39 protein-coding genes and 1 pseudogene (1 of these 40 running past the window's edge) are annotated in these 57671 nt (G+C 69.0%); 6 read left to right on the forward strand and 34 right to left on the reverse strand.

The genetic code is table 11. The features are described 5' to 3' along the window. The first annotated feature begins 247 nt into the window (after positions 1-247). Positions 248-1132, forward strand: a complete 885-nt coding sequence (locus tag AC1DCJ_RS03660; RefSeq protein WP_478070135.1) for a hypothetical protein — start codon at positions 248-250, stop codon at positions 1130-1132. Positions 1133-1159: 27 nt separating this feature from the next. Here AC1DCJ_RS03660 and ribD read toward each other — a convergent pair whose 3' ends face one another. The 6 genes from ribD to AC1DCJ_RS03690 all read right to left on the reverse strand — a co-directional run bounded on the left by ribD (position 1160) and on the right by AC1DCJ_RS03690 (position 5866). Then, on the reverse strand, positions 1160-2242 hold the full coding sequence (gene ribD / locus AC1DCJ_RS03665) for a bifunctional diaminohydroxyphosphoribosylaminopyrimidine deaminase/5-amino-6-(5-phosphoribosylamino)uracil reductase RibD (RefSeq protein ID WP_478070136.1): 1083 nt from the start codon (positions 2240-2242) through the stop codon (positions 1160-1162). 73 nt (positions 2243-2315) lie between these two features. After that, complete coding sequence (nrdR, locus tag AC1DCJ_RS03670) at positions 2316-2837, reverse strand: transcriptional regulator NrdR (protein ID WP_038690528.1); 522 nt, start codon at positions 2835-2837, stop codon at positions 2316-2318. An 89-nt stretch (positions 2838-2926) separates the two neighbouring features. After that, entirely contained in the window at positions 2927-3412 is a 486-nt protein-coding gene (locus tag AC1DCJ_RS03675; RefSeq protein WP_478070137.1) for a hypothetical protein, read from the reverse strand. 124 nt (positions 3413-3536) lie between these two features. Beyond that, a complete protein-coding gene (locus AC1DCJ_RS03680) occupies positions 3537-3980 on the reverse strand; it encodes a hypothetical protein (protein ID WP_478070138.1) in 444 nt (147 codons plus the stop codon). A 2-nt stretch (positions 3981-3982) separates the two neighbouring features. Continuing rightward, positions 3983-5236 carry a serine hydroxymethyltransferase gene (gene glyA / locus AC1DCJ_RS03685; RefSeq protein ID WP_478070139.1) on the reverse strand — a complete coding sequence of 418 codons (1254 nt, stop codon included), beginning with the start codon at positions 5234-5236 and terminating at the stop codon, positions 3983-3985. Between the two features lie 153 nt (positions 5237-5389). After that, a complete protein-coding gene (locus tag AC1DCJ_RS03690) occupies positions 5390-5866 on the reverse strand; it encodes an RcnB family protein (protein ID WP_038690532.1) in 477 nt (158 codons plus the stop codon). A gap of 236 nt (positions 5867-6102) precedes the next feature. On the opposite strand from AC1DCJ_RS03690, the gene ettA reads away from it, so the two are divergent. The 4 genes from ettA to AC1DCJ_RS03710 all read left to right on the forward strand — a co-directional run bounded on the left by ettA (position 6103) and on the right by AC1DCJ_RS03710 (position 11488). Then, positions 6103-7767, forward strand: coding sequence for an energy-dependent translational throttle protein EttA (gene ettA / locus AC1DCJ_RS03695; RefSeq protein WP_038690533.1), 1665 nt, complete (start codon positions 6103-6105; stop codon positions 7765-7767). A 218-nt stretch (positions 7768-7985) separates the two neighbouring features. Next, complete coding sequence (locus AC1DCJ_RS03700) at positions 7986-8660, forward strand: outer membrane protein (RefSeq protein ID WP_181406265.1); 675 nt, start codon at positions 7986-7988, stop codon at positions 8658-8660. Positions 8661-8728: 68 nt separating this feature from the next. Then, the gene (locus AC1DCJ_RS03705; protein ID WP_478070140.1) at positions 8729-10045 is read left to right on the forward strand and encodes an NCS2 family permease; all 1317 of its coding nucleotides are present in this window, start codon (positions 8729-8731) and stop codon (positions 10043-10045) included. Positions 10046-10489: 444 nt separating this feature from the next. After that, positions 10490-11488 (forward strand): DUF4434 domain-containing protein, encoded by a 999-nt coding sequence (locus AC1DCJ_RS03710; RefSeq protein ID WP_478070141.1) that lies wholly within the window; start codon positions 10490-10492, stop codon positions 11486-11488. 135 nt (positions 11489-11623) lie between these two features. On the opposite strand, the gene AC1DCJ_RS03715 is transcribed toward AC1DCJ_RS03710, so the two are convergent. The 28 genes and pseudogenes from AC1DCJ_RS03715 to purL form a co-directional block, all read right to left on the reverse strand. After that, positions 11624-12757 carry an acyl-CoA dehydrogenase family protein gene (locus AC1DCJ_RS03715; protein ID WP_478070142.1) on the reverse strand — a complete coding sequence of 378 codons (1134 nt, stop codon included), beginning with the start codon at positions 12755-12757 and terminating at the stop codon, positions 11624-11626. A 3-nt stretch (positions 12758-12760) separates the two neighbouring features. Continuing rightward, positions 12761-13447 carry an alginate O-acetyltransferase AlgF gene (locus AC1DCJ_RS03720; RefSeq protein ID WP_478070143.1) on the reverse strand — a complete coding sequence of 229 codons (687 nt, stop codon included), beginning with the start codon at positions 13445-13447 and terminating at the stop codon, positions 12761-12763. Next, on the reverse strand, positions 13444-14919 hold the full coding sequence (locus tag AC1DCJ_RS03725) for an AMP-binding protein (RefSeq protein ID WP_478070144.1): 1476 nt from the start codon (positions 14917-14919) through the stop codon (positions 13444-13446). Before AC1DCJ_RS03725 ends, AC1DCJ_RS03720 begins: the two co-directional genes overlap by 4 nt. Positions 14920-14947: 28 nt before the next feature. Beyond that, positions 14948-15178: an acyl carrier protein gene (locus AC1DCJ_RS03730; protein WP_137191072.1), complete on the reverse strand. Its 231-nt coding sequence runs from the start codon at positions 15176-15178 to the stop codon at positions 14948-14950. Positions 15179-15191: 13 nt separating this feature from the next. Next, positions 15192-16772: an MBOAT family O-acyltransferase gene (locus AC1DCJ_RS03735; RefSeq protein ID WP_478070145.1), complete on the reverse strand. Its 1581-nt coding sequence runs from the start codon at positions 16770-16772 to the stop codon at positions 15192-15194. 12 nt (positions 16773-16784) lie between these two features. Beyond that, complete coding sequence (locus AC1DCJ_RS03740) at positions 16785-17909, reverse strand: alginate O-acetyltransferase AlgX-related protein (RefSeq protein WP_478070146.1); 1125 nt, start codon at positions 17907-17909, stop codon at positions 16785-16787. A 4-nt stretch (positions 17910-17913) separates the two neighbouring features. After that, positions 17914-18960 (reverse strand): alginate O-acetyltransferase AlgX-related protein, encoded by a 1047-nt coding sequence (locus tag AC1DCJ_RS03745; protein WP_478070147.1) that lies wholly within the window; start codon positions 18958-18960, stop codon positions 17914-17916. 21 nt (positions 18961-18981) lie between these two features. Continuing rightward, on the reverse strand, positions 18982-21804 hold the full coding sequence (locus AC1DCJ_RS03750) for an NfrA family protein (RefSeq protein WP_478070148.1): 2823 nt from the start codon (positions 21802-21804) through the stop codon (positions 18982-18984). After that, the gene (locus tag AC1DCJ_RS03755) at positions 21801-23945 is read right to left on the reverse strand and encodes a glycosyl transferase family protein (RefSeq protein ID WP_478070149.1); all 2145 of its coding nucleotides are present in this window, start codon (positions 23943-23945) and stop codon (positions 21801-21803) included. Before AC1DCJ_RS03755 ends, AC1DCJ_RS03750 begins: the two co-directional genes overlap by 4 nt. A 6-nt stretch (positions 23946-23951) precedes the next feature. Continuing rightward, a complete protein-coding gene (locus tag AC1DCJ_RS03760; RefSeq protein ID WP_478070150.1) occupies positions 23952-26165 on the reverse strand; it encodes a hypothetical protein in 2214 nt (737 codons plus the stop codon). Next, positions 26162-27343 carry a non-hydrolyzing UDP-N-acetylglucosamine 2-epimerase gene (gene wecB / locus AC1DCJ_RS03765; RefSeq protein WP_478070151.1) on the reverse strand — a complete coding sequence of 394 codons (1182 nt, stop codon included), beginning with the start codon at positions 27341-27343 and terminating at the stop codon, positions 26162-26164. The genes AC1DCJ_RS03760 and wecB overlap by 4 nt, the downstream gene beginning before the upstream one ends. Positions 27344-27513: 170 nt before the next feature. Continuing rightward, entirely contained in the window at positions 27514-28689 is a 1176-nt protein-coding gene (gene pncB / locus AC1DCJ_RS03770; RefSeq protein WP_320491263.1) for a nicotinate phosphoribosyltransferase, read from the reverse strand. A 639-nt stretch (positions 28690-29328) separates the two neighbouring features. Beyond that, positions 29329-30165 (reverse strand): glycosyltransferase family 2 protein, encoded by an 837-nt coding sequence (locus AC1DCJ_RS03775; RefSeq protein WP_478070152.1) that lies wholly within the window; start codon positions 30163-30165, stop codon positions 29329-29331. Continuing rightward, positions 30162-31022 (reverse strand): glycosyltransferase family 2 protein, encoded by an 861-nt coding sequence (locus AC1DCJ_RS03780; protein WP_478070153.1) that lies wholly within the window; start codon positions 31020-31022, stop codon positions 30162-30164. The genes AC1DCJ_RS03775 and AC1DCJ_RS03780 overlap by 4 nt, the downstream gene beginning before the upstream one ends. Positions 31023-31061: 39 nt before the next feature. Beyond that, a complete protein-coding gene (gene gspD / locus AC1DCJ_RS03785) occupies positions 31062-33278 on the reverse strand; it encodes a type II secretion system secretin GspD (RefSeq protein ID WP_314404135.1) in 2217 nt (738 codons plus the stop codon). Positions 33279-33287: 9 nt separating this feature from the next. Continuing rightward, positions 33288-34073 (reverse strand): hypothetical protein, encoded by a 786-nt coding sequence (locus AC1DCJ_RS03790; protein ID WP_478070154.1) that lies wholly within the window; start codon positions 34071-34073, stop codon positions 33288-33290. A 211-nt stretch (positions 34074-34284) separates the two neighbouring features. After that, a pseudogene (gene gspM / locus AC1DCJ_RS03795) lies at positions 34285-34911 on the reverse strand (type II secretion system protein GspM); the annotation flags it as partial. Then, positions 34886-36052, reverse strand: coding sequence for a PilN domain-containing protein (locus AC1DCJ_RS03800; RefSeq protein WP_478070155.1), 1167 nt, complete (start codon positions 36050-36052; stop codon positions 34886-34888). The gene AC1DCJ_RS03800 and the pseudogene gspM, both read right to left, overlap by 26 nt. Then, a complete protein-coding gene (locus tag AC1DCJ_RS03805) occupies positions 36049-36912 on the reverse strand; it encodes a type II secretion system minor pseudopilin (RefSeq protein WP_320491272.1) in 864 nt (287 codons plus the stop codon). The genes AC1DCJ_RS03800 and AC1DCJ_RS03805 overlap by 4 nt, the downstream gene beginning before the upstream one ends. Next, a complete protein-coding gene (locus tag AC1DCJ_RS03810; protein ID WP_478070156.1) occupies positions 36909-37541 on the reverse strand; it encodes a type II secretion system protein J in 633 nt (210 codons plus the stop codon). The genes AC1DCJ_RS03805 and AC1DCJ_RS03810 overlap by 4 nt, the downstream gene beginning before the upstream one ends. Further along, positions 37538-37954: a type II secretion system protein XpsI gene (xpsI, locus tag AC1DCJ_RS03815; RefSeq protein ID WP_137191087.1), complete on the reverse strand. Its 417-nt coding sequence runs from the start codon at positions 37952-37954 to the stop codon at positions 37538-37540. The genes AC1DCJ_RS03810 and xpsI overlap by 4 nt, the downstream gene beginning before the upstream one ends. Beyond that, a complete protein-coding gene (gene xpsH, locus AC1DCJ_RS03820; protein WP_137191088.1) occupies positions 37951-38427 on the reverse strand; it encodes a type II secretion system protein XpsH in 477 nt (158 codons plus the stop codon). The genes xpsI and xpsH overlap by 4 nt, the downstream gene beginning before the upstream one ends. A 36-nt stretch (positions 38428-38463) precedes the next feature. Further along, the gene (gene gspG / locus AC1DCJ_RS03825; RefSeq protein ID WP_478070157.1) at positions 38464-38892 is read right to left on the reverse strand and encodes a type II secretion system major pseudopilin GspG; all 429 of its coding nucleotides are present in this window, start codon (positions 38890-38892) and stop codon (positions 38464-38466) included. Positions 38893-38938: 46 nt separating this feature from the next. Next, the gene (gene xpsF / locus AC1DCJ_RS03830; protein ID WP_313425319.1) at positions 38939-40159 is read right to left on the reverse strand and encodes a type II secretion system protein XpsF; all 1221 of its coding nucleotides are present in this window, start codon (positions 40157-40159) and stop codon (positions 38939-38941) included. A 37-nt stretch (positions 40160-40196) separates the two neighbouring features. After that, positions 40197-41924 carry a type II secretion system ATPase GspE gene (gene gspE / locus AC1DCJ_RS03835; RefSeq protein ID WP_478070158.1) on the reverse strand — a complete coding sequence of 576 codons (1728 nt, stop codon included), beginning with the start codon at positions 41922-41924 and terminating at the stop codon, positions 40197-40199. 285 nt (positions 41925-42209) lie between these two features. Further along, positions 42210-44063, reverse strand: coding sequence for a S8 family peptidase (locus tag AC1DCJ_RS03840; RefSeq protein WP_038692525.1), 1854 nt, complete (start codon positions 44061-44063; stop codon positions 42210-42212). A gap of 159 nt (positions 44064-44222) precedes the next feature. Beyond that, positions 44223-51788 carry an ESPR-type extended signal peptide-containing protein gene (locus tag AC1DCJ_RS03845; RefSeq protein WP_478070159.1) on the reverse strand — a complete coding sequence of 2522 codons (7566 nt, stop codon included), beginning with the start codon at positions 51786-51788 and terminating at the stop codon, positions 44223-44225. Between the two features lie 451 nt (positions 51789-52239). Then, a complete protein-coding gene (gene purL, locus AC1DCJ_RS03850) occupies positions 52240-56124 on the reverse strand; it encodes a phosphoribosylformylglycinamidine synthase (protein ID WP_478070160.1) in 3885 nt (1294 codons plus the stop codon). A 292-nt stretch (positions 56125-56416) separates the two neighbouring features. Here purL and AC1DCJ_RS03855 point away from each other — a divergent pair, with 292 nt between their 5' ends. Next, positions 56417-57671 carry the 5' portion of a glycosyl hydrolase family 18 protein gene (locus AC1DCJ_RS03855; protein ID WP_478070161.1) on the forward strand. It continues 845 nt past the right edge of the window, so the window shows 1255 of its 2100 coding nt (coding positions 1-1255); it begins with the start codon at positions 56417-56419; the stop codon falls past the right edge of the window.

Below are 57671 nucleotides of genomic sequence, written 5' to 3' on the forward strand. Positions count from 1 at the left end.
CCCCATGCCCTTGGAGGCGAAATAAAGGGGGAGGGGGCGGCCGCAGGCCGACGCCGGAGGACATTCGCCGGAAAGGGCATGGGGGCCCAGCGCCCGACCCGCCGACGGCTGCGCCTTCAAAGCGTCAAAACACGTTTCTGCTTGCCCCGCAGAACGAAGAACCTTTTTTTGGCTCTTCTCCGGCGCGCCATCGATGGAGAGGTGAAATGCGCTAGTCTTCCGCGCCCTGCATTGGACGCTGACCGCCATGAAAACCCGCCACGTATTGGCCACCTCGCTGTTGCTGTGCATGCCGGTGCTGGCCGCTGCCGCCGCACCGACGCCGCTGACACCGGAACAGACCTTCGACCTGTACGCACGGGTGATGCTGGAAGACGACGCCGCGGCGGCGCGCACGCTCAACGACGCGCTGCGCCCGGCCTTCGATGGCAAGGACTCGCTTGAATTCAACAAGGGCGCCTTCGCCGGTGCGCTCGCCGCGCCGCTGCAGGGCCTGCTCGCGGCAGCGGGCAGCGAAAACGCGCGTATCGAGGCGATGCCCGCCGTGGTCGCGGCCAACCTGGGCAAGACCCGGTGCCGCGCGCAGGGCAGCACCCTGCGTGACAACGACGCTGTGGACGGCGCGAAGGTCGCCACGGTCGACTTCACCTGTCAGGTGACCGCACTGGATGGCCTGCGCCCGTTGTTCGACGCCAGCGTGGCCGACAACACCCCGGCCGGGTTGAAGCGCTTCACCGACGCCTACGTGGCGGCACTCAGCACCGGACCGCGCCGCGAGGTGCACGGCAGCGTGGATCTGTACCCGGCCAAGGACAACGGTTACTGGTACAGCGGCAACCTCGACGCGCTGGTGGCGCCGGTGGTGGAGGCGCTGCTGCCGTTCGATGCGTGGCAGCAGGAGGCCGCCGCGAAGGACGCGCCGACGGTGACCGGCTTGGCCAGCTGCGACCTGCTGTTGCAGCAGCACCGGCAGTGCGTGGCGAAGATCGCGCCGGACCAGCTCAATGGCGTGGATGCGATGGCCGACGAGTTGCGGGACAAGGCCCAGACCCAATCGGTGGAGGCCATGGTGCAGGAGTGCAAAGCGCTGCGCTCGATTGCCGAAATGATGTGGACCGACGCCTGCCGTTGAGATGAAAAGCCGGCCCTGGTCCCTGGATCAGGGCCGCAGCAGCAGCCGCAGATCGTCGCCAACCTGGCGCTGATCGACCACGCGCAGGCGACGCTGCTGGTCCATCGCATGGATGCCCAGCCCCGACAACAACGGCAAGCCCTGCTCGCCCAGCAACGTGGGCGCCTGGTACAGCAGCAGCTCATCCACCCAACCGCCGGCCAGCAACGCACCGGCCAGCGTCGCACCGGCTTCGGTGTGCACTTCATTGATGCCGCGTTCGGCGAGCAGCGCCAGCACCGCGCCCAGGTCCAGGCGGCCCTCGTGACAGGCCACGCTGGCAAAGGCCGCATCGGCTGCATCCGGCGCACTCACCGCGGCATCGTGCAGGTACAGCGTGGGCGCCCCGCCTTCGCGCACGCGCGCGCATTCCAGCGAGCGCAGGCGTGAATCGAGCACCACGCGCAGCGGCGGCAGCACGTCGGTGTCGGCCAGCCGCACAGTCAACATCGGGTCGTCGGTCAGCACGGTGTCGGCGCCGGTCAGGATCGCACCCGCGCGCGCGCGCCAGTGCTGCACGTCCTCGCGCGCGGCCGCACCGGTGATCCACTTCGATGTGCCGTCGGCCATCGCGGTGCGACCATCCAGGCTGGCGGCCAGCTTCACCCGCAGCCACGGTCGGCCGCGCTCGATACGCGACAGGAAGCCCTTGTTGAGCTCGCACGCCTGCGCGGCCATCAGTCCTTCGGCAACCTCGATACCCGCTTCCCGCAGCAGCACGAAGCCACCGCCATCGACCTTCGGAAACGGGTCGCGCATCGCCGCCACCACGCGGGTGATACCTGCTTCGATCAGCGCCAACGCGCAGGGCGGAGTGCGACCGTGGTGCGCGCAAGGTTCCAGGGTGACGTAGGCGGTGGCACCCCGCGCGCGGTCGCCGGCCTCGCGCAGTGCAAAGACTTCGGCGTGCGGGCCACCGGTGCGCTGGTGCCAACCCTGCCCTACCACCTCGCTGCCGTGGGCGATCACACAGCCCACCATGGGATTGGGCCGCGCGGTGTACGCCGCCCGTTCGGCCAGGCGCAGCGCCTGGGCCATGTGCAGGTGGTCGAGCGCGGAAAATTCAGTCATGGCAATGATCAGTCGGCGGCAGGCGTGCAGCGCCGATGGTAGCCCAGCCGGGGTCGCCGTGAGGCGGCCGGCATCAGCCCTTCTTTTTCTTTTCCAGCGGAATCACACCGCCCAGCAGCTGCAGTTGCTCGGTACTGGCCGGCAGGTCGCGTTCGAGTTTTTCGATTTCCTCGCGGAAATCAGCCACGTCGCCAAAGCTGCGGTACACCGAGGCGAAGCGCACATAGCCCACATGGTCGAGCTTGCGCAGTTCGTTCATCACGAACTCGCCAATCTTGATCGAGGGGATTTCGCGTTCGCCGCAGACGCGTGCCTGCTGCATCACCGCACGCACCGCCAGTTCGATCTCGTCTTCGGGCACCGGGCGCTTCTGCAGCGCGCGATCGAAGCCGCTGCGCACCTTGCGCGCGTCGAAGGCTTCGCGGCTGCCGTCACTCTTGACGATCGCCGGCAGTTTCAACTCGATGGTTTCCAGCGTGCTGAAGCGTTCGTTGCAGGCCTCGCACTCACGCCGACGCCGGATCGTCGCCCCGTCTTCAGAGACGCGCGAGTCGATCACACGGGTATCGGCATGCTGGCAGAACGGACAGTACATGGAACGCCTTGCATCAGGAAAACGTCATGCCGTGGTCACGGCAGCGTCGCAACGGTACCTGAGAAGACCTGTCCACACAAATAGCGACGTTACGTGGCGCCGTGCACAGCACCGCGCCCCCACCGCAACCACACCAACTGGGCGCTCGGGATCAGCAGCAGCGGCCCGGCCGCCAGGTAGCCCAGCGGCGCCCAGCCCCCTTGCAGGACCAGCCGGGCCACGAAGACCACCACGACCAGCGCCCCCAGGCTGCCGGCCGCCATGCCGATCCAGCCCGGCGGGCCGGTACGGCGCAGCCCGTCGCGCCCGCCGCGCAGGTAGACGATGCTCAGCCACGCCCAGGCCAGCAGACCGACGATGCCCGACAGGCCCCACGCCAGCAGCGTGACCGATTGCAGTCCACTCACGTAGTTGTTACGCGAGAAGAACACCATCACCGCGATCACGGCCAGCGTGCCGCCGGCGGCCACGGCCGGGATGCCCAGCACCAGGGCCTGGATGAAGTACAAACGGCGTTGCGTGGTGTCGTCCATGAAGGTGTCCAGGCGGGAAGCAATCACCCTGCGCGGCGACATGTGGACAGGGGTCAACCTTGCCACGCACAGGCCTTTGCCGCGCATGCCGCCGGAGCAGCTGCGCGGGGGAATCAGGAACAACGGGCCGAACCAAGGGGGAGACCCCGGCGCCGGCCAGGCCCGGTCACTCCGAAGGGGCGTGCCGGTGGGAAACCAGCAGGAACCCCGGCCACAGCAGCGCCGGGCCGAACAACAACAGCATCGCCGCGCCGCCGAGCATGAACAGCTGCAGCTGCATCAGGGCCCCGAGCATCATCAGGCCCGACACGGCCAGCACGCAGCCGGCAGCCACCAGGCCCAGGGTCAGCAGCCCCCACAACACCCGGTCCAGGACGGGCCAGCGACCCGCGCGCAGGCCCTCGCGGCCATGCCGCAGGTAGCGCCAGCTCAGCACGACCCAGGCGATCAGGGCCAGCCAGCAGATCAGTCCCACCAGCGCCGGCCAGAACGCGCCCTCCCAGACCCCACTGAGCATCAGCGTTGCACCGGCCCCGCCACAGACGGCACCGGGAATGCCCAACACGCCCGCCACCAGCGCGTATCGACGACGCTGGCGGCGGTCGTCCATCCTCAGCCGTAGACCGGGTACTTCGCGCACTGGGCGCTCACCGCATCACGCACGCGGGCGATCACGGCCTCGTCAGCCGGGGCGTCGAGCACGTCGGCGATCCAGTTGGCCAGGTCCACGCAGTCCTGCTCCAGGTAGCCACGGGTGGTGACGGCCGGGGTACCCAGGCGCAGGCCGGAGGTCACGAACGGCGACCGCGGGTCGTTGGGCACCGAGTTCTTGTTGACGGTGATGTGGGCCTTGCCGAGCGCGGCTTCGGCGTCCTTGCCCGACACATCCTTGCCGATCATGTCGACCAGCATCAGGTGGTTCTGGGTGCCGCCGGAGACGATCTTGTAGCCGCGCGCGATGAGCGTGTTGGCGATCGCCTGGGCGTTCTTGACCACCTGCTGCTGGTAGGTCTTGAAGGCCGGTTCCAGCGCTTCCTTGAAGGCCACGGCCTTGCCGGCGATGACGTGCATCAGCGGACCGCCCTGGATGCCCGGGAACACGATCGACTGCAGCTTCTTGACCAGGTCTTCGTCGGCGCCCTTGGCGATGATGATGCCGCCGCGCGGGCCGCGCAGGGTCTTGTGGGTGGTCGAAGTGACCACGTGGGCGTGCGGCAGCGGGCTCGGGTACACGCCTGCGGCAACCAGGCCGGCCACGTGCGCCATGTCCACGAACAGGTAGGCACCGACCTTGTCGGCGATGGCGCGGAAGCGCGCCCAGTCCACCACCTGCGAGTACGCCGAGAAACCGGCGACGACCATCTTCGGCTTGTGCTCGACGGCCAGGCGTTCCACTTCGTCGTAGTCGATCAGGCCGGCCTCGTCCACGCCGTACTGCACCGCATTGAAGAGCTTGCCCGACGCGTTGACCTTGGCGCCGTGGGTCAGGTGGCCGCCATGGGCCAGGCTCATGCCCAGGATGGTGTCGCCCGGCTGCAGCAGCGCGAAGTACACCGCCTGGTTGGCCTGCGAACCGCTGTGCGGCTGCACGTTGGCGTAGTCGGCATCGAACAGCTGCTTGAGGCGGTCGATGGCCAGCTGCTCGGCGATGTCCACGTACTCGCAGCCACCGTAGTAGCGCTTGCCCGGGTAGCCTTCGGCGTACTTGTTGGTCAGCTGGCTGCCCTGGGCTTCCATCACCGCCGGACTGGTGTAGTTCTCGCTGGCGATCAGCTCGACGTGGTCTTCCTGGCGCTGGGTTTCGGCGGCGATGGCCTTGGCCAGTTCGGGATCGTAGGTTTCGATGCGGACGTCACGCGGGAACATCGGTTACTCCAGGCAGGCAGAGGGGGTACAGCGCGAGCTCTGGATTGTAGTCCCCGCGGCGCGGGGTGACCAATCCGGGCGCGCGGCCCCCGGAACGTAGAACGGCGCCCCGAGGGGCGCCGTCCAGGCCGGGCAGCGTGCCTGCCGCGGGGCTTACCGGTTGTTGATCACGTAGTCGGCAATGATGCCGGTGGCGATGGCGACCAGCAGCAGGTTGCCGCGGTCGTCGCGGATCCAGTGGTGGTCACGCGGCGGGCGGCGCACCGAGTAGCGGCTGTAGTCGTTGACCACGTACACCGGGCCGCCGTAGTACTCGCGGTAACGGTGGCCGCGCGCCCAGCCGTAGGAGCCGTAGCCCGGGGCCGGGCGATAGACCACGCGCGGCGGCGGTGCCGGGCGGTAATAGCCGCGGTTGTCGTAGTAGCGACGGTCATGGTGGGCCTCGCGGCGGCGGTCGTCGCGCCAGTCGCGGCGATCATGCCGGTCGTGGCGATCGTGGCGGCGGTCGTGACGGTCATCATGGCGGTCGTGCCCACGGCCGCGGTGGTCGTTGTCGGCGAAGGCCGGTGCCACCGTGCCCAGGGCCAGCAGCGAGGCAACGGCCCCGACCACAAATCGATTCATGCGCATGATTGGCCTCGCTTGGTGGGTTGATGGCTCCATCATGCTGACGCCATCTGAACGGTTTCCGGCTGGAAACGGTTTCCATTCCAGCGGCTTTGACGGCCCATTCAGGCCCCGGCAAGCCCCGCCCCATGGGCAGACCGGCGTCTGTCATCGCTTCCGGCTATAATCGGGGGTACCCCTTTATTCATCTGTTCCTGTTCCGCCTGGAACGGGCGCAGGGTTGCGCCTTCGGAGACCTCATGTCCTCGCAATACATCTACACCATGAACCGCGTCAGCAAGGTGGTCCCGCCCAAGCGGCAGATCATCAAGGACATCTCGCTGTCGTTCTTCCCGGGTGCCAAGATCGGCCTGCTGGGCCTGAACGGCTCCGGCAAGTCGACGGTGCTCAAGATCATGGCCGGCGTGGATACCGACTTCGAGGGCGAAGCCCGCCCGCAGGCCGGCATCAAGGTCGGCTACTTGGCCCAGGAACCGGAGCTGGACCCGACCAAGACCGTGCGCGAGTCGGTCGAGGAAGGCGTGGGCGAAGTGCTGCAGGCCCAGGCCGCGCTGGACGCGGTGTACCTGGCCTATGCCGAGGAAGGCGCCGACTTCGACAAGCTGGCCAAGGAACAGGAGCGCCTGGAGGCGATCCTGGCCGCCGGCGACGCGCACACCCTCGAAAACCAGCTGGACGTGGCCGCCGATGCGCTGCGCCTGCCGCCGTGGGAGGCCGTGGTCGGCACCCTGTCCGGTGGTGAAAAGCGCCGCGTGGCGCTGTGCCGCCTGCTGCTGCAGAAGCCTGACATGCTGTTGCTCGATGAACCGACCAACCATCTGGACGCCGAGTCCGTGGAATGGCTGGAACAGTTCCTGGCGCGCTACACCGGCACCGTCGTGGCGGTCACCCATGATCGCTACTTCCTGGACAACGCCGCCGAGTGGATCCTGGAACTGGATCGCGGCCGCGGCATTCCGTGGAAGGGCAACTACACCGACTGGCTGACCCAGAAGGACGACCGCCTGCGCCAGGAAGACAACCAGGAAAAGTCCCGCCAGAAGGCGATCCAGAAGGAACTGGAATGGTCGCGGCAGAACGCCAAGGGCGGCCGTACCAAGGGCAAGGCGCGTCTGGCCCGCCTGGAAGAACTGCAGTCGGTGGATTACCAGAAGCGCAACGAGACCAACGAAATCTTCATTCCGCCGGGCGAGCGCCTGGGCAATGCGGTGATGGAGTTCAAGAACGTCTCCAAGAAGTTCGGTGATCGCCTGCTGTTCGACGACCTGAACTTCCTGGTGCCCGGTGGCGCGATCGTGGGCATCATCGGCCCCAACGGTGCCGGTAAGTCGACCCTGTTCAAGATGATCACTGGCCAGGAAAAGCCCGATACCGGCGAGATCGTGGTCGGCCCGACCGTCAAGCTGTCCTACGTGGACCAGAGCCGCGACGCGCTGGAAGGCAACCACAACGTCTTCCAGGAAATCGCCGGCGGCCTGGACATCCTCAACATCAATGGCGTGGAGATCCAGTCGCGCGCCTACATCGGCCGCTTCAACTTCAAGGGCCAGGACCAGCAGAAGCTGGTGGGGTCGCTGTCCGGTGGTGAGCGTGGCCGCCTGCACATGGCCAAGACCCTGCTGCAGGGTGGCAACGTGCTGCTGCTCGATGAACCGTCCAACGATCTGGACATCGAAACCCTGCGTGCGCTGGAAGATGCGCTGCTGGAGTTCCCGGGCAACACCTTCGTGATTTCGCATGACCGCTGGTTCCTGGATCGCATCGCGACCCACATCCTGGCGTTCGAAGGCGACTCGCACGTGGAGTTCTTCCAGGGCAACTACCGCGAGTACGAAGAAGACAAGCGCCGCCGCATGGGCGACGACGCCGCACCGAAGCGCCTGCGCTTCAAGGCGCTGAAGTAACCTGGCAGGTCACGACCGTTGGTCGTGACGCTTCGCCGACGGCCGCGCACTGCGCGGCCGTTTTGCATTCCGGTCGGTACCCACCGCTTGCCATAGGCAACAGGATGCAACTTATTGCATATCCATAGATAACGACTTCAGGTCTCCTACGCACCTCACGCAATTGCACCCCACGCAGTTGCGACCAACGTAGGACACCACCAATGAAAACACTGGTCATGAGTACCGCAGCCCTGCTGCTGTCGGGCACCGCCGCGGCGGCCCCGGCGAACTGGGAAGGCAGCTACATGGGCGTTCAGGCGAGCCATGCAGAAGGCAAGAGCCAGGACCGCAGCAACGCCAACGCCTCTGAAAAAAGCCCGCGCGGGTTCACCGGCGGCGTGCAGGCCGGCCGCACCTGGCAGTTCGACAGCAACGTGGTGATGGGCATCGAAGGCAGCCTCGCCGTCGGCAGCATCGACCGCGACTGGAAAGACCGCGAAAACCACCCGCACAGCCCGTACTACGGCAAGGACGCGGTAACCCGGTCGGGGTCGGTCAACCTGATGCTCGGCTATGCGGTCGGCCCGGTGCTGCCCTACCTGACCACCGGCGTGACCGTGGCCCGCCAGGAATACACCCTGGGCTGCGATAAATCGCTGGTCGAGAAAACCAACGGCTGCCGCGTGGCGGAATTCGAGACCGGCGCCCGCCATGTCTCCACCGGCGTCAATGTCGGCGCAGGCGTGCTGGTGCGGGTCAACGAGCGCCTGTCCGCCGGCGTTGAGTACCGCTACACCAACCTGGGCTCCAGCCCGGTGCAGCTGCACGATCCGAACTACCCCGATGCGGCCCGCCGCAGCTTCCATACCGACTACAGCAGCGTTACGCTGAAGTTGAATTACCACTTCTAACCCGCCACACGACGCACCCGCAGGTCCGCCTGGGCGAGGCAGTGCGCCCCCGGCACGAGAGATCTGCGATGTCCCTGTTCGAACGCGTCTTCCAGCTCCAGCAGCACGGCACCTCCGTGCGTACCGAGGTGCTGGCCGGGCTGACCACCTTCCTGACGATGTCCTACATCGTCTTCGTCAATCCGGACATCCTGGCCACCACCGGGATGGACCCGGGCGCGGTGTTCGTGGCCACCTGCCTGGCCGCCGCACTGGGTTCGCTGGTGATGGCGTTCGCCGCCAACTTCCCGGTGGGCATGGCCCCGGGCATGGGCCTGAACGCGTTCTTCGCCTTCACCGTGGTCGGCGCGGCCGGCCTGCCGTGGCAGCAGGCGCTGGCGGCGGTGTTCATTTCCGGGCTGGTGTTCCTGACGCTGTCGCTCACCGGCGTGCGGGCCTGGCTGGTGGCGGGCATTCCACCCTCGCTGCGCGCGGCGATCGTGGCGGGCATCGGCCTGTTCCTGGCGATCATCGCGCTGCAGAAATCCGGGGTGATCATCGCCAACACCGACACGCTGGTGGCGCTGGGCCCGCTCAATACCGCCCCACCGCTGCTGGCCCTGGCCGGCTTCCTGCTGATTGCGATCCTGGAAGCACGCAAGGTGCGTGGCGCGATCCTGATCGGCATTCTGGCTGTCACCGGCGCGGCGTGGCTGCTCGGTGACGTGCAGTTCCATGGGCTGCTGTCGCTGCCGCCCAGCCTGGCCCCCACCTTCCTGCAGCTGGACCTGCCCGGGCTGCTGCACCACAACGGCGGTGCGCCGATTGCGGTGTTGCTGCAGGTGGTGCTGGTGTTCGTGCTGGTGGAAGTGTTCGACGCCACCGGCACGCTGTACGGCGTGGTGGGGCGTGCGGGCCTGCTCAAGTTGCCCGGCGCGCCCAAGCGCTTCGGGCGTGCGCTGCTGGCCGACAGTACCGCCATCGTGGCCGGCTCGCTGCTGGGTACCAGCAGCACCACTGCGTTTGCCGAAAGCGCGTCGGGCGTGCAGGCCGGTGGCCGCACCGGCCTGACCGCGCTGGTGGTGGCCGCGCTGTTCCTGGCCGCACTGCTGTTTTCGCCGCTGGCGGCGATGGTGCCCGGCTATGCCACCGCCCCTGCCCTGCTGTTCGTGGCTGGGCTGATGCTGCGCGAGCTGGTGGACGTGGACTGGAGCGACCTGACCGAATCGGTGCCGGCCGCGTTGTGTGCGCTGGCGATGCCGTTCACCTACTCCATTGCCAACGGCCTGGCGTTCGGTTTCATCGCCTATGCCGTGCTCAAGGCCGGCACCGGTCGTTGGCGCGACGTGCACCCGGCGGTGTGGCTGGTGGCCGGCCTGTTCGTGCTGCGCTACGCGCTGGAGTAAGCCGCACCCCCGGCGGGGTCGCGCCCCTGCGGACTGCGGTGACCCGATCAACGTTCGATGTCGGCACGACGCATGAGCGAAGCAGGCTCTGCAACGTCGAAGGCGATGACCTCGATAAAGGTCATGCCATTCCCGGATGTGGGCAGAGGGTCGGCAGTCGGCAGGGGCGCGACCCTACCAGCAACGGCGACGGCGATTTCGGTGGCGATTCCGGTGGCGATTCCGGTGTCCGAATCGGCGGCAGCGTTGGCGCCTGCAACTGCACCGTGACCATGCCGCCCTGGTAGGGTCGCGCCCCTGCCGACTGCCGTGACCCGATCAACGTTCGATGTCGGCAAGACGCAGGGGCGAAGCCGGCCCTGCGCTACGCAACGCGATCATCCACGTCCAGGGCGCACGCCGCGCGGTTCACCCCTACGCAACGCGGCTCTGGGATGATGGGGCATGAGCGATTCTCCCCTGCCTGTCGATCTGTCTTCGCCGTTGCGTCGCCGGCTGCTGCGTGCCGTGCTGCTGGCGCCCGCCGTGGGTGCACTGGCCACCCTGCCCGGCTGCTCGGTGCCGGTACAGGTGGAGGGTACCTTCCTGCAGCCCTGGCGCAGCCACCTGGACTGGACCATGGCCGATTGGCAGCGCTCGGTGGGGCTGGCCCAGCGCCTGGGCTGCAAGCAGCTGGTGCTGCAGTGGACCGGTATCCACGGCGCGCCGGAAGGCGATTGGCAGCTGACCGATGCCGGCCTGCGCATGCTGTTCACCGCCGCAGGCGAAGCGGGCATCACGGTGCGGGTGGGACTGCCCTTCGAGCAGTCGTGGTGGCAGGCGATCGGCGGCGATGATGCCGCGCTGCAGGCCTTCTTCGCCAGCAGCCTGGCACGCGCCCAACAGTGGCTGGCGCAGGCACCGTGGGCCCGCCTGCAGGCCTTCGGCGGCTGGTACCTGCCGTATGAGATCGAGCAGTACCACTGGGCCGATCCCGCCCGCGTGCAGTGGCTGGGCCAGTGGCTGCACGGCCTGCACCAGGCCGCACAGGCGCGCGGCGGCGACTGCGCCATCTCCACCTACTTCAGCCGTCTGCAGACCAGCGGCCGGCTGGAGACGGTCTGGGCCAGCCTGCTGGACCAGGTACCGCTGCGGCCGATGGTGCAGGACGGTGTGGGCGTTGCCGGGGCCGGCAATGTGCAGCAGCTCAAGCCCCTGCTGGCGATGCTGAAGCAACGCGGCGTGGCGTTCGATGCGATCGTGGAACTGTTCCGCGAACTGCCCGGCGAGAACCACGACGGCACCCAGTTCAAGGGCGAAACCGCCGACGCGGCGCGGATTGAACGCCAACTGGCGTGGGCGCGCGACAGCGGTGCCGAACACGTGCTGGTGTATGCGCTGGACCCGTGGTTGTCGCAGGACACGCCGCAGGCGAAGGCGTTGCGGCGGCAGTGGGGGTTGTAGGGCGCGCGGGGTGTGTGCCGACCAATGTTGGGGTGTACCGACCAACGGTCGGTACCTACCGGGGTGGGACATGCGGTCGCGGAAGCGCAGCCGGTGGTACCGCACGGTTTGTTCAGGGCATGCAGTCCGCCGCGGTTACAGCGTGCGGCCGATGATCTCGCGCAGGATTTCGCTGCTGCCCCCGAAGATGCGCAGCGCGCGCGCGTCGGTCCACGCGCGGCCGATGCCATACTCGCTACTGTAGCCGTAGCCACCGTGCAGCTGCAGCAGGTCGTCGAGGATCGTGCCCTGCAGTTCGGTGGCGTTGAGTTTGGCCATCGCCGCCACCGTTTCGTCCAGCCGGCCCTGCAGCTGCGCAGCCAGGCACTGGTCGAGGAAGCTGCGTAGCATCGCCAGCTGGGCCGCTGCACCTGCCAGCACGAACCGGGTGTTCTGGTGGTCGTTCAGGAAGCGACCGAACACTTTGCGCTGGCGCACGTAGGCCACGGTTTCATCGAGCATGCCCTCGGCCGATGCCGCCGCGCGCAGCGCGATGGCCATGCGCTCGGCCGCCAGCTGTTCGCCCAGGTAGTCGAAGCCGCGCTGTTCTTCACCCAGCAGGTGCGACACCGGTACCGCCACGTCATGGAAGAACAGCTCGCTGGTGTCCTGCGCGTGCTGGCCGATCTTGGCCATCGGCGCGCCGCGGGTGACACCCGGCAAGGTGGTGTCCACGCAGAACAGGCTGAGACCACGCGCGCCCAGCTCGGGCGCCACGGTGGCCACCACCACCACCACGTCGGCGTTGCTGCCGTTGGTGATCCAGGTCTTCTGGCCGTTCAGCAGGTAATGCTCGCCCTGGCGTTCGGCGCGGGTGCGGATCGCCTTGAGGTCGCTGCCCGCGCCCGGCTCGGTCATCGCAATGGCGCCGATCGCCTCGCCGCGCGCCATCGCCGGTAACCAGCGCGCGCGTACTTCATCGCTGCCGTACTGCATCAGGTACGGCGCCACCATGTCCGAGTGGATCGAGAAGCCGATGCCCAGGTAGTTGGCGCGCGCCAGTTCCTCGATCACGCAGGCGGCGTGGCCGATGTCGCCGCCCAGGCCGTACGGCTCGGGCAGCTGGCAGTTGAGCAGGCCGGCGTCCCCGGCCGCACGCCACAGCGCGCGCGGGGTGATGCCGTCGCGCTCCCACTGCGCGTAGTGCGGGGCGATCTGTTCGGCGATGAAACGCCTTACCTGCGCGCGGAACAGCGCGTGGTCTTCACCGAATACCGGACGGGTGTGCATGGATCAGCGGCCCACCGGGTCGGTGCCGCTGAGCTGGCCCTGCAGTACCGGGGCGGTGGCACTGCCGGTCAGGAACAGGCTGTAGTGGTCGCCGGGCTGCAGCGCCGGCAGGGCCAGCGGCGCGCTGTCCTTGCCGCCGCAGCCGGCCACCAGGCGTGCCTTGACCGGGTTGATGCCGCGCGCACTGCTGCTGCCGCTGGCCACCGCCGGGAACACCACGGCGCCCTTGTCGGCCATGGCCAGGCGCCCCTGCGCGCAGCCGCTGGCCAGGTTGTAGAAGCGGATCTCGGCCTTGAGCGCATCGCTGGTGCCACCGCCATCGGCCAGTGCGGCCAGCGGCTTTGACGGGGCGGCGGCGTCCAGCACCAGCGTGGTGAAGCTGCCGGCGGCAACCTGCGGCTGGCTGCGGGGCTTGCCGGCCACGCGGACGGTGAACGGTTTGCCGCCCTCCACGATGGCGTAGCGGCTGGCCCGCGTGGCCGGGCCGATGTTCTGTTCGGCGCCCGGGCCGACGGCGACCTTGAGCGCGGCACTGCCCGGGTTGAGCACGCGCACGAACGCCGAACCGGCTGGCGGGCGCGCTGCATACAGCTGGGCCAAGCGACCTTCGGGGGCGGCCTGCTGGGCGCTGGCGGCCAGCGGCGAAAGGGCCAGTACGGCGGCGGCGAGCGATATCAAGGGCAGTTTCATGCGGCGGGTTCCTGGCGGCGAAGCGTGCGCGCCATTGCGTAGCGCTGCTCCAGTTGACGGCGATCCACCTTGTTGCTGGTGCCGGTCGGCAGCGCATCAACGGCGATCAGTTCAGAGGGAATCATGTACGGCGGCACGCGACGGCCCAGCTGCGCCTTCCAGTCCTGCAGCGACGCCGGCAGCGGCTGCACCTCGCCTTCGCCGGGCTGGGACAGTTCGACGAAGCCGATCATGCGCACCAGGGTGCCATCGGGCCGGCGCAGGACCACCGCCGCACCGGCCACCACGCCGTCCAGGGTGGACAGCGAGGCGTCCACTTCGGCCAGTTCGATGCGGTAGCCGTTGAGTTTGATCTGGTCATCCTTGCGGCCGCGGAAGGTCACCCGCCCTTCCGCGTCCAGGTCGCCCAGGTCACCGCTGCGGTAGGCCCGCTTGCCGTGATGGGTGAACAGCACGCCCTGGTCCAGGTCCGGGCGATCCAGGTAGCCGCGCATGACGTGGTCGCCGGACATGCATATTTCGCCGTCGTCGATGAAGACCTCGGCATAGGGCTTGGCCACGCCGATCGGGAACGGGTTGGGCGCGGCCGCGCGCAGCGCCGGGTCGATCTCCACCCAGGTGGTGGAACAGGTGGCCTCGGTGGGACCGTAGGAGTTGATGATGCGCGCCTGCGGGAAGCGCGCCCACAGCTCTTCGGCCACGCGCGGGGTGAGCGATTCGGCGCCGAACACGAACACGCGCAACGAGGGCAGGTGCTCGGCGTTGAAGCGCGGGTTGAGCATCTGCTGGCGCACGAACGAGGGCGTGGAGGCCCACACCGCCACCGCCGACTGACGCAGGTGTTCGACAAACCGTTCGCTGTCGGCGATCACCTCGCGCGGGCACAGCACGCAGCTGCCGCCGGTGCCGAGCGCACCGCACAGGTCGAACAGCGAGAAATCGAAGCTGAAGAGCATCTGGTTGAGGAAGGCCGGCGCCTCGCCCAGCTGCAGGCAGTCGGTGATCCAGCCGGTGAACAGCGCCACGCTGTCGCGGCCGATCTGCACGCCCTTCGGGTCACCGGTGCTGCCGGAGGTGAACATGATGTAGGCCAGGTCCGGCACGCTGAGCGCGCGCGGTGCGTCGGCACCGGGCCCGAAGCTGTCGGTGGCGGCATCGTAGACCGCGCCGGCATGGGTGAGCTGGGTGATCCGCTGCAGCCGCGCGGCTGGGTTGATGGTATCCACCGGCACATAGGTGACGCCCATCTGCAGGCAGCCCAGCATGGCCACCACGAACGCAGACTGCTTGTGCCCGGAGATCACCAGCGCGTAGCCGGGCTGCACGCCGGCCGCCTGCGCGCGCCCGATCCAGGCCTGGGTGGCTGCATGCAGCGCGGCCCAGTCCAGGCTGCCGTCGGCATCGTGCAGGGCCGGCGCATGCGGGGCGTGCTCCAGCGCGACGAAGCGGCAGTGTTCGAAATCGAAACGCATGCGGACAGCTCCTGCAGGTGGGGTGGGATCAGCGCTGGTGCGCGGCCACGTAGTCGGCCAGCACCTGCACCGAATCGACCAGCGCATCGATCTCATCGACCGGCAAGGTCACGCCCAGGCGGTCCTTGACCTCGACCATCAGCTGCACCTTGGACATCGAGTCGAACAGCGACTCCATGTATTCGTCCGGCTGCACGCGGGTGCCGATCACCGCTTCGACGATGTCGATCAACTGGGTCTGGAGGGTCTGGATATCCATCGGGTTCACCTTGTCAGAACTGGAAGTAGAGGAAACGGGATTCTTTGTGCAGGCTCAGCAGCGACAGCCCCAGCATCAGCAGCATCACCAGCAGCCACGGCCAGTTGGGCTGCCAGCGCATCCACGCGCGCGGGGCCGGGCTGGGCTTGGCCAGCGACGGGCCGTACACGCCCATGATCTGCTGCGCGTTGGGTGCCAGCCAGACGATGGCCAGCAGCACCAGGATGTAGAGCAGCTGCACGTGGTGGCCAGCCAGCAGGCGCCAGCTGTCGCCCAGCCCCATGCCGGCAAGGTAGCCCAGGTTCTCCAGGCTTTCCCAGCCGCGCACGCCGAACATGGCCTGCACCAGCTCCCAGGCATCGTGCACGCCGTCTGCGCGGAAGAACGCCTGCGCCACCAGTACCGCACCGAAGGTGAGCAGCACATAGCCGGCGTGCTGGTACCAGCGCAGCTGGCGCAGCGCGGCCGGTTTGCGGCCGCCCACGAACACGCGCCACGCGTGGTTGATGGACAGGTAGCCGGCATGCAGCAGGCCGAAGATCAGGAACTGCAGGCCCGCGCCATGCCAGATGCCGGCCAGGCCCATCGCCCACACCGTGGGCAGCACGATCATCGACAGGAAGCCGCCGGCCGAGGCCACCGCCGCCGGGCCGGTGGCGCGGCCATGGCGGGTGCGCCAGCGGGTGACCGCCATCGCCACCGGGTAGTACAGGTAGGCGGTGATGTAACGGGTGAGCGTCATGTGCCAGCGCGCCCAGAAGTCGATCACGCTGGTCGCCTTGTAGGGCGAATTGAAGTTGAGCGGGAAGCGGATGCCGAACATGCGCGCCAGGCCCAGCGCCATGTCCGAGTACCCGGAAAAATCGAAGTACAGCTGCAGCGCGTAGCTGAGCGCGGTGGCCCAGGCGCCCCAGAACTGCACCTCGCCGGTGGAGGCAAAGCCGGCATCGGCATACGGGGCGATGGTGTCGGCCAGCAGCACTTTCTTGGCCAGCCCGATCACGAACAGCATGCCGCCCACCGACAGGTTGTCGGCCTGGAACCGGTAGGTTTCGCGCTTGCTGAACTGCGGCATCATCTCCTTGTGGTGGAGGATGGGGCCGGCGATCAGGTGCGGGAAGAAAGTCACAAACAGCACGTAGCTGAGCGGGCTGCGGTCGTTGACCACGCCGGCGCGGCAGTCGAGCAGGTAGCCGATCTGGGTGAAGGTGAAGAAGGAGATGCCCAACGGCAGGATCAACGCATCCATCGGGCCGACGTTGAAGCCCATCTCGCCGACGAAGTTCACCATCGCCGCGAAGTACTTGTAATGCACCAGCAACAGCAGGTCGGCGGCCACGCCCAGCACGGTGGCCAGCAGCTGCAGTTTCGGTCGCTTGGCCAGCGACAGGATCACCAGGCTGACCAGGTAGTTGAAGACGATCGAGCCCGACAGCAGGATCACGAACTGCGGGTTCCACCAGCCGTAGAACACGATGGACGCCACGCACAGCCACAGCGCGGCCAGGCGCGGTTTTACCGCGCCCAGGGCGTAATGCACGCCCAGCGCGATCGGCAGGAACACCAGCAGGAACAGGAAGGAGTTGAAAAGCATCGTCCGTAGCGCTCAGTCGATCTCGGCCAGCGTTGCCTGCTCACCGTCGGTCAACGGCAAGGACAGGGCCATTTCAGAAAATTCCCAGACCACCAGCTTCAGCGTGGGCGGCCACTGCGCACGCTGCGGCCAGGCGGCCAGCAGCGCGCCGGAGAACTGCCCGCCATCCAGGCTCTGGTTCCACACTTCGCGCCCCAGCGCATGGCCCAGGCGTTCGGCGAACAGGCTGCGGCGGCCGTTGGAGCTGCCCAGCAGCAGCACCTCCACCGGCGGGGTGTCATCGAGCAGGCCACCACTGCGCAGCGGCGCGATCACCTGTTCCGGTTCGCGGTCCAGCGCCGGGCGCCAGGCCGGCGGCGCCTTCTCCAGCCCGGCCAGCACGATCAGGTCGCCCATGCGTGGCTTGGCCGCACCGGGCGCGCCCACCTCGAACGCCTGCGCGCCACGCCCGCCCAGCAGCGGCAGCGCCGAGGCGGCCACCGCGTCGGCGGCGCGCTGCGCGCCGATCCGGTTCATGTGCACGTCGGTGCGGAAGAACACCGGCGCCGCGCCCTGCTGCAGTACCGGCAGCAGGTCGGTGGAGGCCACCTGGGCGGCACCCAGCGCCTGCTGCCACTGGCCCAACCGCGCGCGCATGGCCGTTGAATGGCGCAACCCGCAGGTATGCGCCTGCTCGATCCGTGACTTGTCCGGCACCACCACCACCAGCACCTGCACGCCCTGCGCCTTGAGCTGCGTGGTCCAGTGCTGCATCAGCCGCACGCGTTGCTTCAGCACCTGCTCGCCTGCACCCGGCGGCGGGCGCAGCCCGTCGCGGTAGAACAGCCAGTCCGGGCACCCCAGTGCCACCTGCGGCCCCAGGTCGCCGAGCAGGCGATAGCGCAGCGCGGCTGTGGCCAGGTCGGCCTGGGCCTGCACCGGCAACTTGAGCGCTTCGTTGATCGCGCGGCCAGCTTCGCCGTCGGCCCAGCGTGCCGGTGCCAACGCGGCCGCGGGGATCTTCGCCTTGCCCAGCATCCAGCCACCGGCCAGCAGGCCGACGACCAGCAGCGCGATCACCAGCGCGGCGGTGGGACGGTGGGCACCGGGCGGCGCGGCCGGTGGCAGGGGCGCGGGCGCGCCGGGACGTGCACTCATCGGGTTACTGCCCCAATGCCTTGTTCACGCGCGCGGTGAACTGCGCCGGGGTCATGATCGACGCGTTGTCCCACTGGCCCTGGGCCTGCGGACCGAACCCGTACACCGGTTCGAACATCTGCCAGACCAGTACCTGCGGCGGATTGGCGCGGAAGTCGTCGGACTCCAGGTACTCCAGCAGCATGATCCACGGGCCCACGTTGCCGGCCTTCCAGTTCACCGTGACCGGGCGGTCCAGCGCGTTGGAGAGCTTCTGCGGGAAACCGAAGTAGGCCTGCACCATGCTGTGCCCGGTCACGTGCACCGGTGCCTTGCCACTGTCGAGCAGGCCCTGCGATTCGGCGGCGCGGCGCACGGTGAAGGTTTCGCGGCCCACCGCGGCACGCTGTTCCGGTGGCAGGAACAGTTCGGCCAGGTCGCCGTAGCGACGCTCGCGGGTTTCCTTGCCCAGCGGCGTGCCCGTGCCGGGCTCGCCGGCCAGGTTCGGCACGGTCTGCTTGATCCGTGCCGCCAGCGCATCGGCGGTGGCATCGGCGGCGGCCTGGGTCCAATGCTGGTCGCTGCGATAGAAGACGTCGGTGCCGCCCGCACGCACGCCGGCCAGCACTTTGCGCGCATCCAGGGCATCGACGCCGGCGTTCTGCAGCGAGCCAAGAATGGTGTCGTAGCGCTTTTCCACCGACGCACTCACCACCTTGCCCGCGGGCAGGCGATCTTCGTAGAACAGCACCTTGTCGGGCAGCAGCAGCAGCTCCAGGCGCACGCCACGTGCGGCAAGGCGGGCCTTGGTTTCGGCGATCAGGCGGGTGGAGGCATCGACCGCCTGCATGTCCACCTCGCTCAAGCTGCCCCACGCCGGGAACAGCCAGCCGTCCTTGCCGACCAGCACGATGGCCGAGTCGTCCTTGCTGGCCGCGGGCGGTGCGGCGGCGGGCGCCTGCGCCTGCGCGACACCGGTACCGGCCAGTGCACACAGCACGGCCAACAGCGGCAGACCGGCATGCAGGCGTCGGCGGGGAGCGGTGGGGGTCAGCAAGGAATGCGTATCCATGTCGTTCATGCCTTTTCGATGTCAGTAGTACAAGGTGGCGGTAGCGAACAGCCCCTTGGCGCGCTGCGTATCGCCGCCGCCAAGAGCGAACCGGTACTGCACGGCCAGGTCCAGGTAGGACCGCGCCGCGTTGTAGTGGTCTTCGCGGAACCAGTAGCGCACGCCCACGCCGGGGCCGGCACCGAGCGACCAGCTGCGGTCGGTGTCGGACAGGTCGAACGATTGCGCGCCGATCAGCGGGTAGGCGATGCCGCGCACCCTGGAGCGCTGGTCGATCCAGTCCGCGCCGATCACCAGGTACGGGCTCAACACCCAGCGTGTCTGCTCGGCACCGAAGCGGTAGCTGCGGCCGGCGCGCAGTTCGGCGGCACCGAACCACTGCTGGCGACGCAGGCGACCGTCGGAGTCGGTCAGCCGCGCCACGATGTCGCCGTTGCTGTCGATCTGATCCACGGTGAAGCGCGCGCGGTTGTCATCCCAGGTAAAGCCGGCCTGGGCGTACCCACTGAGCGTCCACCACTGGTTGACGTCGGTGCGCACCCCGGTGCCTTTGTAGAAGCCGTAGGTGAGGTAGGACATCCAGCCGCCGGCGTTGTCCTGCAGGCGGTAGCGGGCCGCGGTGGTCATCTGCAGCGGCTGGCTCGATTCGATCTGGATCCGGCACTGGATGGCGGCCGAATCCGGGTACACGCCGCCGTTGCGGGTGGCGGTGCCGAGGAACTGGCGGCGCTCGATGCCGGCGCTCAGGCCGGTCTGGCCGAAGGTGTAGCGCGCACCGAACGCGCCGATGGTGGACGGCCACCCGGCGATGGACCGCGAGCGGCTGAGGCGCTCGGCGCGCGTGCGGGCATCCTCGCTGGGGATGCCGGTGCACGGGTCCACCGCCTGCAGCGATTCGAAGGTGCCGCCTTCGTCATACAGCGTGTTGGCCAGGCGCGCATACAGTTCCATCGTGCCGTGCTGGTTGTTGAGTTTCTGCGGCCGCCAGAACGCTTCGAGCGTGCCGAACACCGAGTCGCCGGGCGTGCTGATCGCCGCACCGCCCAGGTTGGTGGCGGCCTGGCGCGCGCCGCGATAGCCCGCCGACAGCGTCATGCCCCATTCCCGCGAATAGTTGGCGATGGAGCTACGCGTGTTGTAGCGCTGCGCGGCGTCCAAGGGCAGCGTGCCGGCGTCGGCGCTGTCGATCGCCCCGCGCAGCAGCGTCACCGCCTGCGGGTGCTGGCCGAGCGCCGCGTTGGAATAGGCCTGGTCCAGCACCACCGTGGGCGGTGCCTTGCCGGTTGCCTCGGCCGCCTGAAAATCCCCCAGTGCGCTGCGCGGATCACCCGCACGCTGGTTGAGGTAGCCGCGCTGCATCAGCAGCCCGGCATCCTGCGGCGTGGTGGCCAGGGCGGTATCCAGACGCTGACGGGCTTCGGCCTGCTGGCTGCGGTCGCCGGCGGCCAGCGAGGTGGTCAGCAGCGACTGCAGCGGCGCGCTGTCCTGCGCGGCCTGCACGGCCTTGCGCGCTTCTTCGATGGCCTGCTGGTAGTCCTGCCGGCCGTAGGCGGCATAGGCACGCTGGGCCGCGCCGCCCTCGCCCTGCAGGTCGGTCGGGGTCAGTTCGCATTGGGTGCCGTAGGGCGTTTCACGGCACTGCTGGATCGGCGCAGGATAGCTGGTGTCGGTAAGCGCCACGCCCGGTCGCGCCGAGCGCATCGAACGGGTGCGCAGGGCCACCGCGTCGGCAATGGCACGGCGCGTATCGGCATCTTCGTCGGTCAGTGGATCGGTGCGCAGCGGGGCCAGCAGGCGCTCGGCACGCTCACGGTCGCCCGCGGCCAGCGCCGCATCCACCGCCAGCAGACGCACGTTGCGTTGCTGCTGGCCATCCAGCCAATCCTGGGCCAGCACGCGGTCGAAGTCTGCATTGGCCTGCGCGCTGCGGCCCAGCCGTTGCTGCAGGTAGCCGCGCATCACCAGCGCGTTGGTGTCTTCATTGTCCTGTTTAATCGCATCGGATGCCGCATCCACCGCCTCGGGCAACTGGTTGCTGAGCAGCAACGCGGTCATCAGCAGCAAGCGATGGCTGCCCGACTCCGGCGCCAGTTCCACCGCTTGGCGCGCAGGTGCCACAGCATCCTGCGGACGCAAGGCGATCAGCGCCTGGTAGCCGGCCTGCGCCGGCACGACCGCCTGCTCGCGTTTGATCCGCAACTGAGCGGCAAGAATATCGGTGCGGTTCGGCGCGCCCAGCGACAGCGCGGTGGCCGCCGCCTGCTGCGCCTCGTCCAGCTTGCCGCCGGCCTCCAGCGAGGCCACCCACAGGATCGCCCAGGCGCCCTGCTGCGGTTGCTGGCGGAAGGCCTGCTCGGCCTTGCTGGCGGCTTCTTCCATGCGGTCGCTGTTGAACGCCTCGTAGGCCTGGGCCGCCAAGGGAAACGCGCGTTGATAGGCCAGCTCGGCCGCGGTGGGGCGGGCGGCGGTGGCACCGCGCACGTTGGTGCCCGCGGCGGTGCCGGCACGCGGTGCAGCGGCGGCCAGGCCCGGCAGGGCCGGGTCGGTGATGCCATCGGCAAGTGCCCGTCGCGCCAGCGCGCGCGCCTCGTCGGTGCGGCCCAGCTTCTGCGCCGCGTAGATCTGCAGCAGGCGCAGGCGCGCCACGTCGGGCCGCAGCCGCACCGCTTCGCTGGCGGTACGGTAGGCCTGTTGGTAGTCGCCACGGTCGTAGGCACCGAACGCCTGTTCGGCGATGCGGTAGGCGTTGCCCGACAGCGGCAGCGATTCCTGGGCGTGCACGCTGGCACTGCCCAGGCCGATCAGGCTCAGCGCGATCACGCTGGAAAGCAGGGTGGTTCTCATGCCTTCAGCTCTCCGGTGGCGCTGTATTGGGGTTGGCCCGAGCGACGATGCTGCTCGCGCACGGCTTTGGCAATCGCCGCTTCGGTGGCGACACCGTGCTTGACCAGGTAGTCGCCGATGCGGCCGTCACGCTGGGGCTTGTATTCGTCCAGCATGCGCTCGAACTGGTCGCGTGCGATCAGCTGCATCTCCACCAGCAGGTCGCCCAGCAGCGGCACCGCGTCGATGCGGTAGGTTTCACCGCTGATCAGGCGCAGGCCGGCATTGATTTCGCTTTCGCGCGCGATCGACTGCGTCAGTGCGGTGGCATGCACATCGTGCAGCAACTGGGCCTGCTCGGCCTCGCTGAGCGGGTTGGCCACCGCGATCGACAAGGTATCGGCGGTGCTGCCCGGCAGCGGCAACAGGCGCCACTGCACGCAGGCTTCGACCGAAAGCGGGAACTGCCCGGCCTGCAGGTAGTCGACGTCGATCACCGCGCGGGCCAGGTCGCCCTGGAAGGCGATCGCCTCGGCCAGGGTTTCATCGTCCAGCCAGCCCTGCGACACCAGGATGCGGCCCAGCGGTTGCTGGCGCCCGCCCTGCTGTTGCTGCAGCGCCTGCTCCAGCCGCTCCGGCTCCACGGCCTGCCAGGTGGTGAGCAGTTCGCCCAGGCGCTTGCGGGTCTGCACCAGCTGCGAGGCACTGGGGAAATCGTGCATGGTCTTGTCCCACACCATGCGCTTGCCGAACAGCAGGTACAGCAGGAACATCCGCCACGCGCGTGCGGTGGCCATGAAGTTGATCATGTTGCCGACCACCATGCGCGGGATCGACATCAACCCGTGTTCCCAGCCGTACAGCTTGTTGACGAAGTAGAAGCGCTGCACCACGCGGGTGGCCAGCGCGGCGGTGGTGATCAGCGCCACGTTCATCTGCCAGGTGCCGGCCTGGAAGATGGTCGGGAACTGGGTGGTCCATACCCCGGTCACCTTGAGCAGCCAGAACAGCAGCAGCTGCAGGAAGATGATGTAGGCGATGATGCTGATGAACGAGGTGACGATGCCCTTGCGGTCGCGCGCCAGCAGGTATTTGGTGGCCAGCGAACCGCGCCAGCCCAGCGTCTCCCAGCTCTGCAGGCCGATACCCAGCACCCAGCGTGCCTTCTGCCGGTACGAGGCGCGGAAGTTGTCGGGGAAATACTCGCGCACGCACAGCGCCATCGACTGGGTGCTCTCGCGCACCGGGCCCCACCCGAACCACGACGGCCGGCGCACGCGGAACTGCACCGGGAAGCGGGCGAAGATCGAATGCATGCCCATCGCCGCCAGCCGCGCACCCACGTCGTAGTCTTCGGTGAGGCTGTCGGTGTTGAACGGCTGGTTGTCGGTGGCCGCACTCAGCGCAAGCAGCGCCTTGCGCGAGAAGCAGGTGCCGACGCCGGCCGAGGGCACCATGCCAGACACGCTTTCGCGCACCACCAAGTCCTTGGCATGCCACTCGGCGAACTCGTCCATGTACACGCCGGCGATCAGCTCGTACCACTCGCGGTCCAGCGAGGTGACCGGCAGCTGGATCATGTCCTTGCGCGGCAGCAGGTAGTTGAAGAAGCGCAGCTCCATCGGGTGCAGCACGTCTTCGCTGTCGTGCAGGACCACCCCGGCAAATTCGATGTCGTGGCGCTTCTCGTAGTCGAAGATCGACAGGATCAGCCAGTTCAGGCAGTCGGCCTTGCTGGTCGGTCCGGCATGCGGCACTTCCACGCGGCGCAGGCGTTTGTAGCGCCGCCGCATGCGCTCTACTTCGGCGATGGTCTCGGCGTCGTTGGGATAGGTGCCGACAAAGACGATGTACTCGCGGTAGTCGAGTACATCGATCATGTTTTCCACCATCTGCGCGATCACGTCGTACTCGGCCCAGGCCGGCACCATGATCGCCAGGGGTTGTTCCGGACGCTGCAGCAGGTCCTGCTGGGTCAGCGGGCGGTATTCGCGGCGCTTCTTGACGGTCAGGGTGCGCCAGCTTTCGCGCACCCAGTACCAGATGTCGATGAACAGGTCGTCGAGGCTGGAGATCAGGATCAGCACGGCGACCGCCGCTGCCACTGTTTCCAGGGCAGCGTAGTAGTTGGCCAGCTGGATGTTCCAGAACAGACCGTCCACGGCCGGTCAGTGACCGTTGCTTGCGGACGTGCGGCGACGACGGACCTGGGTTACACGAGCCGCCAACAGCGCGAACACCACCAGCCCGACCAGGACCAGCAACCACACCATGTGCTGTTGCCACCAGGGCTGCGGATTGCCGCTCTCGGCCAGGCGCGCGCCATAGGGGTCGTGGCTGTCGAAATCGCTGACCACGCCGCTGCCGTCGAGCACGGCCAGGTCGCCGCGCAACAGACGGAACGGCTGGTCCAGCGCCGGGCCCTGCGCGCCGAGGTCGTTGTAGAGCACGCCGGTATGGCCGCCCCCGTCCACCACCTGCACCGCTGCGGCACGGTCCAGGCCGGCCAGGTCGAGCAGCGGCTGGGTGGCACCGTTGACCACCAGGCGGCCGTCCTTCAGACCGGCCGGCGTGACCCCGGAGGGGGCCAGTGCGAAGGCCAGGTAAGGCCGCGCCGGGCTGATCGCGGTACCGGCCGCGACTACCTTCAGTTCGGCCCCCTGCGGCGACACACCGACCGCGCTGGCGATGGCGATCACCTTGGCCAGCGACGCCGGGGCGTCCTGCAGCCAGGTGGCCGGCACGAACACCTCATTGGCGTGGGCCAGCTGGCTGGCGGCACCGACGAAGTCGGCGTCCAGGGTGCGCTTGGCCAGCGTCAGGTGGCTGCTGGGCAGGATCGACACCGGGAACGCGGTGGCCGGGTCATGACAGTACGGACGTGCCGGCTGGCGCAGGAAGCTGATGCGCACCTCGTTGCGTGCGGCCAGCGCATAGGCCGGCACCTTGGCCACCAGCCGCTGCGGCTTGCCATCGGCGGCGAGCACCTTGGCGCCCAGCAGGTAATCGTTGAAGTAGAGGCTCGCCACCGCGCCCTGCCCGGCCGCATTGGGTGCAGCGGAGACGTCGACCACCACCTGATCGGGCAGGCGGCCGTCGGCCGACAGCGCGCCGAGTGCGAAGCTGGCGGTGCGATCGCCGCGGGTCACGATGTCCAGGGTGCCGGCGATGTCGCCCAGGCGGCTGAGCAGCACCGCGTTGTCGCCCACCGGGGCCGGGCTGGCCTCGGCCACCTGCAGGGTGTGGCCCAGTGCATAGGCGCGCCACTGCTCACTCAGCAGGCCGGCCACCTTGGCGCCGGCGTTGGCCGCCACCACCAGGGTCGGGCGCCCGGCCACGGCGGCGACGCTGACCGACGCGGTGCCGGTGCCCTTCTCCAGCGCGGCCATGTCGCTGCCGCGCCAGGCGGTAAAGGCGCTGGCGGCATCGCCACCACTGGCACCGACCTCGGTGGCCAGGGCATCCAGTGCCGCGCGCACACCGGCGCGCAGCGGGTCGGTACTGATCGCCACATCAATGGCCAGCGGACCGCTGTCGCGCAGCGACAGCAGCGCGCCGACTTCGGCCAGGCTGGCAATGCGATGCTGGGTGCCGCCTGCGGCCAGCGCCGCATACGCCGGCACGCCCTGCAGGCTGGCCGGAATGGTGATGCCGGTGAGGTCCACCGTGCTGCCCACCGCCGGCAGTGCCACCACGTCCACCTGCTTGCCGCCGTTGCGCAGCGCCGCGCCCACCCGCCACGCGGCGTCGTAGGCCGGCGCCTGCAGCGTCTTGCCATCCACCAGCACGCGCACGCGCGTCGGCAGTGCGCCCCAGGCCTTGGCCACGGTGTTCACCGCACGCCCGTCGAAGCGGTAGCTGAAACGCGAGTCCGGCGACAGCCGCAGCACGTTGGCCGGCGCGCTCTGGTCGGCGCAGCGGTAGTCGGACACCACCGACCACCAGCCCACGGCCACGCGGACGAAGCCGTTGTCACGCGGCAGGCCATCGATGGCCAGCAGCTGGCTGGCATCGCCCTGCGCATCGGTGATCGACCGCGCCGCGACCGGGTCGCCATCGACCGACCACAAGCCCGAACTGCGCCCGGTGTGACCGCGCACGTAGCGGCCGTCCAGCTGCAACTGCGCGTCGCGGGTGGGCACGCCAGCCGGAACAGGCAGGTAGATTTCGCGCTGGCTTTCCTGGCCGCTGAGGGTCAGCGGCTGGCGGAAGCCCAGCTCACGCAGCGTCATGCTGCGCGTCACGGTGGCGTCGGCCGCCCACTCGGTGAACTGCCCGGCCGCGGTGTCGGCGGCGTAGGCAGGACTGAGGGGGAGTGCCAGGACCAGGGCCAGCGGTAATACCTGGGGAAAACGAGCGGTACTACGGTTGGTCGGGGTCATGGCGTCACTTCGGAAAGGGAGGGTTGGGACAGCGGCGCCGCATGGGCGGCCACGAACTCGTCGAACGGTTCACCGCGCAGCGCGGCAACGATCCGCGCCGAGGCGCGTCCGTCGCCGTACGGGCTGGCATCGGCGATGAAGTGCGCCGCCACCCGCGGCCCGTTGCAGGCGTCGTGCACGGCCGCCACGATCCGCGCCGGATCGGTGCCCACCAGGCGCACCACGCCGGCCTGCACCGCTTCGGGGCGCTCGGTGACATCGCGCATTACCAGGACCGGGCGGCCCAGCGCCGGGGCTTCTTCCTGCACGCCGCCGGAGTCGGTCAGCACCACATGCGCACGCTGCATCAGGCGCACGAAGCTGAGGTAGTCCTGCGGTGGAATCAGGTGCACGTTGTCCAGCCCGCCCAGATGGGCATGCACCGGCCCCTGCACGTTCGGGTTGAGATGCACCGGGTACACGATCTGCAGGTCGTCGCGCAGGGCCAGCTCGGCCAGCGCGCGGCAGATGTTCTCGAAGCCGCCGCCGAAGTTCTCGCGGCGGTGGCCGGTGACCAGCAGCAGCTTGCGCTGGCTTTCCAGGAACGGGAAATGCGCGTCGATCGAGGTGCGCAGCGTCGCGTCCTGGTCGATGCGTTCGACGGTCTGCTTGAGCGCGTCGATGACGGTGTTGCCGGTCACGCTGATGCGCCCGGCCAGGTTTTCCTGTTCCAGGTTGTAGCGCGAGCTGTTGGTGGGGGCGAACAGATGATCGGCGACCACGTCGATCACGCGGCGGTTCATCTCTTCGGGCCACGGCTGCTGCAGGTCGCCGGTGCGCAGGCCGGCTTCAACGTGCGCCACCGGAATGCGGCGGTGGAAGGCCGCCAGCGCCGCGGTCATCGCCGTGCTGGTATCGCCGTGGACCAGAACGCGGTCCGGCTGCACCTGCTCGTAGAGCGCGTCGAGTTTGGCGAACAGGCGGGAACACAGCCCGTTGAGGGTCTGGTTGGCGACCATGACATCGAGGTCGTGATCGGGGTGGATGTCGAACAGCGACATCACCTGGTCGAGCATCGCCCGGTGTTGGCCGGTGATGCAGACGATGGACTCGATGCCCGGCGCGGCATGCAGCGCGCGGACCAGCGGTCCCATCTTGATGGCTTCAGGCCGCGTACCAAAAACAGATAGAACCTTCACCCGACTGCTCCCTGTGATGACCAACGACTGTGACTTCCATCACGCAAATCGTAGGCCAAGTGCGGCGAGCTAGCCAGTGCAACGTGATGGAGATCACATTTTCCCGAAAAGTGACGCTGTGCGTCACTTATTGCCCCGGAACACGGCTCATTGTGGCGCTTTTGTTCGTTTCACCCCGGTGAAAGTTCGAATACCTGGCGCAGGTAGGCCAGGTAGCCGGGGTCATCGCACATGCTCTTGCCCGGCGAATCGCTCAGCTTGGCCACCGGCTGGCCATTGCAGCGGACCATCTTGATGACGATGTTGAGCGGGGTCGGCCCCAGGTCGTTGGTGAGGTGCGTACCGACGCCGAAGGCGACCTGACAGCGGCCACGGAAGTAGTCGAACAGCTGCATCACCTTCTCGATGTTCAAGCCATCGCTGAAGACCAGCACCTTGCTGCGCGGATCGACGCGGCGATCCTTGAAGTGCGCGAGCATGCGGTCGCCCCAGGCGAAGGGGTCGCCGGAGTCGTGGCGCACGCCATCGAACAGCTTGCAGAAGTACATGTCGAAGTCGCGCAGGAACGCGTCCAGGCCGACCACGTCGGAGAGCGCGATGCCGAGATCGCCGCGGTATTCGCGCGCCCAGGATTCCAGCGCCGCCACCTGCGAATCGCGCAGGCGCGGGCCCAATGCCTGGAACGCCTGCAGGTACTCGTGGGCCATGGTGCCGTGTGGGGTCATGCCGTACAGGCGGGCGAAATGCACGTTGCTGGTGCCCACGAACTGCGACCCCAGCGCGTCGCGCATCATCGGCAGCATGCGCGCATGCCACTCGCGCGAGTAGCGGCGACGGCTACCGTAGTCGGCGATACGGCACAGCTCGAAGCCGGGCGTGTCGCGCAGCAGCGCGGTCTTGGCCTGCAGGCGGCGCTCGCCTTCGGCGAAATCGGCGGTGGTGGTGTTGCGGAACCACACCTCGTTGATGATCGCCAGCAAGGGCACTTCAAACAGGATGGTGTGCAGCCAGGGGCCGGTGATGTCCAGCTCGATCTCGCCGGGCACGCTGGCCGACGGCTGCAGCCGGATGTACTTGCGGTCCAGGTGGAACAGGCCGAGGAAGTCGGCGAAATCCGCTTTGACGAAGCGCAGGCCGCGCATGTACTCCAGCTCTTCGGTGCTGAAGCGGAGCTGGCACAGGTGGTCGATCTCGGCGTTGATCTGGTCGATGTAGCTGGCCAGGTCGATGCCGGGGGTGCGGCACTTGAACCGGTACTGGACCTGGGCGCCGGGATGCTGATGCAGCACCGCCTGCATCATGGTGAATTTGTACAGGTCGGTGTCGAGCAGGGACTGGATGATCATGCTGCGATTATGCGCCTGCGTGGATGTACCCACCAACGGTGGGTACCTACCGGGGATGCGGTGATTGGACGCCTGCGTGGAGGTACCCACCAGCGGTGGGTACCTACCGGGGATGCGGCGATTGGGTGCCTGCGTGGATGTACCCACCAACGGTGGGTACCTACCGGGATGCGGCGATTGGGCGCCTGCGTGGATTGTACCCACCAACGGTGGGTACCTACCGGGATGCGGCGATTGGGTGCCTGCGTGGATGTACCCACCAACGGTGGGTACCTACCGGGACGCGGCGATTGGGCGCCTGCGTGGATGTACCCACCAACGGTGGGTACCTACCGGGATGCGGCGATTGGGTGCCTGCGTGGATGTACCCACCAGCGGTGGGTACCTACCGGGATGCGGTGATTGGGTGCCTGCGTGGAGGTACCCACCAACGGTGGGTACCTACCGGGATGCGGCGATTGTGTGCCTGTGTGGATGTACCCACCAACGGTGGGTACCTACCGGGATGCGGCGATTGGGCGCCTGCGTGAATGTGCCCACCAACGGTGGGTACACCCCGGATGCGTGGCAATGTGGGGTAGGTATCGACCGTTGGTCGATATCGGTACCGCGGTACGCCTGCCGGCTCGCGGTCGGTCGTTACCGCGCGCGCAGCAGCCTTGGAATCTGTACCACCGCGTGGGCCCAGATCGCGGCGAACACCGCGCCCTGTACCGGCAGGCTGCGCTGGTTGGCTTCGAACTTGCGGAAGTAGCGCCACAGGCCGCGGTGCTTGTGCCATTCCACGAAGAACGGCCGCGAGCGGCTGGACACCCCGCGCACGTGCACCGCCTGCAGGTCGTTGGCGATCGCCACCAGCGCGCCGGCCTGGCGCACGCGACGGCACAGGTCGAGGTCTTCGGCGTGCAGGCGGTAACCGGCATCCCAGCCGCCGATGCGGTCGAACAGGGTGCGCGGCATCAGCAGCAACGCCCCCGACAGCGCCGGCACCGGCTGCAGCGGCAGGCTGTGGTCGACCGGGATCGCCAGCTTGGCGCCCTGCCCCGGCGAGCGCAGCATCGCCCCGAAGTCCGGGTCGCGACGGCGCACGGCCGGGTCGGGCTGGCCCTGCTCGTCGACCTGTTCAATGCCCAGCAGGCAATCGCCGATGGCCATGCCACGTTCGCACAACGCGGCCAGGGTGCCGGGCTCGACCAGCAGGTCGGGGTTGATGAAGGCCAGCCACGGTGCGCGGCTGTCGGCCACGCCCTGGTTGTTGGCGGCCGCGAAGCCAGGGTTGTCCGGGTTGGCGATGAACCGCACGCGCGGGTCGGCGGTGGCGTGGCGTTGCACGATATCCAGGGTGGCATCGGTGGAGCCGTTGTCGACTACCCGGATCTCGACCACGCCGTCGGCCCCGCGCAGCCTGGCCAGACAGGCATCCAGCGTGCTCGCGCTCTGGTAGCTGACAACGATCGCGGCGATGGCAATGCTCACACGGGTGACTCCGGAAGGGATGCAGGCGGCGGGGCGAACAAGTCGCCCTGCGAACGCGGCATTATCGCCTGCCGGTGCAACTGCTGCAGGGTTTCACGGGTGCTGCGCAGCGGGTCGGCCATCAGGAACGCGGCCAGGCGAGGCTGCCAGCCCGGCCAGCGCGTGCCCAACGCGTCCATGTCGCCATCGAAGGCGGTGGCTTCGCCGGCGCGCGCCACGAAGGCGGTTTCGCACAATGCGTTGCGCCAGCCCAGCCCGGCCATGCGCAGGCTCAGGTCGACCAGTGCGGCATTCCACGAGCCGTAACTGTGCATGTCCAGGCCACCGGCCTTGCGCCGTGCATTGGCCCGCAGCAGTACCGCGTGGGTGACCGCCGAGGGCAGTTCGGGATGCATCGGCGGCAATCCGGCGCAGGCCTGGGCCATCGCGTTGAGGTCGGCCGGTACCGGATCGATCTCGCCCAGCCGTGGCCAGGCCGCGGTTTCACCGGCGTTGCACCACGGCGTGGCCGAGCCGATCGACGGGTCGCGCGCGAAACAGGCATCCAGCTGCTGCAGCCAGCCCGGCGCGGGAATGGCGTCGGGCGCCAGCACCACCACGTCGGCGCCTGCACAGGCGCGCAACATCTCATCCAGGTGGGCCACCTCGCCGATGCTGCGCGCGCGCCGGGTGTATTCGGCACGCAGCCGGGTGTGGGCCAGCCAGTGCTCGATCACCGGCTGTACGCGCGGGCCGGCCTGGCCGTCGTCGGCCAGCCATACCGCGGTGTCGGCCGGCGTGCCGGCGTCCAGTGCGCCCAGGCATAGATCCAGGGCGGTGTCATCGACCCCGATCGGCAGCAGCACGATCGTCCCCATCGGTCCCCCTGTGTGCGGCACGCGTGGCCGCAGCGTAGCTCAGTTCTTCGGCTTCGGGTGGTTCGGGAACGGCTCCATGGCGCGGAAGCGGTTGCTGTACTCGTCGGTGAGGGTGCGCGATTCCTGCGCGTTGCGGACGATGGTGGGCGTGAGCAGCACGATCACTTCCGAACGACCGGTGTTCTGGGTCTTCCTGCCGAACAGGGCGCCCAGCACCGGAATCTTGCTCAGCCCCGGAACGCCGTTGGAGCCGTCTTCGTCGGAGTTGGTGATCAACCCCGCCAGCATGATGGTGTCCCCGCTCTGCACGGCCGCTTCGGTGGAAATCTTGCGCGTGTTGATGGGCGGGTTGCAGGTGGTCTTGGTCGGGTCGCAGCCGGCCGGAATGGCACCGGCCGAGCTGACTTCCTGCACGATGTCCAGGAACACCACGCCATCGCGGGTGATGCGCGGGCGGACCTTGAGGATCACGCCGGTGTCCAGGTACTGCACCTGGCTGTAGGTGTTGTCGCCGCCGGTGCCGGTGTTGACCGACACCGAGTTGATCGGGATCTGGGTGCCCACGTTGAGCGTGGCTTCGGCGTTGTTGCGCACGAACAGCGACGGGGTCTGCAGCAGGCGCAGGTTGCTGACCTTGTCCAGCGCCGTCACCACCGCCGCCGCGTTCTTGCCGAGGAAGGTCCAGCCCACCCCACCATCGCCGACCGCGCCGGAAATGCTGCCCCAGATCGAACGCCCCAGCGCGCTGGGCAGGTCGATGCCGCTTTCGGTCTTGCCGGTGGCCACGGCCTGCTCGAAGAACCAGTTGACGCCGTAGCTGAGGTCGCCGGTCAGCGACACTTCGGCCACCTGCGCTTCGATGTGCACCTGCATCGGCATCACGTCGAGCTTTTCAATGACCTCGCGGATCGACCGCCAGGCTTGCGGGGTGGAGCGCACCAGCAGCGTATTGGTTTCTTCCACCGCCGAGATGCCCACGGTGTCGCCCTGCACTTCCAGGCTGAAACTGGCGTTGCCGTTCTGCCGCTGCGGCAGGCTCAGGGTGCCCTCGCCCAGCCCGCCGCGGCCACTGCCGCTGCCGGACCCGGTGTTGAGCGTGGTGGAGTTGTTAGCGTTGTCGCGCCCGCCCAGGTCCATCTGGGTTGCGCCCGGCGCCAGTGAACCACTGCTGCCGCGCCCACCGCGGCTGTTTTCGTTGGCGAAGGCTTCGGCCAGGCGCTCGGCCAGGTCCTTGGCCTTGACGTAACGCAGCTCGTAGGAGAACAACCGTGCGCTGCCACCGGCGGTGTCGATGCGCTCCAGCCACTGCTGGATCTGGTCGAGATACCGCGCCTGCGGGGTGATCACCAGCACGGCATTGGCGTTCTCCAGCGGCAGGAAACGGAACATGCCGGCGCTGGGCGTCTTGCTTTCCTCACCGAACACTTTCTCCAGGTCGGCGGCGACCTGTTCGGCCTTGCCGGTCTGGATCGGGAACACGCCCACCGACATGCCCGACAACCAGTCGACGTCGAAGATCTCCACCGTGCGCAGGTAGTTTTCCAGTTCGCTGCGGGTGCCGCCCAGGGTAATGACGTTGCGGCCACTGTCGACGTTGACGATGGCGTTGGGGCGCGCGTACGGCTCCAGCACCTTCTTCATTTCGGTGGCCGAGATGTACTGCAGCGGGATCACCCGCACCTCGAAGCCGCGCGCGTTGGCCGCCGGGGCGGTGCTCGGTGCGACGGTGCCGGCCAGGGCCTGGTCGGCGGCAACGATGTTGTAGCGGCCACCGCTGTAGACCATGCGGGCGTTGTTCCAGCCCAGCACCATCTCCAGCAGGTTCAACGCCTGTGCCGACGACACCGGCTTGGGCGTGGCCAGGGTGACGGTGCCCTGCACCCCGGGGGCGATGACGTAGTTCTGGCCGAGCATGTCGCCCAGGATCGCCTTGACCACCGCGTGCACCGATTCCCCTTCGAAGTTGAAGGTGGCCGTGCCGTTGCCGGCCTGCCCCAGCGACGGTGCCGCCGCGGCTGCCGCGCTGCGGTTGATCATGGTGCCGGTGCCGCGGCGGATCACCGGCTGCGGTGCGCCGGTGGCTTCCAGCGGTTCGGCATTCACGCCGTCGCGGGAACCATCCCCGGCGACCACCTGGTGGCTGTCGAGCACGGCGTTGCGGCGCACTTCCGGTGCAGGCACCGTGGCGCAGCCGACCAGCACGCTGGCAAGCAGGGACAGGGAGAAGAGACGCGGTGAGAAAAGGCGCAGTGTCATGCTGTCACTCTAAGGGTTCTGGCCGGAGCCGCCCGCGGGCGGTCGCTGCGATTGTTGTTGTTGCTGCAGTTGCTGGCGGCGCGCCTGGATGCGCGCACGGATGGCCTGCATCTGTGCATCACTGGGGCCTTGGGCCGGAGTAGTGGGGGCGGCGGGTGCCGACGGTGCCGGTGCCGCGGGGGCGGCCACCTGCACCGGCCGCACGGGCTGGCCAGGCGGTGGCGGCGGCGGCGGCAACGGCATCACGCCGGCGCCGGCCGGCGGCACCGCGCCATTGACCGGATTGCCCAGCACGGTCGGCGGCTCGCCGCCCTGCCCGTTGAACACGGTCAGTTCCAGCACCTGGGTGCCGCCGGGGCCACTGACCGTGGCGCTGCGCGGTTCCAGTGCCAGCAGCTGCCAGCCGTTGACCGGGTCGCCGTTGAGGCGCAGGCGCAACGACTGCTTCTGGTCGGTGGTGAGGATGGCCATGCTGAATTCGGACGTGAGCAGCACACCGGTCAGGCTGACTGCACTGGACGCGCCCGGTTCGCTGCCGCCGAGCAGGTACGGACGCGGCCGGCGGTCTTCGGCGAACAACGGGCGCGCGCCGATCTGGGCGTAGGCCTCGGCTGAGGCGATGCGCTCCGGCGCGGCCGCCGACAGCACCGGCAGCGGCGACGCGGTACGGTCGCCCTCGGCGGCCACCGGGAGATGGCTGCCCAGCCCGAACAGGCTGGCGATCCAGATCGCGGCGGCCCATGCCACTACGGTGGCCAGCCACCAACTGCGCAGGGAGGTGAGCTCAATCTTCATGGTCGGCCTCTGCAGCAGCGGCGGCGTCGGCAGCCGCATCGGCAGCGTTGGTCGCGGTTGCGGCCGCATCGTCGGCGGCCTGCGCTGCATACGCGGCTGCGTTGGCGTTGGCGTCTGTCCGGGCGTCGGCGGCGGCCTGGGCGTTGGCGGCGGACGGGGCATCGGCCGGCACGGGGCCGGCCGGGGTCAGGCCGCTGCCATCGGCCGGCATCGCGGCACCGGTCGGCGCCGGCGCGACCGGATCCGCGGCGCCCCCGGGCTGAAGGTAGCCCACCAGTTCGAAGGACACGTCCAGCCCGGTGCCGGTTTCATTCGGCGATTGCTGGAAGCGCTGTGCGAGCAGGTTGAGGTTGTTGACGAACAGGCGCGGGCTGCCGGTTTCCAGGGTGTACAGCACGGCGGCCATTTCCGGAATGCCGCAGCGCAACCGCACCTGCAGCGCCACCTTGGGGAACACGGCATCGGCGCTGGTGTCCTGCAGTGGCGAGCGGTTGCTGATGGTGCAGCTGCGGTTGCCGGGGCTGGCCGATGCCACGGCGTCCTGCAGGCGCGAGGACAACGCTGCGGCCGCCGACTCGGCGGTGGCCTCACGCAGGAAACCGGGCCGGCCCGCCAGGGCCGCCTGTGCCTGCTGCAGACCCCGCGCGACGGCGCCGCGCTGCTGCAGCTGGGCCTGCACGCGCTGATCGCGCTCCTGCAGGTCGCTGATGTCGGTATTGATGGCCAGCAGCGGCCGGGTGAACCACGGGTGCACCAGCACCAGGTAGGCCAGTGCGATCACCGCCAGCAGCAACGCCAGCGCCAGCCAGCGGTCACGGCGTGTGGTCGGCATTGCCATCGGCACCCTCCGCGGCAGGTGCAGCGGCGGGCGCTGCGGGGGTGGCACCGGGCAACGGCTGCAGTTCGGCGGTCAGGGTGAAGCGGTCGCGGCCGGCCGCGCCACCATCGGCCTGCAGCACGCCGGTCAGGTTGACCTTGCGCCACAGCGGCGAGTCCTGCAGCAGCGGCACCAGTTGCGACGCCTCGCGGCTCAGCCCGATCAACTGCAGGGAATCGCCTTCCACCGACAGCTTTTCCAGGTAGGTGCCATCGGGCAGCAGCTGGGTCAGTTCATTCCACAGCTCCACCGTGCTGGCATGGGCCATGCGTTTCTGTTCGAGGAAGGCCGCGCCTTCCACCAGCGTCTGCAGGTGCTGGCGCTCGGCGGCCACCTGGCGCGCATCGCGTGCGGCCGCGTTGACCTGCTCGGCCAGCGCATCGGCCGCTGCCTGGCGGTTGTCCAGGATCTGCTGGCCGGACAGGGCCAGCAGCACCAGCGCCGCCAGCCCCATCAGCAGGTTCCAGCGGCGCATCGGATCGCGCTGCGCCTGCCGCTGGTCCAGCGGCAGCAGGTTCACGCCCAGCGGCTGGCCCTCGGCATCGGCAATATCCACGCCGGCCAGGCCCTGCGCCCACGGCCCCACCTGCTGCGCCCACTGTTCCAGCGCCTGGCGTGGCATCACCACCAGTTCCACCTGCAGCTGGCCGTCATCCAGCGCGCCCAATTCGCGCACGTCGAAGCTGACCTGCGCCGGTTCAAACGGCGTCTGGCGGTCGATTTCGAACCCCACCACGTCGCGCAGGCGGCTGGCGGCCGCTGCCGGCAGGCGCAGCGGGCGGCGCAGTGCGGCCGCGGCCGGCAGCAGCCAATGCCGCGGCAGTGTGCGCAGGCGCGCATCCAGGCGCTGCTCCAGCGCGGCCGGGGTCTGTGGCCAGGGCAGTTCCAGCACCCGCTCGGTATGCAGGCCGCCATCGCGCAGCACGTGCAGTTGATCGCCCTGCTGCTGCAACAACAGCCGCGAGCGAGACCAGCCCAGCGCCCACTGCCAGCGCTCGGGCAGCCATGCCAGCAACGAACGCCGCCACCAGCGCAGGCCATTGACCACGCCCGGCGCCATCTGCCCCTGTGCCCGCACCAGAGTGTCCCGCCATGCCGTCATCGTGCTGCCATTCCCTGTTCCCACCGAAGGACTGTGTAAGGGGTTCCCGGCGTGCCGGCGGTCCCCGTCCGCACCACGCCCCGCAGAACCGATACCTTGCCGCGTTCATCCGTTGCGCGGCTCTCGATACTATAGGTGCCGCTGCCACTGGCAAGCGCTGCACCGCCCACTTTCGCATCTTCACCGGCCTGGGCCCGCTCGCGTTCGGCAAGCAGCCGCGGAGCATCCAGCCCAAGTGCGGTCAACACCGGACCGGCCGCGAAACGCGGATCCGGACGCGACTGCCGACTGTACAGGGTCAGCATCGGCTCCAGCTGTTCATACAGCGCCGCATCCATGCCGAGCACGCGCTGCAGTTCGCCGAGTGTCTCGAAGCGGTTGTTGCGCGGGCCATACGGCAGGCCGGCGGCGACATACTCAGGCAATTCGGCGCCGCCGCCGGGCTGCTTGAGACTGTCGGCATCGCGCCAGTCAACGATCGCGCCGGCCAGCGGGCCCGCACGTTCGGGCGCCACGTCCATCGCCGCGAGGAACGCGCGCAGCAACGTGGCGTCGGCCAGGTTCAGGTTGATCTTGCCGTTCTCATCGACGATCCGCAGGTCGATCCGGCGCTGGTCGAATTCCCAGCGATAGCGGCGGCCGTCGGCCACCCACGGTGGTCGGGTTGCACTGGGCTGCAGCCGGTACAACGCGTACTCCAGCCCGGCACGTGCGTGCTCCTGGCCGATGGCATCGTCGTTGATGACGCGCTGCTGCATGTGTTCGATACGGGCACTCAGCGCGAACGCGCCTACCACCGCGGTAAGCAGCGCGATCAGCCACAGCACCAGCACCAGCGCGGCGCCGCGCGCGCGCCTCATGGGCGCGCTCCGCGCGACTGCTGTGCCAAGGCCACCACCATGGGCGGCCATGCCGGACCCTGGCGTGGGGTGACGCTGATGGACACCAGGCTGGGCAGGCGGCGGGTGTCGTCCCAGCGGTCCTGCCACTCACCCAGCTGACCGTTGCGCGGGTCGATGCCGCGGTACCGGAACGTCACCGCGCGCAGCGCATCGGCCAGTGCCTCGGGCGGGCGCGGCGGGGTCTCCTCGATGCGCTCGCCGTTCTGCACCAGGGTCAGCGCCAGATCCAGGCGCTGCGCGTCGCCGCTGCCGCGCACCTGCAGTTCGTGTACATACGGGCCGCCGCGGCCGAGGTAGCCGGGCAGATCGGACACGAACAGCATGTGCTGCGGCTCGCCCAGGAAGTACACCGGTTCGCGGGTCGGGTCCGGTGGCGTGGTGGCGGTCAGCATGGCCATCGACAGGCGCCGCCGCAGGAAACCTTCCACCGCCCGCATGCGCTCATTGTGCGCGGCCATCTGTTCGCCGCGCTGGCTGATGGCCAGCGCCGAACGCACGGTGGCAAACGCCAGGGCCAGCCCCCCGACCAGCAACGCGGTGGCCAGCAGCACTTCGATCAGGGTGAAGCCGCGATGTGCACGGCTCATCGCGGCGTCCCCGTATCGGCGGGCAGCAGGCGCAGGCTGCGCCATTGCATGCGATCGGCGTCGGTGTCGCCCCAGGAGACCTGCAGGGTCAGCTGTGCCAGGCGCGGGCCGGCGACGGTGTCGGCCACCGGCAACGCGTCGGTGCGCGGCTCCTGGTACGGCGCCACCTGCAGTTGCCAGCGGTAACGCCCGTCTTCCCATTCCCCGCTGCGCTCGCCGTCCTGCAACGGCTCGACCACGCCGGTGACGGCCAGCAGCGATTGCGCATGCAGCACCGCACGGCTGCGCAGGTCGGCCTGCTTGATCTGCCGCGAGGCCCCGGACAGGCTGCCCAGCAACAACGTCAACGCCAGTGCCAGCACCGCGAAGGCCACGATCACCTCAAGCAGCGAGTAGCCGCGCTGGTGTTTCATGGGCCCTCCCGCCGTGGGCCCGAGCGTACGTCGCCGGTGATCCAGCCCACGTCGATGTGCCAGACCGCGTCGCGCACCTGCAGGTCGATGCTGCCGCCGCTGGAGGCGCCATCGGGGTAGAACGCGATGGCGCCCTGGCCGGCAGCCGTGGCCACTTCGCGCGCGCCGCGGAAGCGCACCTCCAGGCTGGGCGGCACCGTGCCGTGGCGACCGTTGGCGGCCTGCCAGGTGCGTGCCTGCGGGTCGATCAGGAAGCGCTGCCGCTCACCGGTGGCGATGGCCTGGGTGCGGGTGTAACGCAGCTGGCTGGCCAGTTCCTTGCCGGCATTGCGCAACCGCATGCCGTCGATGCCGCCGTTCATCGCCGTGGCGGTGACCGCCCCGATGATCGCGATCAGCGCCACCACCAGCAGCATTTCCAGCAACGACAGCCCGGCCACCCGGCGCGGGGAACGCGGCGGGCGGCGGGGCATGGGCAGGCGTGGCAGGGCGATGACCAGCAAGCTGGCTTACTCGTACTTGATGTCGGCGTCGTAGCTGCTGCCACCCACCTTGCCATCCTTGCCCAGGCTGAACAGGTCGAACGGCTGGCCTTCGCCGGGGGCGCGGTATTCCAGCGGGTGGCCCCACGGGTCATTGAGTTCGGCCGGCTTGGCATACGGGCCCAGCCAGCCACTGGTGCCGCCGGGCTGGGTGACCAGGTCATCAAGCTTGGCCGGCAGCTTGCCGGTATCCAGCTGGTAGTTTTCCACCTTGCCGGCCACGGTCTGGACCTGCGATTTGGCGATGTTGGCCTTGCCGCGGTCGGCACCGCCCAGCACGCGGCTGCCCACCAGCGTGAGCACCGCGCCGATCAGCACGATCACGATGATGATTTCCAACAGGCTCATGCCGGCCTGGCGGCGCGGCGAGGTGAAGCGGATCAGGCGGCGTTGCATGCGGCAGGCTCCTTGCAGGGTTCAGGGGAATGCGAAAGCGCCATCGTCAGCCGATGGCATTGGTCAGGTCATACAGCGGCACCAGCACGGCGACGATCACCAGCCCGACCACCGATGCCAGCACCAGGGTGATCACCGGCACCATCGCCGACAAAAGGCGGTCGATGGCACGCGCGCTTTCCTGCTCGAAGGTGTCGGCGGTCTTGAGCAGCATGGTGTCCAGCGCGCCGGATTCCTCGCCCACCTGGATCATCTGCAGGGCAAGGCGGGGGAAGCGCTTGCCGCGCGCCAGCGACACCGACAAGCCGTTGCCGTTCTTGACGTCGTCGCTGGCCGCATCGACATCGGCGGCCAGCGCGCGGTTGCCCAGCACGTTGCGCGCGATGCCCAGCCCGGCCAGCAACGGCACGCCGTTGCGCAGCAGGGTGCCCAGGGTGCGCGCCAGCCGCGCGGTTTCCAGCTTGGCCAGCAGCGGGCCGATGCCTTTGCGCTGCAGCAGCCAGCCGTCCATCGCCAGGCGGAACGCCGGCTGGCGCAGCTTGCGTTCGATCACCAGCAAGGCCAGCGCCGGCACCACGATCATCGCCAGCCAGCCATCGCGCACCACCAGGCCGGCGGCCAGCACCCACTGGGTGAACCACGGCAGGGCCACGTCCAGGCTTTCGTACATCAGCGCGAACTGCGGCACCACGTAGCCCAGCAGGAACAGCAGCGCGCCGCCGACCACCGCCAGCAGGATCGCCGGGTAGATCAACGCGTTGATCACCCTGCCCTTGAGTTCGGCGCTGCGCTCGAGGTACTCCGACAGGCGTTGCAGGGTGTCGTGCAGGCTGCCACCGGCTTCACCGGCACGCACCATGTTGATGTACAGCCGCGAGAACAGCCCGTGCTGGCGTTCCAGCGCGGTGGACAATGGCGCGCCGCCGCGCACCACGTCGCGGATGTCGGTGATGGCGCGACGGCTGCGCTCGTCTTCGGGCAGGTCCAGCAGGATGGTCAGCGCGCGGTCGAGCGGCTGCCCGGCCCCCAGCAGGGTGGCCAGCTGCTGGGTGAACTGCACCAGCGCGGCGCCGTCGAAGGGTTTGCGGCGCAGCAGTGCGGCCCACGAGGTAGGCGTGGCCACGCCTTCGCTGGCCAGGCGCGCTTCCATCGGCAGGTGGCCCTGGTCCTGCAGGCGGCTGACTACGTCGGCCTCGCTGGCGGCCTCCATCTGCCCGTCGAACAGTTCGCCGTGCGCGTTGAGCGCCTTGTAGCGGTACAGCGCCATGCTCAGCGGCCCGCCGGCCAGGGGCGATGCATGCGCATCAGGATTCCTCGGTCACGCGCAGGATTTCCTCCAGCGTGGTGTGACCCTGCAATGCCTTGGCCAGACCGTCCTCGTACATCGTGCGCATGCCGGCCGCGCGTGCGATCTGCTCGATCTCGCCCATGCCGGCGCGACGCATCACCGCGCGGCGCAGCTCGTCGTTCATCACCAGGAATTCCATGATGGTGGTCCGGCCCAGGTAGCCGGTGGGCGCGATCGCCGAAGGCTGCGCGCGGTACAGGAAAATATCGCCCTGCGGCTGCAGGCGACGCAGGCCGAACTTCTCGATTTCCTCCGGCGAGGCCAGGTAGCGCTGCGCGTGTTCGGGCTCCAGCCGGCGCACCAGGCGCTGGGCCAGGATGCCGTTGATGGTGGAGGTAAGCAGGTAATCCTCCACGCCCATGTCGAGCAGGCGGGTGATGCCGCCTGCCGCGTTGTTGGTGTGCAGCGTGGACAGCACCAGGTGGCCGGTAAGCGCGGACTGGATGGCGATGCGCGCCGTTTCCAGGTCGCGCATTTCGCCGATCATGATGATGTCCGGATCCTGGCGCACGATGCTGCGCAGCGCGTGGGCGAAGTCGAGCCCGATCTGCGGCTTGGCCTGGATCTGGTTGATGCCTTCGATCTGATACTCCACCGGGTCTTCCACGGTGATGATCTTGACGTCGGCGGTATTGAGCTGGCTGAGCGCGGTGTACAGCGTGGTGGTCTTGCCCGAGCCGGTCGGGCCGGTGACCAGCAGGATGCCGTGCGGCTGCTCGAGCACCTTGCGGAACTGGGGCAGGAACGCATCGGTGAAGCCGAGCCGGTGGAAATCGAAGATGACGGTATCGCGATCGAGCAGGCGCATCACCACGCTCTCGCCGTGCGCGGTGGGCACGGTGCTCACGCGCAGGTCCAGTTCCTTGCCCTGCACGCGCAGCATGATGCGACCGTCCTGCGGCAGGCGGCGTTCGGCGATGTTGAGCCGGGCCATGATCTTGACGCGGCTGATCACCGCGGCGGTGAGGTTGGCCGGCGGGCTTTCGCCCTCGATCAACACGCCGTCGACGCGGTAACGCACCTTGAGGCGGTTCTCAAACGGCTCGATGTGGATGTCCGAGGCGCGCAGTTCGAAGGCGCGCTGGATCACCAGGTTGACCAGGCGGATCACCGGGGCCTCGGAGGCGAGGTCACGCAGGTGTTCGATGTCGTCGACCGCGCTGCCTTCGCCATCGGCGGTTTCGACGATCGCCCCCATCGCACTGCGGCCCTGGCCGTACCAGCGCTCGATCAGGTCATCGATTTCCGAGCGCAGCCCGACATGCAGCCGCACCGGCACACCCATCGCCAGGCGCACGGCGTCGGCGGCATAGGGGTCCTGCGGATCGCTGAGCCACAGGTCCAGCACGCCGTCGTGCAGGGCCAGCGGACAGACATGGAACTGCTTGAGGAAGCGCAACGACAGCGGCAGTGCATCGAGCAGCGATTCGGGCGCCACTTCGGGCACGGCACGCGCGTCGAGCAGGGCCAGCCCCAGCACCTCGGCGCTGGCCTGGGCGTGGTCGCGTTCGGACACCAGGCCCAGCCGCACCAGCAACTGCAGCAGGCTGCCGCCGGATTCGCGGTGCAGCGGACGTGCCCGCGCCAGGTCGCCTTCCTTCAGGCGCCCGTTGCGCAGCAACGCTTCGACGATGCGGGTTTCCGCAGTGGTTTCTGCAGTGGGATCGTGGGCAACCGCGTTCACGAAGCTCTCCTGGCGACTGCATGACTTTAGCAGTTCAGCGCGTCGCTTTACGTGCCGGTGCGATGTGAATTGGACGCAGCCCGTGCGACTGCGGCTTGGCTGGGCCAATCGTGGCAGACGTGGCCTGCGGCCACGGCCGGTAGAGCCACCCCATGGGTGGCTGCCGCGTTGATCGCGCACCGCGCGTAGCCACCCGTGGGGTGGCTCTACCCGGCGGGTGTAGGCAAGGACCCAAAAAAATGGGGAGCCGATCACAAGATCGGCTCCCCAAGAACCACACACCCGTTACTGGTTGGCGATGACGCTGACGCCGCTGAACGCGGACTCGCCGACCAGCTTGATGTAGTACGTGCCCGCCACCGGCGCGGTGAAGCGCACGGTTTCACTGTTGCCCGGGCGGGTCGACTTGGCGTCGAACACCGTCGCGGTCGGCTCCTTGCCCTGGCTGACGTACACCGACACGTTGCCGCTGCCGCCGTAGGTGAGCAGGCTCAGCACCTTGCCGGCCTGTGCGTCGAAGCTGTACAGCACTTCGCTGCCACCGGCACCGCTCAGGCCGCCCACGGCCACCTTGTTGGTCAGCGGGATCGCGGTGGGACCGCAGTTCTCGGTGCACTCTTCCTCAAGCGCCTTGGCCAGCGCGGCCTTGGCGTCGACGATGCCGGTGCCGATCGGGGTGGCCGCCGGGATGGTCACCGGGAACTTGCGCGCGGTTTCCTTGAGCAGGGTTTCCAGCTGGGCCGGGGTGAACGCGTCGCGGTTGTTGGCGATGCGTGCGCTCTGCACCAGGGCTGCCACCGCCGCCACGTGCGGCGAGGACATCGAGGTGCCGCCCTTGCCGCCGTAATCGGAGGTCCCCAGTTCCGGCGAGGTGGTGCTGCTGGAAATGGCCTGCCAGATGTAGCCGCCCGGGTTGCCGTCGACGCTGCCACCGCCACCCGGGGCCGACAGATCCACCGCCGCGCCGTAGTTGGAGTAGTAGGTGATGCCGCCGGTGATGCGCGTGGCGCCCACCGCAACGACGTTGTTGCAGTTGGCCGGACGTGCATTGGAGACGTTGCCGCCCGCGTTGCCTGCCGCCACCACCACCAGCGTGCCACGCGACACCGCACCGTTGATCGCGGCCTGGTAGACCGGGTCGCAGGCGCCGCTGCCGCCCAGGCTCATGTTGATGATTTCAGCCGGGTTGGCGTTGGCCGGAATGCCCGCCACGGTGCCGCCCGAGGCCCAGGTGATGGCATCGGCGATGTCGGCCAGGCTGCCGCCGCACTTGCCGAGCACGCGCACCGGCAACACCTTCGCCTTGTACGCGACGCCGGCCATGCCGACGCCGTTGTTGGTGGCTTCGGCGACCGTGCCGGCCACGTGGGTGCCGTGCCAGGAGCTGTCTTCGGCCAGCGAGCCGGTGTAGCACTCGTTGTCGTTCTCCACCCAGTCACCGTAATCCAGCGCACCCGGGACGCGGGCGTCGGTCGGGCGGCGCGAGGTTTCGGCATCGCTGATGAAGTCGTAGCCTTCCAGCAGGTTGCCGCTGAAGTCTTCATGGTTGGGCAGGATGCCGGTATCGATCACCGCCACCACCACGCCCTCGCCCTGCGACACGTCCCACGCCGACGGCGCGTTGATGCCGCCGGTGGCGTTGCCGAAGTGCCACTGGTACTGCGCGTAGTACGGATCGTTGGGCACCAGCTGCTTGGTTTCGGTCGGCTTGGCGCGCAGGTCGGCGCGCTGCATGCGCGCATTGACCACGGCGTATTCCACGGTCGGGTCGGCCTTCAGTTCGGCCAGCACCTTCTGCAGTTCGGCATCGCCCAGGCGGCTCTGCAGGCGGATCAGGTCGGCACCCACGCCGAGCTTGCGCACCACCTGCGGGTTGAGCGCACCGGCGCGCGCCGTGCCACCGTTGAGGGTGGCGCGCGACAGCGCCGAGTTGACCACCGCCAGCTTGGCCGAGCGGTCCGAGGCCGCGGCGCTGCCGGCACGGTACTTGACGATGATGCCGTTGCTGCTCTGCTGCGCGGCAGTGGCCGGGCGCTTGGGTTCCTCGGTACGCGGGCTGGCGGCGAACGCCGAGCCGGCCGAGATCGACAGCAGCGCGGCTGCCAGCACGTTGATGCGAAGGTTCTGCTTACTGGTCACGTTGAAATCCTCTTCAAGGTCATGATCAAACGACTGTTCAGGCCAACATTCCATGCGAGTTCCCTGGCCGGCCCTGGCCAGGGTTCCCGTGACCCGCCCCCTCAGGCCTTGCATTGCTTGCAGCGTGGCCCCTACCAGGCCACGCCTTGCCACGTCTGCTTACCAGCCGAAGCCGGCACCCACGCCCACCGAGCTGTCATCGCTGCTGAAGGCACCGCCGATGGTCACCGTGGCGCGCTCGCTGAGCGCACGCTGGTAGCCCAGCGACAACGCCGACTCCCCGCCCTGGTAGCCCACGCCCACGCCCACCCGGTTCTGGGTCCGCACGCCGGCGGCACTGGTGGCCATGTTGAGCATCGCCGCGCTCATCGCACCCTGGCGATCGATGCGACGGTCCTGGTGGCGCAGGCGCTGGTCGATTTCGCCCTTGTAGATGTCGAAGCTGTCGGCCATCGCGCCGAAGCGCTGGTCGGTGTAGCTGTTGGCCGTGGCGATGCCGCCGTCCAGCTGGCCCTTGTTGACCGCATCGGTGGCCTGCGTGCCGGCGGCAACGTTGGCGACCTGGCGTTCGTTGCCCACGCTGCCCACCGACACCGTATCGGCACGATCGGCAACCGAGCCCTGGCCCAGCGCGACCGAGTTGGCCGCGGTCGCGGAGGCGCCCTGGCCGATCGCGGTGGCCGAGGCCCCGCTGGCGACAGCGCCATCGCCCATGGCCACCGCGTTGACCGCGGTGGGTGCGGCGGCGGCCGGTGCGTTGGCCACCTGTGCACTGCCGACAGTGGCGGCCGTGGGGGTGCCCTGCACGCTGGCAGTAGCCACGCGCTCATCGGCCGTGGCCAGCGACGCACTGGCCACATCGGCGGTCGGTGCCGCTGCGCTGCGTGCGCGTGCATTGGACGAACCGGCCACGCGCTGGTCGAGGTCGCTGACCTTGCGGTCGAGCGCACCCAACGCGTCACCCACGTTGTTGTAGGTGGTCCCCTGGATCACATAGTTGGGGGCCACGAACACGCCCTGCATGCCCACGCTGGCACCACCGCCGAGGAAGCTGGCGGCATCGGACAGCGACTGGAACAGCTGGCCACCGTTGATGGCCTGGCGGCTGCCGGAAGCGATGGACCCGCTGCCCACGTTGTCCAGCACCGTGCCCTGCACGCCCGACAAGGTGACCTTGTCGCGGCTGGCGTCGTCGTAGCTGAGTGCATTGGCGGTGACGGTTTCCACCGAGCCGATGCGCTCGTCGATGTCACCCACACGGGTTTCCACCGCGCCCACGCGCTGGTTGGTGGTGTTGAGCTGGCCACCGGTCACCGCATCGGTGCTGCCGGCAGCGATGCGGCCGGCCGCGACGTTGACGATGCGGCGCGTGGCCGGACCATCGGTGCCGTTGCCACCGCCCACCGACACCACGTTGGCTTCAACCGCACGTGCGCCTGCGCCCAGCGCCACCGAACCGGCGCCGGACACGCCGGCCCCCGCGCCGATGGCGATGCTGCCGGCGCCGTTGCTGGCGAAGGCACCGTTGCCGATGGCCACGCCGTTGGTGGCATTGGTGGAGGCCGAGCGGCCGATCACCGTGCTGTTGTCACCCCGTGCCGATGCATCGGCGCCGATGGCCGTGGCACCCGTGGCCGAGGCCACCGATGCTGCGCCCAGTGCGCTGCTGCGGTTGCCACTGGCGGCAGCGCCCGACCCGGCAGCAAGCGCATCGCTGCCGCCGGCGGTGGCCACGCCGGTGCCGCTGGCCTGGAAGTGCTTGCCGACTGCATCGGCGGTGGCCGCCACGCTGTCCAGCTGCGCCTTGTTCACCGCGTCGTTGGCGTTCACTGCCGCACCGACGTTGGTGATGCGGCGCGTGGCCGGACCGGTGGTGCCGTTACCGCCACCGACCGAGACCACGTTGGCTTCACTGGTGCGTGCACCGGCGCCCAGCGCGACGCTGCCGGCGCCACTGGCCGAGGAGCTCTTGCCCACTGCCGTGGCATTGAGACCGCTGTAGGCGTAGCTGTCCTGACCGATCGCGGTGGAGCCGGCCGACGTGGCCCACGCCAGCTGGCCGACAGCGGTGGTCTGCGCCGCGGTGGCCCAGGCATTGGAACCGGCGGCCACGCTGTTGGCGCCGCTGGCCTGCGAGGCGTAGCCGATGGCGTTGGCGTAGGCACCGGATGCGGTGCTGCCCCAGCCCAGTGCGGACGCGTAGTCGCCGCTGGCCTCGGCGCCGTAGCCGAGCGCGGTGGTCCGCACCCCGCTGGCCGCGCTGAACGCGCCCACTGCGGTGCTGTAGTCGCTGCCCGCTTCGGCGCTGTAGCCGAACGCCGCCGACTGCAGCCCGGCCGAGGTGGCGCCGGCACCGCTGGCGGTGCTGAACACCCCGGTGGCCTGCGCACCGGCACCGAGCGCGGTGGCGCCGGTACCGCTGGCGCTGGTGGCCTTGTCCAGGATCACGTTGCCGTTGGCATCTTCGTAGTACAGCGCGCCACCGATGGCGGTGGCCGAATCGGCGGTGGCCGAGGCGTTGAAACCGGACGCCGACGCATTGCGACCGGAGGCCAGCGCGCCGCTGCCATAGGCCGATGCACCGGTGCCGAACGCGTTGGCGGCTTCACCGGCGGCAGTGGCGTAGGCGCCATCGACATAGGCACCCACGTCATCGCCGTTGCCGCTGCCGGATGCCTTGAACTGGCGGTTGGTCTGCTCGGCCACCTCGGCCACGGCGCTCAACTGGTTGACGTTGACCGCATCGGTGCCTTCGGTGCCGTCGGCCACGTTGGTGATCTGGCGCTGCGCGGTTGCCGTACCCACCGAGACCGTGTTGTCACGCTCGGCCGACGAACCGGCGCCCAGCGCGACGCTGTTGACGCCTTCGGCAATGGCATTGGCACCGAGTGCGGTGCTGTTGGCCGCATCGGCCCACGAGTTCCAGCCGATCGCGGTGGCGTAGTCGTCGGTCGCCCATGCACCGGCGCCGAACGCCGCCGCACCGGTGCCGCTGGCACGGGCCGGCAGCAGGCCGAAGAAGGTCGAGCCGCCGATGGCCACGCTTTCATCGCCGGTCGCTTCGCTGGATTCACCCAGCGCCACCGAACTGGCACCGGAGGCCGTGGCCGACGTACCGACGGCGGTGGCCAGGGCGTTGGACGCGATCGCGCCGTAGCCCAATGCGTTGGACAGGCGCCCGGTGGCTTCGCTGTAACTGCCGAACGCCGAGGCGCCCGCGTCCGAGGCGGTGCTGCGGAAGCCGGTTGCGGTGGCCTGCTGGCCACTGGCCGACGACTCAAAGCCGTTGGCGGTGGCATAGGCGCCGCTGGCGATGGCACCGCCGCCGACCGCGCTGGCGCCGATCTCGCTGGCGCTGGCGTTGCTGCCCAGCGCCACGCTGTTCTCGCCCGTGGCCTGCGCATTGCTGCCCACGGCCGCCGCGCCGTCGGCGCTGGCCAGTGCGTTGGTGCCCACCGCCGTGCTGCTGGCGGCCAGCGCATTGGCGCCGGCACCCAGTGCGGTGGCACCGTCGCCGATCGCATTGGCCGCTTCACCGGCGGCCAGGGCGTCGTCGCCTTCCACGTACGCACCGGCATCGCTGTTGTCGCTGCCGCTGGCCTGGAAGTACTTGCTGGTGGCTTCGCCCGCGGCGGCTACCGCGTTCAACTGGTTGAGGTTGACCGCGTCGGTGCCTTCGGTACCAGCGGCGACGTTGGTGATCTGGCGCTGCGCATCGGCACTGCCCACCGACACGCTGTCGTCGCGGTCGGCGATGGAATCGGCACCGAGGGCCACGCTGTTTTCACCACTGGAGGTGGCGGCGTTGCCGAGCGCGGTGCTGTTCACGCCCGGCGACCACGCCCCGCCGCCCACGGCGGTGGAGTAGTTGCCCGAGGCTTCGGTGGCCAGCAGGCCGAACAGCGAACCACCCACGGCCACGCTGTTGGTGCCGGTGGCCAGGCTGCCCTGGCCGGTGGCGGTGCTGTAGGCCCCGGAGGCTTCGGCATCGCCGCCGACGGCCACGCTGTTGGACCCGGTGGCCTGGGCGAAGCTGCCCAGCGCGGTGGCGTTGAAGGCGCTGGCCACGGCCAGGCCACCGATGGCGGTGGTGTAGCCGGCGGTGGCTTCAGCACCGAAGCCGTAGCCGGCCGACAAGGTGCCGCTGACCACGCTTTCGGCGCCCACGGCGGTGGCGCCCTGGCCGCTGGCGCTGCTGTAGTAGCCCAGCGCCACCGACTCTTCGCCGGCCGCGTCGGACAACGCACCGCCGGCGAAGCTGCCCGCACCGGATGCGACGCTGGCCGCACCGGTAGCGGTGCTCTGCTCGCCGGAGGCCTCGCTTTCGGCGCCGGTGGCGGTGGCGTATTCGCCGCTGGCCTGCGCATTGGCGCCCACGGCGATCGCGTTGGCACCGCTGGCCAGTGCATTGAAGCCCACCGCACTGGCGTTGTCGGCCAGTGCGAACGCACCGCTGCCCAGCGCGGTGGCACCGCTGCCGGCAGCGAAGCTGGCCGAGCCCACGGCGGTGGCGTAGTCGCCATCGGTGGCCGCGTTGGAACCGGCGGCCACGCTTTCCTCACCCCCGGCCACGGCCACGCCTTCACCGCTGGCCTGGAACTGCGCGGTGGCGTCGGTGAGCTGGTCCAGGTTCACCGCATCGGTGCCCTGGGTACCGGCGGCGACGTTGGTGACCTGGCGCTGGCGGGTGCTGCTGCCCACCGATACGGTGTACGCGCGGTCGGCGACCGAACCGGCGCCGAGTGCCACCGCATTGGACGCACTGGCATTGCTGCCGGCACCGATGCCGATCGCGCTTTCACCGCCGGCCACCACGTTGGTGCCGATGGCGATGGTGTTGATGCTGTTGCCCAGCGCCTGGAAACCGACCGCGACGCTGTTGTCGCCGTAGCCGAATGCCCCGCGGCCCAGCGCGGTGGCGCTGCTGCCGCGGGCCCAGCTGTTGTAGCCGATCGAGGTGGAGCCGGTGCCGCTGGCCCACGCCGATTGACCCACCGCAGTGCCGTTGGCCGCGGTGGCCCAAGCGCTGGCGCCGAACGCGGTGGCACCGTCTTCGGTGGCCCATGCGTAGGCGCCGGTGGCGGTGGTTTCCTCGCCGCTGGCGAAGGCGTTGTCGCCCTGCGCAACGCTGTAGTCGCCGGTGGCGCGCGCCTTGTAGCCGGCGGCCAGGCTGTTGTTGCCGGTGGCCTGCGCACCGCTGCCGAACGCGTTGCTGGTGGTGCCGGTGGCCAATGCCCCCGCACCCACGGCCACCGCATCCTGGGCCGCGGTGGTGCCTACCTTGACGGCGTTGCCGTCGGCATCGACCAGCGGCTGGTTGAACTCGTCATAGGCCTGGCCGAGGCCGCCGATGGCGACGCTGCCGTTGCCGTTCGCGCTGACATTGCGGCCCACGGCCACGGTGTCGTCGCCCAGTGCGTTGGCCCCGTTGCCGAGTGCGGCCGCACCGGCGCCCAGCGCATTGCTGGCTTCGCCCGCGGCGAGCGCGCCGTCGCCGTCGGCAAAGGCGCCCACGTCGCTGTCATCGGAGCCATTGGCCTTGAAGCGGCTGGCGGTGACGTTGGCCACCTGGGCCACACCATCCAGCTGCGCCTTGTTGACCGCATCGGTGGCGTCGGTACCGGCCGCCACATGGGTGATCTGGCGTTCGTTGCCGACATCGCCCACCGAGACGGTGTTGGCGCGGGTGGCGGTGGAATTGGCGCCCAGCGCAACGCTGTTGGCGCCGCGTGCGGTGGCGTAGAAACCGACTGCGGTGCTGAGTTCGCCGCTGGCCCAGGTTTCCGCGCCCAGCGCGGTGGCACCCTCACCCGGCGCGTAGGCGAAGTAGCCCACGGCGGTGGCTTCGGTGCCCGACGCTTCAGTCAGGGTGCCGTTGGCGGTGGCGTAATCGCCGCTGGCGATCGCGCCGGCGCCCACGGCGGTCGCCGCTTCACCACTGGCCTGGGTCTGCACGAAGAAGCCCAGGCCCGGCAGCAGGTCGGCCGGGCCGCCGATGGCGGTGCTGCTGTTGCCGGTGGCCACGCTCTGCGTGCCGACGGCGGTGGAGTAGTCGCCGATGGCGTTGGACACCGCGCCGAAGGCGGACGACTGCGCGCCGCCGGCGTACGCGCCGACACCGTAGGACGACGAGGCGAAGCCGGCCGCTTCGGCACTGGCACCCACGGCGGTACCGCCGACGCCGGCGCTGGTGGCACCGGTATCGACCGGCACGCCGCCGTTAGTGATCAGCGGGTTGCCATCGGCATCCACCGCCGCGCCACCGACCGCCACGCTGCCCGGGCCGTTGGCCTGCGCGTTGTTGCCGAAGGCGGCGCTGTTCTGGCCGCTGGCTACGGCATTGAAGCCGACCGCCGTGGCGTTCTGTGCCACCGCGGTGGCACCACTGCCGAGCGCGGTGGCACCGTTGCCGAGTGCGTTGGACGCTTCACCGATGGCGGTCGCGTTGTCGCCGTCGGCGTACGCGCCGGCATCGCTGTCGTCGCTGCCGGTCGCCTGGAAGTACTTGCGGGTGGTGGCCGCCACTTCGCCCACGGCATCCAGCTGGGATTTGTTCACGGCATCGTTGGCGTCGGTGCCATCGGCCACGTTGGTGATCTGGCGGCGCAGACCGGTTTCGCCGTTGCCTACCGATACCGTGTCGATGCGATCGGCGTAGGAACCGGCGCCGAGCGCCACGCTGCCCACGGCCACGGCCGCGGAATTGGACCCGAGCGCGGCGCTGAAATCGGCCACGGCCACGCTGAACGCGCCGACCGCCACCGAGGCTTCACCGCCGCTGCCGGCGCCACGGCCGAGCGAGGTGCTGCCCGCGCCGATGGCCAATGCGCCGCCACCAATGGCGGTGGCACCGTCGGCGCTGGCTTCGGCCAGGCCGCCAATCGCGGTGGCCGCACCGTTCTCGCTGGCGGCCAGTGCGTGTGCGCCCAGCGCTACGTCACCCAGACCGAAGGCGGCGGCGCTCTGCCCCACCGCCGTGCTGGCGTCACCGAAGGCCAGCGAGTTCTGGCCGAAGGCGCTGGCGCCCAGGCCGCCCGCAATGGCCTGGCTGCCGGTCGCCGTGGTGGCATTGGCCAGCGCCTGGCTGCCCTGCCCCACGGCGGTGGCGCCGTCGCCATCGGCGTTGGCATCGGCACCGGCGGCAAGCGCGCCGTCACCGTCGATCGTGGCCGCGTCGCTGCTGTTGCCTGCGCCGTCTGCCTTGAAATAGCGGGTCGCGCCTTCGGCAGCGACCGCCACCTTGTCCAGCTGGGCCTTGTTCACCGCATCGGTGGCGGCGGTGCCGGCGGCCACGTTGGTGACCTGGCGCTCCTTGCCGGCGTCACCCACCGACACCGTGTTGACGCGGTTGGCCTTGGAGCCGGCACCGAGCGCGACGCTGTTATTGGCCGACGCGGTGCTGTTGCTGCCGATGGCCACCGCATTGCTGCCGGTCGCGCTGGCGCTGCCATCCACCACGCAACTGTCGAGGATCTTGCTGTTGAGCACGACGCAGTTGGCATTGCCGCCCACTTCCACCGACTGCGCCAACGCCGCCGGCGCGAGCCCCGCCATGCCCAACCCGAGTGTCAACGCGATGGCACCCGACAGCAGCGACGAGGCGCGCGTGTCGGTGGATCGTCGCTGGTCGATGACCACGCCGGCAGACTGGCTGGTGGCCAATTCCGAGGCGACAACCATCTGCCCCAGTGCTTTGTTCCAGACCTTGCGATAAATCCGATTCATCGATGCGACTCCTGAGTGGGCTGGTTTTGGGCAAAGCGACGCCAACGCCGGACCGTGTGGTCCAACGTCCCCTGGGGGCGTGTACTCGCTTGATTTACTGCGTTGCGCCGAATGGCTTGCTACAGAAGTACAGCCGACTCGCCATCCATGCGGTTACTGCAGAACTGAACGCTTTCGAAATGAGGATGCAGTGTTAACGTACAGTTTCAGGAACGTCAAGACTTTGACGTAGAAAAACTTCCGACAGCGATCTGCGTCACAAAACTGACGAGAAACATGCTGATTACGTTAGTTTCATGTGAGTAATGGCTATAACGCATTTTCACGTTGTAACGCGGTGTAACTCCTTGCTGCCGATCATTTTCCATTCCGCACAAAAGAAAACCGCCGGACGTGCCGGCGGTTTCTTCACGCGATTTTCACCGCGTCGACAACAATGGCGTGCGCAGTATCAGCCGCACCATACGCGTGCGTTGCGGAACATCCGTAGCCACGGCGAGTCACCCTGCCACTCACTCGGACGCCAGCTCAGGTTGAGCGCGCGCGGGGTGCGCTCGGGGTGCGGCATCATGATGGTGACGCGGCCGTCGCTGGTGGTCAGGCCGGTGATGCCGTCCGGCGAACCGTTCGGGTTGAGCGGGTACTGGGTGGCCACGTTGCCATCGCCATCCACGTAGCGCAGCGAGACGCGTGCGGCGGCCTGGTCCACGGCCGTGGCGAACACCGCCTGGCCTTCGCCATGGGCCACCGCGACCGGCAGGCGCGAGCCGGCCATGCCACGCAGCAGGATCGACGGCGACTCCACCACTTCCAGCAACGCGGTACGCGCTTCAAACTGCTCGCTGCGGTTGCGGCGGAACTGCGGCCAGTGCTCGGCACCGGGGATGATGTCCTTGAGCTGGCTCATCATCTGGCAGCCGTTGCACACGCCCAGGGCGAAGCTGTCGTCACGCGCGAAGAACGCGGCGAAGGCATCGCGCAGTGCGCTGCGTTCCAGCACCGAAGTGGCCCAACCGCGGCCAGCCCCCAGCACGTCGCCGTAGCTGAAGCCACCGCAGGCGACCAGACCGGTGAAATCGGACAGCGCGACGCGGCCTTCGATCAGGTCGCTCATGTGCACATCGAACGAACTGAAGCCGGCACGTTCGAAGACGTTGGCCATTTCAATCTGGCCGTTGACGCCCTGCTCGCGCAGCACCGCCACGCGCGGGCGCGCGCCGGTGTTGATGAACGGGGCTCCCACGTCTTCGTTGATATCGAAGGTCAGCTTCGGCTTCAGGCCCGGCGCGTTGAAGTTGCGCGCGATCGCACGCTCCTGGTCGGCGTTGTCGGGGTTGTCGCGCAGCTTCTGCATGGCGTGGGTGACCGACCACCAGGCATCGAACAGCGCTTCCCAGCGCCACTCGACCAGGCTTTCGCCCTGCAGCGAGACACGCACCACCGGGGCGGTGGTCGGACGCGCGATGCGCTGCGCGCATTCGGTCAGTGCATGGCGCTCGACCAGATCAGCGAACGCAGCACGGTCTTCCTTGGCGATCTGCACCACCGCACCCAGTTCTTCATTGAACAGGCTGCGGAACGGATCATCGCCCCAGGCATCCAGGGTGATGTCCAGGCCCAGCCGCGAGGCGAACGCCATTTCGCAGAGCGCGGCGAAGGCACCGCCGTCGCTGCGGTCGTGGTAGGCCAGCAGCAGGCCGGCCTGGCGCGCATCGCGGATCAGTTCGAAGAACGCGCGCAGGCGCTGCGCGTCGTCCAGGTCCGGCACGGCGCCGGCAAACGCGGGCAGGTCGCTGTGGTCGGCATGCACCTGGGCCAGGATCGAGCCGCCCAGGCGCTGCTTGCCGGCGCCCAGGCCGATCAGCCACAACTCGCTGTCGGTGTCGCGGTCCAGCAGCGGGGTGAGCTGCGCGTTGGCATCGGCCACCGGCGCGAACGCGGAGATCACCAGCGAGACCGGCGACACCGACTTGTGCGCCTGGCCATCGGCGTGCCACTGCGCCTGCATCGACAGCGAGTCCTTGCCGACCGGAATGCTCAGGTCCAGCTGCGGGCACAGCTCCATGCCCACCGCGCGCACCGCGTCGTACAGCAGCGCGTCTTCGCCGTTGTGGCCGGCGGCGGCCATCCAGTTGGCCGACAGCTTCACCGTCTCCAGTGCATCCACCGGGGCGGCGCACAGGTTGGTGATCGCCTCGCCCACGGCCATGCGGGCCGAGGCCGCTGCATCGAGCAGGGCCAGCGGGGTGCGTTCGCCAATGGCCATCGCTTCACCGGCCACGGTGTCGAAACCGGCCAGGGTGATGGCGACGTTGGCCAGCGGCAGCTGCCACGGGCCGATCATCTGCTCGCGTGCGGTCAACCCGCCCACGCTGCGGTCGCCGATGGTGACCAGGAAGTTCTTCGAGGCGACCGAAGGATGCGCCAGCACGCGCAGGCCCGCTTCATGCAGGTCCAGCCCGGCGGTCTTCAGCGCCGGCCAGCGCGGTGCGGGCGGGTGCGCGGTGTCGCGGTGCATCTTCGGCGCCTTGCCGAACAGCACGTCCATCGGCAGGTCGATCGGGGCATCGGCCGGGATGTTGCCCACGGTGGCGCCGTAGGCCACGACGAGCCGCTCTTCAGCGGTCGCGACGCCAACAGCGGCGAACGGGCAGCGCTCGCGCGCACAGATCGCGGCGAACTCGGCCAGCCGCGCCTGCGGCACGCCCAGCACGTAGCGTTCCTGCGATTCGTTGCACCACAACTGCATCGGCGACAACGACGGGTCATCGGCGGGCACCTTGCCCAGGTCGATCACACCGCCCACGCCGGAGTCGTGCAGCAGCTCGGGAATCGCGTTGGACAGACCGCCCGCGCCCACGTCATGGAACCAGCGGATCGGGTTGTCCAGCCCAAGCGCCACGCAACGGTCGATCACTTCCTGGCAGCGACGCTCCATTTCCGGGTTGTCGCGCTGCACGCTGGCAAAGTCGAGGTCTTCGGCGCTTTCACCGGAGGCCACCGAACTGGCGGCACCGCCGCCCAGGCCGATCAGCATGGCCGGGCCACCCAGCACGATCACCGCATCGCCCGGCTGCAGGGTCAGCTTTTCGACCTGGTTCTGGTCGATGGCGCCCAGGCCGCCGGCGAGCATGATCGGCTTGTCGTAGGCGCGGGTCAGGCCCTGCCCTTCGGGCAGTTCGAAGCTGCGGAAATACCCCAGCAGGTTGGGGCGGCCGAACTCGTTGTTGAAGGCGGCGCCGCCCAGCGGGCCGTCCAGCATGATGTCCAGCGCCGGGGCCATGCGCGGGTTCAGCGCGCGCGGCGCTTCCCACGGCTGCGGCAGCGTCGGGATGCGCAGGTGCGAGACCGAGAAGCCGGTCAGGCCGGCCTTCGGCTTGCCGCCGCGGCCGGTGGCGCCTTCGTCGCGGATTTCACCGCCGGCACCGGTCGACGCACCCGGGAACGGGGCGATCGCGGTGGGATGGTTGTGGGTTTCCACCTTGATGCAGAACGCCGAATCGACCACCGCTTCGCTGCGGTACTGGCCACTGGCCGGATCGGGGCGGTAGCGCGATGCGGGCAGGCCGGCGACCACCGCGGCGTTGTCGCTGTACGCGCTCAACGTGTGCTGCGGGGTCTGCTGGTGGGTGTTCTTGATCATGCGGAACAGCGAATGCGGCTGGTCGGCGCCGTCGATGGTCCAGCTGGCGTTGAAGATCTTGTGGCGGCAGTGCTCGGAATTGGCCTGCGCGAACATCATCAGTTCCACGTCCGACGGCTTGCGGCCCAGTTCGCCGAAGCGCTGGCGCAGGTAGTCGATCTCGTCCTGGGCCATCGCCAGGCCGAGGCGGCGGTTGGCCGCTTCCAGGTCCTCCAGCGCGATGCGTTCCAGTTCACCCCGGGCCGGCGCGCTGAACAGCGCCTGGGCCTGGTCTGCCTGGTCCAGCACCGACTGGGTCATCGGGTCGTGCAGCGCGCGCACCACTGCCGCCTGGGCGGCGGCATCGGCCGGCCACCCGGCCAGGTCGATGCGCAGGCCGCGCTCCACCCGGCGGATCGGCTGCCCGGCGCCGCGCACCAGTTCGGTGGCCTTGCTCGACCACGGCGACAAGGTGCCGAGGCGCGGGACCACGAAGCGCGTTACCGCCCCCGCTTCCTGCCCGGCCAGTGCCGGCTGGGCTTCCAGGATCCGGCTCAGGATCGCCGGGTCCGGGGCCGCATCGCCCTCGGTCTGGATGAAGTAGACATGCCAGGCACCGGTGATGCGCAGATCGGCGGCCAGGGACTGCAGGCGGGATTCAAGACGTTCGCGGCGGAACGGCGAAAGGGCGGATGCGCCCTCGAGGACCATCATGTCCGGGGAACCGTGGTTGGGAACGGGGCCCACCATTGTACCGAAGTCCGCCGCCGGGGCTTGGCGGGCGGTCAGCACGGCCGCGCCGTCTTCACGGCCGAACCTTGCGCTGGCTCACGGATTGGCGGACGAATGCATGACAACGTTGTCCTCGCCTGCCCGGCACCCCTGCCGGTCAGGCCCTCGTCCGCCCCCACTGCTGTTGCCGGCCTCTCTCACCGGCGCCCGGACCTGCTGCACGCGGGCCGCCCCACCCGGCGGCCCGCGCCCATCACTAGATCGGAGTAAGACCATGCCTGACCCGATGATGCGCAGTGCGGTGACATCGATATCCTCCCAGCCAGCCGCGCGCCACAAACGCTGGCTGCTGGCCCTTGCCCTGGCGGCGGCCGCCACGCCCACCGTGGCGCTGGCCGCCAACTGTACCGGCGCGCCGGAATGGAACGGCGCGGTGATCTACCTCGCCGGCACCACCCTGCAGAAAGGGGGCGTGCTGTACCGGGCCAACCAGGACATCTGGAATGCCCCGCCCGACCACCCGGCCGGCGCGCCCTACTACACCAACCTGGGCGCCTGCGATGGCAGCGGCAGCAACCAGCCCCCCACCGTCAGCCTGACCTCGCCCAGCGCCGGAGCCAGCTTCACCGCCGGCAGCAGCATCACCGTCAGCGCCAACGCCGCCGACAGCGACGGCAGCGTCAGCAAGGTCGAGTTCTTCCGCGGCGGCACCTCGCTGGGCATCGACACCAGCGCGCCCTACAGCGTGACCTGGGCCAATGCATCGGCCGGCAGCCACACCTTCAAGGCGGTGGCCACCGACAACAACAACGCGGTGACGTCCTCGGCCACGGTCAGCGTGACCGTCACCRCCGCCAGCAACGACACCACCCCGCCCAGCGTGCCTGGCGGCCTGGCCTCGCCGTCCAAAACCGCCACCACGGTCAACCTGGCCTGGAGCGCAGCCACCGACAACAGCGGCGGCAGCGGCGTGGCCGGGTATGACGTGTACCGCAACGGCAGCCTGGTCGGCTCGCCCAGCGCCACCCAGTACACCGACGGCGGGCTCACCGCCAGCACCGCCTACACCTACACCGTGCGTGCCCGCGACAACGCCGGCAATGCCTCGGCGCAGAGCGGCTCCATCAGCGTGACCACCGCGGCCGGCGGCGGCGGCGGCACCAAGCGGGTGATCGGCTACTTCACCCAGTGGGGCATCTACGGGCGCAACTACCGGGTCAAGAACATCGACACCAGCGGTTCGGCGGCCAAGCTGACCCACATCAACTACGCCTTCGGCAACGTGCGCAACAATCGCTGCGAAGTGGGCGTGACCCAGGCCTCCGACCCGAACACCGGCGTGGGCGGGGATGCGTTCGCCGACTACACCAAGGCCTTCGGTGCCGGCGAGAGCGTCAGTGGCGGTGCCGATACCTGGGACCAGCCGCTGCGCGGCAACTGGAACCAGCTCAAGCAGCTCAAGGCCAAGCACCCGAACGTGAAGGTGCTGATCTCGCTGGGTGGCTGGACCTGGTCGCGCGGCTTCTCCA

This window comes from Stenotrophomonas sp. 10N36 (assembly GCF_056395005.1).

Coding starts and splice junctions, on each gene's coding strand:
- AC1DCJ_RS03715 (WP_478070142.1), bottom strand. CDS start 12,757: ATGCACACCCGTCCGGTATTCGGTGAAGACCACGCGCTGTTCCGCGCG.
- AC1DCJ_RS03705 (WP_478070140.1), top strand. CDS start 8,729: ATGTCCCTGTTCGAACGCGTCTTCCAGCTCCAGCAGCACGGCACCTCC.
- AC1DCJ_RS03780 (WP_478070153.1), bottom strand. CDS start 31,022: ATGGGGACGATCGTGCTGCTGCCGATCGGGGTCGATGACACCGCCCTG.
- AC1DCJ_RS03790 (WP_478070154.1), bottom strand. CDS start 34,073: ATGAAGATTGAGCTCACCTCCCTGCGCAGTTGGTGGCTGGCCACCGTA.
- xpsF (WP_313425319.1), bottom strand. CDS start 40,159: ATGGCGCTGTACCGCTACAAGGCGCTCAACGCGCACGGCGAACTGTTC.
- AC1DCJ_RS03745 (WP_478070147.1), bottom strand. CDS start 18,960: ATGGATACGCATTCCTTGCTGACCCCCACCGCTCCCCGCCGACGCCTG.
- AC1DCJ_RS03700 (WP_181406265.1), top strand. CDS start 7,986: ATGAGTACCGCAGCCCTGCTGCTGTCGGGCACCGCCGCGGCGGCCCCG.
- AC1DCJ_RS03725 (WP_478070144.1), bottom strand. CDS start 14,919: ATGCGTTTCGATTTCGAACACTGCCGCTTCGTCGCGCTGGAGCACGCC.
- AC1DCJ_RS03660 (WP_478070135.1), top strand. CDS start 248: ATGAAAACCCGCCACGTATTGGCCACCTCGCTGTTGCTGTGCATGCCG.
- AC1DCJ_RS03740 (WP_478070146.1), bottom strand. CDS start 17,909: ATGAGTGCACGTCCCGGCGCGCCCGCGCCCCTGCCACCGGCCGCGCCG.
- purL (WP_478070160.1), bottom strand. CDS start 56,124: ATGATGGTCCTCGAGGGCGCATCCGCCCTTTCGCCGTTCCGCCGCGAA.
- AC1DCJ_RS03750 (WP_478070148.1), bottom strand. CDS start 21,804: ATGAGAACCACCCTGCTTTCCAGCGTGATCGCGCTGAGCCTGATCGGC.
- AC1DCJ_RS03720 (WP_478070143.1), bottom strand. CDS start 13,447: ATGAAACTGCCCTTGATATCGCTCGCCGCCGCCGTACTGGCCCTTTCG.
- AC1DCJ_RS03800 (WP_478070155.1), bottom strand. CDS start 36,052: ATGACGGCATGGCGGGACACTCTGGTGCGGGCACAGGGGCAGATGGCG.
- AC1DCJ_RS03735 (WP_478070145.1), bottom strand. CDS start 16,772: ATGCTTTTCAACTCCTTCCTGTTCCTGCTGGTGTTCCTGCCGATCGCG.
- AC1DCJ_RS03675 (WP_478070137.1), bottom strand. CDS start 3,412: ATGTCGCCGCGCAGGGTGATTGCTTCCCGCCTGGACACCTTCATGGAC.
- ettA (WP_038690533.1), top strand. CDS start 6,103: ATGTCCTCGCAATACATCTACACCATGAACCGCGTCAGCAAGGTGGTC.
- AC1DCJ_RS03710 (WP_478070141.1), top strand. CDS start 10,490: ATGAGCGATTCTCCCCTGCCTGTCGATCTGTCTTCGCCGTTGCGTCGC.
- gspD (WP_314404135.1), bottom strand. CDS start 33,278: ATGACACTGCGCCTTTTCTCACCGCGTCTCTTCTCCCTGTCCCTGCTT.
- AC1DCJ_RS03680 (WP_478070138.1), bottom strand. CDS start 3,980: ATGGACGACCGCCGCCAGCGTCGTCGATACGCGCTGGTGGCGGGCGTG.
- xpsH (WP_137191088.1), bottom strand. CDS start 38,427: ATGCCCCGCCGCCCGCCGCGTTCCCCGCGCCGGGTGGCCGGGCTGTCG.
- AC1DCJ_RS03845 (WP_478070159.1), bottom strand. CDS start 51,788: ATGAATCGGATTTATCGCAAGGTCTGGAACAAAGCACTGGGGCAGATG.
- xpsI (WP_137191087.1), bottom strand. CDS start 37,954: ATGAAACACCAGCGCGGCTACTCGCTGCTTGAGGTGATCGTGGCCTTC.
- pncB (WP_320491263.1), bottom strand. CDS start 28,689: ATGATCATCCAGTCCCTGCTCGACACCGACCTGTACAAATTCACCATG.
- glyA (WP_478070139.1), bottom strand. CDS start 5,236: ATGTTCCCGCGTGACGTCCGCATCGAAACCTACGATCCCGAACTGGCC.
- gspG (WP_478070157.1), bottom strand. CDS start 38,892: ATGCAACGCCGCCTGATCCGCTTCACCTCGCCGCGCCGCCAGGCCGGC.
- AC1DCJ_RS03810 (WP_478070156.1), bottom strand. CDS start 37,541: ATGAGCCGTGCACATCGCGGCTTCACCCTGATCGAAGTGCTGCTGGCC.
- AC1DCJ_RS03805 (WP_320491272.1), bottom strand. CDS start 36,912: ATGAGGCGCGCGCGCGGCGCCGCGCTGGTGCTGGTGCTGTGGCTGATC.
- AC1DCJ_RS03730 (WP_137191072.1), bottom strand. CDS start 15,178: ATGGATATCCAGACCCTCCAGACCCAGTTGATCGACATCGTCGAAGCG.
- nrdR (WP_038690528.1), bottom strand. CDS start 2,837: ATGTACTGTCCGTTCTGCCAGCATGCCGATACCCGTGTGATCGACTCG.
- AC1DCJ_RS03760 (WP_478070150.1), bottom strand. CDS start 26,165: ATGACCCCGACCAACCGTAGTACCGCTCGTTTTCCCCAGGTATTACCG.
- AC1DCJ_RS03690 (WP_038690532.1), bottom strand. CDS start 5,866: ATGCGCATGAATCGATTTGTGGTCGGGGCCGTTGCCTCGCTGCTGGCC.
- ribD (WP_478070136.1), bottom strand. CDS start 2,242: ATGACTGAATTTTCCGCGCTCGACCACCTGCACATGGCCCAGGCGCTG.